Annotated in this window: 55 protein-coding genes, 1 tRNA gene and 1 pseudogene (1 of these 57 running past the window's edge); 29 read left to right on the top strand and 28 right to left on the bottom strand. The window is 51.7% G+C overall.

Features of this window, described 5'->3' with window-relative positions; genetic code table 11:
- Nucleotides 1-460: recombinase family protein (locus TALK_RS13465; protein ID WP_139833831.1), on the bottom strand; the 460-nt coding region annotated here is incomplete at its 3' end.
- A gap of 182 nt (nt 461-642) precedes the next feature.
- Between TALK_RS13465 and TALK_RS13470 the strand changes: the two genes are divergently transcribed.
- Nucleotides 643-1,344, top strand: a complete 702-nt coding sequence (locus tag TALK_RS13470; protein WP_139833832.1) for a hypothetical protein — start codon at nt 643-645, stop codon at nt 1,342-1,344.
- Nucleotides 1,345-1,347: 3 nt separating this feature from the next.
- Here TALK_RS13470 and TALK_RS13475 read toward each other — a convergent pair whose 3' ends face one another.
- Nucleotides 1,348-2,361, bottom strand: a complete 1,014-nt coding sequence (locus TALK_RS13475; RefSeq protein WP_169715036.1) for a hypothetical protein — start codon at nt 2,359-2,361, stop codon at nt 1,348-1,350.
- Between the two features lie 330 nt (nt 2,362-2,691).
- On the opposite strand from TALK_RS13475, the gene TALK_RS13480 reads away from it, so the two are divergent.
- Both TALK_RS13480 and TALK_RS13490 read left to right on the top strand, forming a co-directional pair.
- A complete protein-coding gene (locus TALK_RS13480; RefSeq protein ID WP_085619666.1) occupies nt 2,692-3,273 on the top strand; it encodes a hypothetical protein in 582 nt (193 codons plus the stop codon).
- 582 nt (nt 3,274-3,855) lie between these two features.
- Nucleotides 3,856-6,384 carry a CHAT domain-containing protein gene (locus TALK_RS13490; RefSeq protein ID WP_169715037.1) on the top strand — a complete coding sequence of 843 codons (2,529 nt, stop codon included), beginning with the start codon at nt 3,856-3,858 and terminating at the stop codon, nt 6,382-6,384.
- 7 nt (nt 6,385-6,391) lie between these two features.
- On the opposite strand, the gene TALK_RS13495 is transcribed toward TALK_RS13490, so the two are convergent.
- Nucleotides 6,392-7,963 (bottom strand): ankyrin repeat domain-containing protein, encoded by a 1,572-nt coding sequence (locus TALK_RS13495; RefSeq protein ID WP_085619669.1) that lies wholly within the window; start codon nt 7,961-7,963, stop codon nt 6,392-6,394.
- A 53-nt stretch (nt 7,964-8,016) separates the two neighbouring features.
- On the opposite strand from TALK_RS13495, the gene TALK_RS22125 reads away from it, so the two are divergent.
- The 7 genes and pseudogenes from TALK_RS22125 to TALK_RS22440 form a co-directional block, all read left to right on the top strand.
- A complete protein-coding gene (locus TALK_RS22125) occupies nt 8,017-8,157 on the top strand; it encodes a hypothetical protein (RefSeq protein ID WP_169715038.1) in 141 nt (46 codons plus the stop codon).
- A gap of 62 nt (nt 8,158-8,219) precedes the next feature.
- Nucleotides 8,220-8,543: a hypothetical protein gene (locus TALK_RS13500; RefSeq protein WP_085619670.1), complete on the top strand. Its 324-nt coding sequence runs from the start codon at nt 8,220-8,222 to the stop codon at nt 8,541-8,543.
- Nucleotides 8,544-8,546: 3 nt separating this feature from the next.
- Entirely contained in the window at nt 8,547-10,154 is a 1,608-nt protein-coding gene (locus TALK_RS13505) for a type IV secretory system conjugative DNA transfer family protein (RefSeq protein ID WP_085619671.1), read from the top strand.
- A complete protein-coding gene (locus tag TALK_RS13510) occupies nt 10,151-10,453 on the top strand; it encodes a hypothetical protein (protein WP_085619672.1) in 303 nt (100 codons plus the stop codon). Before TALK_RS13505 ends, TALK_RS13510 begins: the two co-directional genes overlap by 4 nt.
- Nucleotides 10,454-10,469: 16 nt before the next feature.
- Nucleotides 10,470-10,784 carry a hypothetical protein gene (locus TALK_RS13515; RefSeq protein ID WP_211274825.1) on the top strand — a complete coding sequence of 105 codons (315 nt, stop codon included), beginning with the start codon at nt 10,470-10,472 and terminating at the stop codon, nt 10,782-10,784.
- Between the two features lie 130 nt (nt 10,785-10,914).
- The gene (locus TALK_RS13520; protein ID WP_085619673.1) at nt 10,915-11,295 is read left to right on the top strand and encodes a hypothetical protein; all 381 of its coding nucleotides are present in this window, start codon (nt 10,915-10,917) and stop codon (nt 11,293-11,295) included.
- A pseudogene (locus tag TALK_RS22440) lies at nt 11,288-12,103 on the top strand (recombinase family protein); the annotation flags it as partial. The gene TALK_RS13520 and the pseudogene TALK_RS22440, both read left to right, overlap by 8 nt.
- 706 nt (nt 12,104-12,809) lie before the next feature.
- On the opposite strand, the gene TALK_RS13530 reads toward TALK_RS22440, so the two are convergent.
- A tRNA-Leu gene (locus TALK_RS13530) sits at nt 12,810-12,895 on the bottom strand.
- A gap of 239 nt (nt 12,896-13,134) precedes the next feature.
- Between TALK_RS13530 and TALK_RS13535 the strand changes: the two genes are divergently transcribed.
- From TALK_RS13535 to TALK_RS13555, 4 genes are all read left to right on the top strand, one after another.
- Nucleotides 13,135-13,722, top strand: coding sequence for a YqaA family protein (locus tag TALK_RS13535; protein ID WP_085619674.1), 588 nt, complete (start codon nt 13,135-13,137; stop codon nt 13,720-13,722).
- Between the two features lie 78 nt (nt 13,723-13,800).
- The gene (locus TALK_RS13540; protein WP_085619675.1) at nt 13,801-14,307 is read left to right on the top strand and encodes a disulfide bond formation protein B; all 507 of its coding nucleotides are present in this window, start codon (nt 13,801-13,803) and stop codon (nt 14,305-14,307) included.
- A gap of 261 nt (nt 14,308-14,568) precedes the next feature.
- Nucleotides 14,569-15,456: an AraC family transcriptional regulator gene (locus tag TALK_RS13550; RefSeq protein ID WP_085619677.1), complete on the top strand. Its 888-nt coding sequence runs from the start codon at nt 14,569-14,571 to the stop codon at nt 15,454-15,456.
- A gap of 148 nt (nt 15,457-15,604) precedes the next feature.
- Complete coding sequence (locus TALK_RS13555) at nt 15,605-17,755, top strand: TonB-dependent siderophore receptor (RefSeq protein WP_085619678.1); 2,151 nt, start codon at nt 15,605-15,607, stop codon at nt 17,753-17,755.
- Nucleotides 17,756-17,855: 100 nt separating this feature from the next.
- On the opposite strand, the gene TALK_RS13560 is transcribed toward TALK_RS13555, so the two are convergent.
- Both TALK_RS13560 and rpmB read right to left on the bottom strand, forming a co-directional pair.
- Nucleotides 17,856-18,422 (bottom strand): HNH endonuclease, encoded by a 567-nt coding sequence (locus TALK_RS13560; protein WP_085619679.1) that lies wholly within the window; start codon nt 18,420-18,422, stop codon nt 17,856-17,858.
- Between the two features lie 368 nt (nt 18,423-18,790).
- Nucleotides 18,791-19,084, bottom strand: a complete 294-nt coding sequence (gene rpmB, locus TALK_RS13570) for a 50S ribosomal protein L28 (protein ID WP_085619681.1) — start codon at nt 19,082-19,084, stop codon at nt 18,791-18,793.
- A gap of 432 nt (nt 19,085-19,516) precedes the next feature.
- Between rpmB and TALK_RS13575 the strand changes: the two genes are divergently transcribed.
- Nucleotides 19,517-19,705 carry a hypothetical protein gene (locus TALK_RS13575; RefSeq protein WP_085619682.1) on the top strand — a complete coding sequence of 63 codons (189 nt, stop codon included), beginning with the start codon at nt 19,517-19,519 and terminating at the stop codon, nt 19,703-19,705.
- Nucleotides 19,706-19,797: 92 nt separating this feature from the next.
- Here the strand turns inward: TALK_RS13575 and TALK_RS13580 are convergent, their stop codons facing one another.
- The 5 genes from TALK_RS13580 to TALK_RS13600 form a co-directional block, all read right to left on the bottom strand.
- On the bottom strand, nt 19,798-21,864 hold the full coding sequence (locus TALK_RS13580; protein ID WP_085619683.1) for a putative bifunctional diguanylate cyclase/phosphodiesterase: 2,067 nt from the start codon (nt 21,862-21,864) through the stop codon (nt 19,798-19,800).
- A 264-nt stretch (nt 21,865-22,128) separates the two neighbouring features.
- A complete protein-coding gene (gluQRS, locus tag TALK_RS13585) occupies nt 22,129-22,968 on the bottom strand; it encodes a tRNA glutamyl-Q(34) synthetase GluQRS (protein ID WP_085619868.1) in 840 nt (279 codons plus the stop codon).
- A 24-nt stretch (nt 22,969-22,992) separates the two neighbouring features.
- The gene (cobT, locus tag TALK_RS13590; protein ID WP_085619684.1) at nt 22,993-24,909 is read right to left on the bottom strand and encodes a cobaltochelatase subunit CobT; all 1,917 of its coding nucleotides are present in this window, start codon (nt 24,907-24,909) and stop codon (nt 22,993-22,995) included.
- 56 nt (nt 24,910-24,965) lie between these two features.
- Nucleotides 24,966-25,973 carry a cobaltochelatase subunit CobS gene (gene cobS, locus TALK_RS13595; protein WP_085619685.1) on the bottom strand — a complete coding sequence of 336 codons (1,008 nt, stop codon included), beginning with the start codon at nt 25,971-25,973 and terminating at the stop codon, nt 24,966-24,968.
- Between the two features lie 198 nt (nt 25,974-26,171).
- Nucleotides 26,172-26,816, bottom strand: a complete 645-nt coding sequence (locus TALK_RS13600; RefSeq protein WP_085619686.1) for a DnaJ domain-containing protein — start codon at nt 26,814-26,816, stop codon at nt 26,172-26,174.
- 160 nt (nt 26,817-26,976) lie between these two features.
- Here TALK_RS13600 and TALK_RS13605 point away from each other — a divergent pair, with 160 nt between their 5' ends.
- The 3 genes from TALK_RS13605 (at nt 26,977) to TALK_RS13615 (ending at nt 29,288) form a co-directional block, all read left to right on the top strand.
- Nucleotides 26,977-27,264, top strand: coding sequence for a BolA family protein (locus tag TALK_RS13605; RefSeq protein ID WP_085619687.1), 288 nt, complete (start codon nt 26,977-26,979; stop codon nt 27,262-27,264).
- A gap of 156 nt (nt 27,265-27,420) precedes the next feature.
- Complete coding sequence (locus tag TALK_RS13610) at nt 27,421-28,674, top strand: PQQ-dependent sugar dehydrogenase (RefSeq protein ID WP_085619688.1); 1,254 nt, start codon at nt 27,421-27,423, stop codon at nt 28,672-28,674.
- Nucleotides 28,674-29,288 carry a c-type cytochrome gene (locus TALK_RS13615; RefSeq protein ID WP_085619689.1) on the top strand — a complete coding sequence of 205 codons (615 nt, stop codon included), beginning with the start codon at nt 28,674-28,676 and terminating at the stop codon, nt 29,286-29,288. Before TALK_RS13610 ends, TALK_RS13615 begins: the two co-directional genes overlap by 1 nt.
- A 33-nt stretch (nt 29,289-29,321) precedes the next feature.
- On the opposite strand, the gene TALK_RS13620 is transcribed toward TALK_RS13615, so the two are convergent.
- The 6 genes from TALK_RS13620 to TALK_RS13645 all read right to left on the bottom strand — a co-directional run bounded on the left by TALK_RS13620 (nt 29,322) and on the right by TALK_RS13645 (nt 35,355).
- Nucleotides 29,322-30,587: a type 2 periplasmic-binding domain-containing protein gene (locus TALK_RS13620; protein ID WP_245829901.1), complete on the bottom strand. Its 1,266-nt coding sequence runs from the start codon at nt 30,585-30,587 to the stop codon at nt 29,322-29,324.
- Between the two features lie 181 nt (nt 30,588-30,768).
- Nucleotides 30,769-31,368 carry a DUF2889 domain-containing protein gene (locus tag TALK_RS13625; RefSeq protein WP_085619691.1) on the bottom strand — a complete coding sequence of 200 codons (600 nt, stop codon included), beginning with the start codon at nt 31,366-31,368 and terminating at the stop codon, nt 30,769-30,771.
- A 128-nt stretch (nt 31,369-31,496) separates the two neighbouring features.
- Nucleotides 31,497-31,946: a CBS domain-containing protein gene (locus tag TALK_RS13630; protein ID WP_085619692.1), complete on the bottom strand. Its 450-nt coding sequence runs from the start codon at nt 31,944-31,946 to the stop codon at nt 31,497-31,499.
- Between the two features lie 253 nt (nt 31,947-32,199).
- Nucleotides 32,200-33,477 (bottom strand): HlyC/CorC family transporter, encoded by a 1,278-nt coding sequence (locus tag TALK_RS13635; RefSeq protein ID WP_085619693.1) that lies wholly within the window; start codon nt 33,475-33,477, stop codon nt 32,200-32,202.
- A gap of 139 nt (nt 33,478-33,616) precedes the next feature.
- Complete coding sequence (aroB, locus tag TALK_RS13640; protein ID WP_085619694.1) at nt 33,617-34,756, bottom strand: 3-dehydroquinate synthase; 1,140 nt, start codon at nt 34,754-34,756, stop codon at nt 33,617-33,619.
- Entirely contained in the window at nt 34,753-35,355 is a 603-nt protein-coding gene (locus tag TALK_RS13645; RefSeq protein ID WP_085619695.1) for a shikimate kinase, read from the bottom strand. The genes aroB and TALK_RS13645 overlap by 4 nt, the downstream gene beginning before the upstream one ends.
- Nucleotides 35,356-36,018: 663 nt before the next feature.
- Here TALK_RS13645 and TALK_RS22130 point away from each other — a divergent pair.
- The 5 genes from TALK_RS22130 to TALK_RS13670 all read left to right on the top strand — a co-directional run bounded on the left by TALK_RS22130 (nt 36,019) and on the right by TALK_RS13670 (nt 41,679).
- Nucleotides 36,019-36,156, top strand: a complete 138-nt coding sequence (locus tag TALK_RS22130) for a hypothetical protein (protein WP_169715039.1) — start codon at nt 36,019-36,021, stop codon at nt 36,154-36,156.
- Between the two features lies 1 nt (nt 36,157).
- Entirely contained in the window at nt 36,158-38,149 is a 1,992-nt protein-coding gene (locus tag TALK_RS13655; RefSeq protein ID WP_245829903.1) for an antifreeze glycopeptide, read from the top strand.
- Between the two features lie 28 nt (nt 38,150-38,177).
- On the top strand, nt 38,178-39,107 hold the full coding sequence (xerD, locus tag TALK_RS13660) for a site-specific tyrosine recombinase XerD (protein WP_085619697.1): 930 nt from the start codon (nt 38,178-38,180) through the stop codon (nt 39,105-39,107).
- 225 nt (nt 39,108-39,332) lie between these two features.
- Entirely contained in the window at nt 39,333-41,150 is a 1,818-nt protein-coding gene (locus tag TALK_RS13665) for a GGDEF domain-containing protein (RefSeq protein ID WP_085619870.1), read from the top strand.
- A 187-nt stretch (nt 41,151-41,337) separates the two neighbouring features.
- Nucleotides 41,338-41,679: a hypothetical protein gene (locus TALK_RS13670; RefSeq protein WP_085619698.1), complete on the top strand. Its 342-nt coding sequence runs from the start codon at nt 41,338-41,340 to the stop codon at nt 41,677-41,679.
- A 10-nt stretch (nt 41,680-41,689) separates the two neighbouring features.
- Here TALK_RS13670 and TALK_RS13675 read toward each other — a convergent pair whose 3' ends face one another.
- The 5 genes from TALK_RS13675 to TALK_RS13695 are packed head-to-tail and all read right to left on the bottom strand — an operon-like array spanning nt 41,690 to nt 45,222.
- A complete protein-coding gene (locus TALK_RS13675; RefSeq protein ID WP_085619699.1) occupies nt 41,690-42,337 on the bottom strand; it encodes a DUF459 domain-containing protein in 648 nt (215 codons plus the stop codon).
- Nucleotides 42,338-42,339: 2 nt separating this feature from the next.
- Complete coding sequence (locus TALK_RS13680; RefSeq protein ID WP_085619700.1) at nt 42,340-43,650, bottom strand: CCA tRNA nucleotidyltransferase; 1,311 nt, start codon at nt 43,648-43,650, stop codon at nt 42,340-42,342.
- A gap of 51 nt (nt 43,651-43,701) precedes the next feature.
- Nucleotides 43,702-43,989 (bottom strand): hypothetical protein, encoded by a 288-nt coding sequence (locus TALK_RS13685; RefSeq protein ID WP_085619701.1) that lies wholly within the window; start codon nt 43,987-43,989, stop codon nt 43,702-43,704.
- Between the two features lie 16 nt (nt 43,990-44,005).
- Nucleotides 44,006-44,644 (bottom strand): CoA pyrophosphatase, encoded by a 639-nt coding sequence (locus TALK_RS13690; protein WP_085619702.1) that lies wholly within the window; start codon nt 44,642-44,644, stop codon nt 44,006-44,008.
- Nucleotides 44,641-45,222 carry a DUF1285 domain-containing protein gene (locus TALK_RS13695; RefSeq protein ID WP_085619703.1) on the bottom strand — a complete coding sequence of 194 codons (582 nt, stop codon included), beginning with the start codon at nt 45,220-45,222 and terminating at the stop codon, nt 44,641-44,643. The genes TALK_RS13690 and TALK_RS13695 overlap by 4 nt, the downstream gene beginning before the upstream one ends.
- Nucleotides 45,223-45,338: 116 nt before the next feature.
- Between TALK_RS13695 and TALK_RS13700 the strand changes: the two genes are divergently transcribed.
- Genes TALK_RS13700 through TALK_RS13715 form a run of 4 tightly spaced genes read left to right on the top strand, consistent with a single transcriptional unit; the run spans nt 45,339 to nt 52,128 of the window.
- Nucleotides 45,339-46,376 (top strand): AAA family ATPase, encoded by a 1,038-nt coding sequence (locus TALK_RS13700; RefSeq protein WP_085619704.1) that lies wholly within the window; start codon nt 45,339-45,341, stop codon nt 46,374-46,376.
- A 3-nt stretch (nt 46,377-46,379) separates the two neighbouring features.
- Nucleotides 46,380-47,336, top strand: coding sequence for a DUF58 domain-containing protein (locus TALK_RS13705; protein WP_085619705.1), 957 nt, complete (start codon nt 46,380-46,382; stop codon nt 47,334-47,336).
- Nucleotides 47,336-50,056: a DUF4159 domain-containing protein gene (locus tag TALK_RS13710; protein WP_085619706.1), complete on the top strand. Its 2,721-nt coding sequence runs from the start codon at nt 47,336-47,338 to the stop codon at nt 50,054-50,056. Before TALK_RS13705 ends, TALK_RS13710 begins: the two co-directional genes overlap by 1 nt.
- A complete protein-coding gene (locus TALK_RS13715; protein ID WP_085619707.1) occupies nt 50,053-52,128 on the top strand; it encodes a hypothetical protein in 2,076 nt (691 codons plus the stop codon). The genes TALK_RS13710 and TALK_RS13715 overlap by 4 nt, the downstream gene beginning before the upstream one ends.
- Nucleotides 52,129-52,130: 2 nt before the next feature.
- Here TALK_RS13715 and TALK_RS13720 read toward each other — a convergent pair whose 3' ends face one another.
- A complete protein-coding gene (locus TALK_RS13720; protein WP_085619708.1) occupies nt 52,131-53,063 on the bottom strand; it encodes a LysR family transcriptional regulator in 933 nt (310 codons plus the stop codon).
- A gap of 168 nt (nt 53,064-53,231) precedes the next feature.
- On the opposite strand from TALK_RS13720, the gene TALK_RS13725 reads away from it, so the two are divergent.
- Both TALK_RS13725 and TALK_RS13730 read left to right on the top strand, forming a co-directional pair.
- On the top strand, nt 53,232-54,206 hold the full coding sequence (locus TALK_RS13725) for a glutathione S-transferase family protein (RefSeq protein ID WP_085619871.1): 975 nt from the start codon (nt 53,232-53,234) through the stop codon (nt 54,204-54,206).
- 74 nt (nt 54,207-54,280) lie between these two features.
- The gene (locus tag TALK_RS13730; protein ID WP_085619709.1) at nt 54,281-55,027 is read left to right on the top strand and encodes a class I SAM-dependent methyltransferase; all 747 of its coding nucleotides are present in this window, start codon (nt 54,281-54,283) and stop codon (nt 55,025-55,027) included.
- Nucleotides 55,028-55,293: 266 nt separating this feature from the next.
- Here TALK_RS13730 and TALK_RS13735 read toward each other — a convergent pair whose 3' ends face one another.
- The 5 genes from TALK_RS13735 to TALK_RS22275 form a co-directional block, all read right to left on the bottom strand.
- Entirely contained in the window at nt 55,294-55,800 is a 507-nt protein-coding gene (locus tag TALK_RS13735) for a F0F1 ATP synthase subunit B family protein (protein ID WP_085619710.1), read from the bottom strand.
- Nucleotides 55,801-55,804: 4 nt separating this feature from the next.
- A complete protein-coding gene (locus TALK_RS13740; protein ID WP_085619711.1) occupies nt 55,805-56,290 on the bottom strand; it encodes a F0F1 ATP synthase subunit B family protein in 486 nt (161 codons plus the stop codon).
- Between the two features lie 74 nt (nt 56,291-56,364).
- Complete coding sequence (locus TALK_RS13745; protein WP_033068123.1) at nt 56,365-56,589, bottom strand: ATP synthase subunit C family protein; 225 nt, start codon at nt 56,587-56,589, stop codon at nt 56,365-56,367.
- Between the two features lie 57 nt (nt 56,590-56,646).
- Nucleotides 56,647-57,369, bottom strand: coding sequence for a F0F1 ATP synthase subunit A (locus tag TALK_RS13750; RefSeq protein ID WP_085619712.1), 723 nt, complete (start codon nt 57,367-57,369; stop codon nt 56,647-56,649).
- A gap of 32 nt (nt 57,370-57,401) precedes the next feature.
- Nucleotides 57,402-57,671: the 3' portion of an AtpZ/AtpI family protein gene (locus TALK_RS22275; RefSeq protein ID WP_245829905.1), read on the bottom strand. 84 nt of this gene lie beyond the right edge of the window; 270 of the gene's 354 nt are visible here — the last part of the coding sequence; its start codon lies off the right edge, out of view — the gene reads right to left on this strand; the stop codon is at nt 57,402-57,404.

Raw genomic sequence — 57,671 nt, forward strand, 5'->3', positions numbered from 1 at the left:
CCCTTGGCCGCCCCAAAGTCACACCGCGCTGCTTTGCGGCATCAATTCCAGCACAGGTATTCTCGATGATGATTTCGCGTTGGAATTCGGCCATGGCGCTGAAAATATGGAAGACGAGCTTGCCGCCCGGCGTGGTCGTGTTGATCCCTTCGGAAAGGGAGACGAAATGCACGCCTTCGTGCTCAAATCTCACCAATAAATCAGCCAAATGCAGGACAGAGCGTCCCAGCCGATCCAGCTTGAATACCACGACACTATCGCCGGAGGAGAGCCCCTCTAGCATCGCATCAAGGCCGGGGCGTGAGCCCTTTGCGCCAGAGACGCCGTGATCCTCGAATGTTGCGTCACATCCCGCAGCCTCCAACGCATCGCGCTGCATGCGTAGCTTTTGGTCTTTGGTGCTGACGCGGGCATAGCCGATTTTACGGCCAGGACAGTTTATCAGAGACCAAGCACTCATATCTCACCTCGCTTAAGCGGGACAAAAACGATCCTTTTTGTCTCGCGCCCGAAATATCGCTGTGAGAGCCAATTTGGCAAAAGGCCGAACGCTAGGATCGGCGATAATCTGCTATTTTTCAAGTTGTAATTATACAATCCCATACCAATATCTATTTTAGACAATAATCATCAATTATGTCTATGAAATTAAACAACACAGAATCAATATATAATTTCAATACAAGAGTCTATTATTTAAGCAATGTTTCAAAAAACTGGACAAATCTGTCTAAATGGCGTATAAAATACGCATATTTAATGCATTTGAGAGTCGATTATTTAATCGAAAAGACAATGAAGGTTTTAAAAAACATATTTGGAAAAGAAAGCCAGCCGGATAACGGGATGTCCCGCCGCAATGTTTTACGCAGCATGATGGCCGGAGCTGGCGGTATTGCTCTGGCTTCTTTACCGCTTGACCAAGCCGCCGAGGCAGGTGAGGCCAAGGCCGCAACGTCAGAGACGATCACTAATGAACAAGCAACCACCCCCGGCGAACGCGGCTTGGACGCAGTTCAGGGGCGGGATGACATGGCCGCGTATTCCAGAGACCCTAATTCACGTGGCATAGGCATTTTTATTAATTTGCAGGCCGACACAACAATTGAACAAGGACAGGATTTAGGCGACTGGCTGAAAGGCGCTTTTGCCAGTCGTGACATTCCGGTTGAGTATCGCATTAATCAGTCACGCGGCACCGCGACCGACCTGACCTTCTATGTGAAGGGGTACGATTTCACAGTCAATGTGGGCAACCTTAAAACAGAGCTTTCGCAGGTGCTCGCGCATCATCGGGGCGCATGGTTACCGGAAACGGTTGCCCTGAACACGCAACCGCAATAGCCATCACCCTAAATTATTAGCAGGCGTCACCGCACTTAAATCCTGTTCGGTAGAAAGCTCTACCTTAGCATCGGGCTTAACGATGTCTGTTTGCGCGGAGGCTGTTTCAAATTCCAGCCGCATGGGCGGGGCGTTACCACGTAAAGGGTTATCCTCACCCAAACCGTGGGCTGTAGAGAAAGAACCAGACGGCGCTCCAAATGCATCATCAAAACTTAGTCCTGACAAACCAAAATTACTTGTGTTGTCGTTTTGCTGGACGGCATTTCCTGTATCATCTCTGTGCTCTAAAGTATCTTCAACTTCTTGTTTTTCTATGTCCTCAAGTACCGCTCGCCCTTCACGAACAGCATTGATATCTGCGGTGCTAGCGATAGTGTGACGCTCCTCCGCTGAGCCGTTCTTCATTATATTTTCAACATAGTTATGATTGGCCATTTTAGTTGTTCGGGTGTCCCAGAATTCTTCAAATTCATTGAACGTCTCTTGCGTTATCTTTCCGCTCTCCAACCCTTTGCGCATTAAGCGCATCTCTTCCTGCGCCTTTCTTTCTGGGTCTCTGATGTTCGCAAGATAGTCCATATTCTCCTGCGACAAAGAGCGCTGCAAAATGTCGTTGATTTCATTATTCAGTATCTTGATGTCGGCTTCCAAACCATCCAATTGCGTCTGTAGCAGCGCCATATAATGTGCATTGGCACGCGCTTTAGCGCTGTCTTGGCGTGTCTGTCTCAAACGGTCGTCTAAATGCGCAAAATAACCGGACATTATGCGGGAGGGCAGTAGCCCCGCCGCAGCGGCCAACATCTCATCGTTATCCTCAATCTTTCCAAGCTTGAGCGCGAAATCGCGGAGTTCCTGCGGGCTCAGATCGGTACGAGCGTTATTCTCATCCGTTTCAGCAAATATGATATCACCGTGCAGTACGCTTTCGGACGCTGCGCCAATATCCATACCTGTGGGCTCCGCCGAATACGTTTCTCCTGCATGATGTTTGAATTCTTCCGATATACTCATTTGCCCTGTTCAAAGAACCGATTGCCTGTAACACACATAAGAACTGTTCGTTTAGACTTCGACCTTTACCCCTTATATTTATTTACATAATACATCAACAGCATTAACTTTGTGTAAAATGATTATTCTTGTTTCTCTGTATTCTTTTATTTTCATACCAACAAATAATACAATAAATGATATAAAACATCGTGAACTTTACGTATCATTTAAGACAAACTCGAAATACTTACAGATGGTTACGGTTTTCTATTAATGTTACTGGATAGTATTCGCCATTTATTAAGGTTTTTACTTCATTATTAAATAATTGAGCTTATGGGGGCGCATATGGATAATGTCGTAGATATTCAAAACGGAAGAATTATAAAAAGCAGTGGCGCGGGCAATGTTGAATCGCCCATGCGTTTCTGGAAAGGTAGCGCGAGTACCGCAACAAAGCAGAAGCCGGATCAAGATGGTTCATCAAACGTTTCGCTTGGTACCGAAGCCTTGGAGAATTACGGCGGTTTCAAATCTCTTTTAAAGGTCGTGCTGAAACAAAAACCATCGGAGCGGGCGAAAAACCTCCGTTTTTTAGCGCGAATATTTATATGCTACCCCCTTCGGGATTTCATATTCAAAAAAATCGGAAATGCACAAGTGAAGCGCCTTGTGAGCCTTTCCCTGAAACTCAATCGCCCGGATTTTCGAATAGATATTACGCAAAGCCACGACCACCGCATATCGGTGTGCTTGGATTCATTGGAGTTTTCAAAGGGCGGCGCGACCTCTATGGAGATACTTTCCGGGATATTGCCCGGTCATGATCCCTATCTCGCGCTCACGCCGTTCGATATGAGAGATACGATGAAGCGCTTGATCCATCTATCCAAACTGACCGATATCGGCGTGCTCGGCCCGGCGGAATAGCGACCACCGTTCATGGTGGTTTTCTTACCCTCCTTATTCCAAAAACGTCAAATCCTCAAAGGGCGCAAGCGCCGGATTTAGCTCCGGCATGCGGCGTGTGAGTGGCTGTTGCTCAAGGCTGCGGATGATTTGAGCATGGAGCATTCGCACAGTGCGCGGGCTTTCGTCCGTAAAATCCGGCGTGTCGTCTCGAAGTCGGCGCGTGGCCTCGCAGGCTTCGCCGACCACTTGCGTATGGGCTAGGCGCAGGCGGAACAGTGTGAGTTTCCCGACATTCCGTTCGCCCCTGATCCCCAGCACAGCATAGAGCCCGTTCCGCCGCCTTAAGCGGGAGGATTATGACGTGCTTGACTGAATGGTATTTGATGGCTTGGGGGCGGATGACGCCGCGACGGTTCTCGGCGTTAGGCCTTGTGCCACGCGGTCGCGCCATAAGAACACACTTAGGTTTTTGAATTTCGCAAACCGATAAAATTGATCCGATAATTTCAATTATAGAAGTATATAGGATACTGTGAAACAGAATCACTAAAGACTATTTCGCAGTATCCGCTCCTCACGTATCATTTGATGAAGGCAAAAATGTTTTCTCAGCTGACTAATGGGATCAAAAATAAATACAAGAAAACTGCTCAAATCACCCAAGCAAGCGTGCGGATGATAGCCTACGCCGAAAGTTTATCAGAACTTTCGTATGCCAAGGCAGAAGCAAAATCAAAAAATATGTGGAGTGATATTAATGAGAAAATCAAACAAGAAGCAGAGTCATTTAATAGCCTAAATGACAAAGGCCTCTATGTGCATTTTTTAGCGTTTCAAAAAGCTTCTATCACCTTTGCGGCGGGGATTTTTGATGATCTTGAGCTTCAACGAGAATGCCTCAATGCCATTAATGAGCTTGATCAGCTTATGCACGACCAAAAAGAGACCATCCAAAACGATCTAATTCTTTTTCTGAACCTGCTATTTTTCCGTATCCGGATCTATCAGTGCATACTAGAGGTTGAAGCTAAGAAACCTAATAAGCCCTCGCTAGGGATCGACGTAAATTTGATTCTAAAGTCGACAAATAAATTTCTCAAACTCGTGGCTGAAAAAAAGAAGAAGATGGATTTTTTCGACCACGCACAGTTTTCTTGGTTCGGGCATTCAGCTCGACTTGTGGTGAATTTTCACAGGCTTAGGTTCGATTCGACGATCAAGCACGATGACTTGGTTGTTGATATCCAAGAAGATATTGAAACAATCGAGAAAAACTGGCTTCAAAAAACCTCCAAACTATCAACTGTCGCGCGTAGACAGGGTGTAATCAACCGATCATTGGCACAGATAGAGATCGGAATAGTCAGAGATGACTGGCCGCTTATATCTAAGGGATTGTACAGTTTAATTGATCTTACAGGTATTCCTGCCCGTGGAGAAGATGGTGTTGACTTGTTTGAGATTGATCTTGAGCACTTACTTTGGTGCTTGAAAGCGGTTGAGTATCGTGAACTAAGCGCGGATATGCCTTTAGGGTATGATGCATCAATCGAAAGGATGATTAGTATTGCTCATCGAATGTATGTAAGCGGTCGGTACCAGAAAAACCATACGTTCCTTGAGACTGGCGTCCTCTTATCGAACATCTATGTAAAAAGGGAAAATTGGGAAGGCGTTGTTGCTGTAGCCAGTCGAGTTTTCGAGAATGTGAGACAGTCTATCGGAATTAATCGTGATCTTGAAGATTTTCAGCATCACGTTACCAACGTGCAGAAACTAGGCAGTGAAGCTGCATTTGCTGCTCTACAAATTGCTTCTGACGATAAAGCCAAACCGCAAAAATATTCTGGTATTGAACTTGTGGAAGCCTCGCGCTCACTTACTTGGAAGTTTGGTCGTGAGAAGTTCGTTCATCGGAAAGGTGAGACGGATTTGTTTGATATTTCAAAATTTTCCATCAACCAAGAGTGCCAAAACCGGGTGAATATTTTTGTAGACGTCGCGACGAATGGCACCGCGCTTCATATATTGGACAACACTTCTCGCAAAGGTTCGGTTTATCTCGTGCGGCTTCCCAATTTTACGAGGCAAGTGCTCGATGAATTTATGAATAGTGAGAGTGGCTGGATTTACGCTTATGACAAATTTCGCTGTGAAGCCTCGTCCTTGTTGATTGAAGCAAAGAGTTCGGCTTGGGCTGATTGGAATGAAATGGTTGCACACGCACTTTCGTGGCTGTGGCATAATATTGGCAAAGCTATCCATGAAGCTCTGTTGGAAATCGGGATTTTGCAGAACTCTCATGTGCATATCGTTAGCTCCGCACCGCTTATGAACTTGCCGTTGCATGCGTGCGGGATCAAAAACGAAAAAGGTGCGTGGTGGTGTTTGAATGACAACTGGCTTGTGACCGTTTCAGATTCCGTTCTTCATAATATGTACTTGCCAGCGGAGATGGTCGACCGCCCTAACCACCGGAAGAATGATCATCGCCTTGCCATCATAAATCCGAGCGGTGACATCAGACTCAAGTCAGGCAATTTTCCAAACTGTTTGGTTTTGAGTGGCAAAGAGGCAACAAAATTGGAGGTCGTAAAGCAGTTAAGAGTATCCGCATCAGCGACTTTCTTTTGCCATGCTCAATTCGATAAGAATACTCCTGAAGCTTCTGGCTTGGAGTTAACAGCAGGTGACATTTTATCTCTGTCTGATATACGCAATCTTGACCTCTTGCGCGCTCCTGTTGTTATGCTTGGCGCTTGCGAAAGCACTGTAGCAGACGCTCTGTTTCAAGGAGACGAGGCAAGAAACCTTGCAGCCGGGCTCCTGTGGGCTGGTGCATCTGCCGTTATAGGTTCCGCATGGCCGGTTACCATTGAATGTGCTGAAAGTACGATTAAGCCAATCTTCAATATGGAGCTTGAAACAGCCAAGCAACATGCAACTCATTTAACCAACATACAGCGGCAGATGCGAGGCGCGAAACGTGCAACGTGCATTCCGATTGAGGCAATTAGCACTGCAACCGGTTCAAATGACAACGTTGAAAAGTTGCTTTGCGGAGATGGGGGGTACGAAGATTTTTCTATGCCTGCAGCATGGGCGAGTTTCTCAATCTATATTAGATAGGGGGCTGCTAGTTATCAAACTCAAGGTTTGGGAAGTGTGGCTGCCCACCAGTCCCAACGATATCGAAAAAGCTTTGGCCTCGCTCTTGTGCCGCCTTGAACTCAACACTCATCAAGCGATCCCAAAATGCTTTCTTTGCTAAGTTTTCAGGGTCGCTTCTCGAAATGTTTAAGGCTCCTATTCGACCGGATGGAAGGTATCCATCACTGTCTTTGAGCAAAGCATCTCGTTGAGATGCAATCTCACATAGTTGATCCATCATCGCATCTATGTCACCAAACTCTTTCGACAAGTCACGCAAAAATACATTACGAATGAATTCGTACTCTTCCGGCCTCATTGTCAAAACAGCAAAGGCTTCATCAGAGCAATTGTGAGCCACCCAATGCATGGCAGTATAGCCACTATTGCTGTCAAACGCATTAATATCTGCACCATTAAGTAGGGCTCTAATAATACCGTTGACATCATCATCTTGCGCGTATTTTAGTAAATTATTATCATTTTCAAGCATTATGTAGTCTTTAAAATAGTTTTGTTTATTTATTTTTTTATCAATATTTGAAAAAAGGAAATTCCCATTTGATTTTATTATACGCAAGTACATATGTTTTTGCAATTTATTGCTCAATTTCTCGAAACTGTTGTATGCCTTAATTTCTCCGTTGTGAGGATCACGCAAATATATCGCATCTCCATCTCCCTTGTTTTGAACCTGAGAGGTTGGAAACGTATCGCCATCGGCTGTCTCAAGAATTAGTGCCGTGCTCAAACTCAAGGAAAAAATCAAACCATTATATGTAAGGTCAGTTTCACCGCTACCTTGTCGACAGCGAAGATAAAATGCGTCGGCAATTTCAGACTCTTTTCGTTCAAATATGATGACTCTACGGCGGCTGACCATATGGTTCTGACGAATGACCCGCGCGGTTAACAGGGATTGAACTTCATGGAAATTATCAGACTTTTTATCGAAGAAAAAATCACCGCCCGGAATGATTAATGGAGCTTGATTCCGGTCACTTTTAGCGCAAACAGAAAACGGAAATTTTGAAACATCATTATTAGCAAGCATGTCAATTTCACCATCGTTGATCCATTTGTTCTCCTTTAGGTATAGAAAAATTTCGTGCAAGAATTCGTTTCTCGGTCGACGGGTCTTGCGGCAAAGAAAATTCTGAAGTGTGTCATTCTTTAAGGTAGAAAATTTATCATACTCGTCACCTTCCTCGATACTATCGTTATCTAGGCAATCTTCATCATATGACGTTGCATCCGAGTACACGATATCTGTCAGTAAATCTCGAACAGATGTGCGATTAAATTGTGCCGAGTACAAGAATATTAGACGTTCTCGTATCAGGGTGGCCTGAAGTTCTGAAAAAATTTCTTCCATCTGTCTTCCTATAAAGTTAGGCCAAAAGTTGAATTTGGGATCAATCGTCTTCCCGAAATTATAAACGTTATAAGTTCGGAATCTTGGATTTTTCTTCTGCCATTGTCTGACCGTCAACCCACGGCGTCCGTTGTGAAGTTTGTTGTCCTTCTTACCCGAAAGGGAAGCCGCGAAGAAAGGCACGAAACTCTCTTTAGACGAAGGTGTTGTCGAAAAATCAATGGAAGGAAGAGACCATGTTTACGAAAAAGAAGCTTGTTAGTGACTCCTCGGTCCGCTGTCAGCGTTACAAGAAGGTAGTCGACTGGGATGCGGTTTTTGGCGCTATCTTCATCGGCGCCGTGGTGATCAGTATTCTCGCCGCGCTCTTCGACTGAGCCCGATAAGCCCCCGGCGGATAATCCGTTGGGGGTTCTTCTTTTTACGGGAGAACTCTGCAATGAATTCACAATACTCCAATCCATCAAACGCACACAGCGGCAGCAACAACGGTGGCCCGCCGGGGCAGAACTTGCTGTGCATTTGCCTTGCGTTGCTCGCAGCCGTTCTTGGAACGCCATATGTGTTTCACTATGTTGGTCCGTTCATCGAACGGCTGGTCTATGAGGCCTATGGCTGGCGGGAATTGGCGAGTTTCATGTATGCCGCCAGTTTCTTACTGACAAGTCTCGTGATCTTCGCAATTAGCCGTATGACACTTTGGTATGCGATCACGGCTATTGTCACCTTTGGCGCACTGCGCTTCGCCAGTCTTGCGGTGTAAGTTATGAGTGCATCGTTCGGGTATCATTCAGATCAGCCCTTCGGCTCGGCTCGGTGGGCTGAGCCGGGGGAGATCGCGCGGGCGGGTTTGTTTGACCGTCAGCCGCATTCGCTGCTGGTCGGGTTTTTCCAAGGCCGCGCGCTTTGGTATTCCGACATGGGTGGAGCAGCCTGTTTCGCAGGGCCTAGAAGCGGCAAAGGAGCCGGACTCATAGTTCAGAATTGCTGCTGGGGCATCCATAGCCCTTCGATGCTGGTTTTGGATGTGAAGGGCGAGATTGCCGCCGTGACGCGCGATCAAACGCCCGACCGTAAGTTCTGCCTTTATTGGAACCCGCAAGGACTGCACGGCATTCAGGGCGATACGATAAATCCGCTCGACCATATTCGTAAAGACAGCCCGACGTTGATTTCCGACACCAAAGTGTTCGTTGAGAACGCACTGCCGGAAAGTGGCAGCCCGCAGGGGCGGTTCTTTGAGGGGCGCGGCAAGGAGATTGTCGAAGCGCTTTCGATAACGCTCACTCTGCGCGATGGTGTCCTGACCTATCCGGCTCTCTACCGCGCAATCAATCAGTTGGTGATCGGCGGCGATGTGTGGCTCGATATTGCATTTGAAATGCAGGAAACCAGAATTGAGTTCGTCCGGCGCATCGAAGAGGAAATAGCCTCGGCGCGCGATGATAGTTCCGGCGGTTTCAAAGGTATCATCGGAGAGATTACCCGTGCCTTTTCCTGCCTGTCCGACCCTGATTTGATGGCTTCTGTCTCACCGCCTTTTACAGCCTCCATGGCGCAGATGTGCGAGAGTGATCAGACCTATCAATTTTACCTCATGCCGCCCGGCGACATGGTTGAAGCGTGGGCGCCTGTCCTCAAATCCTTCTTCGTTAATGCACGCACCTACAAGGCGCGTGCGCCCGCCGCGCCGCGTCAGACATGGGTGCTGGATGAAATTGGTAATTTGGGCTCGTTTCCCTTGGCGCTGAAACTGTTTACCCGCGATGCAGGGCTTGGTATTCGGCCTTGGGGGTTCTGGCAAAGCACCGAACAAATGAAGGCGCTTGCGCCCGGTGCTGAAAAGATCATTCCTGCCTCGGCAGCGCTGCAAAACTGGTTCGGCATTCGCGATGATGGCACCGCTATCGCACTGTCGCGGCGTATGGGGCACGAAACCCTGCGCTATGTCGACGAACAGCGCCGTGAGACCGCTCGCCATGCCAAGCGTAAGGCCGTGCAATCTATGTTTGCGGGGCAAGACCCGTTCAAAGCCGCCTTTGATGCGCAGCATCAGACACGGATTAGCAACATTCCTGCTCTCAAACAGCGCGCTTTGATGACACAGGACGAGGTTCTCGGTCTTCCGCCCGGCAAGCAGATTATCTTTGCCGATCAGCTTGCTCATCCCATTTTGGCGGATCGCTTTCCCTATTATGAATTGCCATTTATGGCCGGGCGCTATCACCCGAACCCTTTCTTTCCGCCGGATACTCATGTGCAAATCATGACCCCGCGCGGCGCAGCGTGGCGACCTGTGATCACAGAGCCCGTGCCACGCTTTTTCGCGCACTACCCGCAATATCGAGACGGAACATGGAGCCGCATCGGATGACCAACTTTGCCAAGTCGATATCAACCACGCCAATCGAGGCAATTTCGCCGCGCCAAAGTTTCAACGAAGTGAAGCGTGCGGACGCCGAGGTGATAGAGCCGCGCAACTCGGAGATGATTGCAAAGGAGCAACCAAAACCGACCTTGCATCCATCGCCCGCTCTCTCCTTCGGCTCTGATGGCGCAGTTTTCAATGCCGCGTGGGAGCGCGAACAACGCCGCGCTGCCTTCATCCGCGAACGTACCGATCCCGAAAGCGGCGGGCGCGTCCGTGTTCTAAATCGGGATTTTAACCGCTGAGAAAAGGAACAAAATCATGACGCAAGAAAAAGACAATGCGAAACGTCCCGAAGCGACGCTTCGGGACGGTAGTGTTAAAGCATCTATCTGGCGTAACGAGGGCGATAACGGCACATTCCACTCCACCGCTTTCGCTCGCACCTATGAGGACGGAGAGGGTAATCCGCGCGATACAAATAGCTTTACGGGAACCGATCTTTTGAAGGTCTCGGAACTTGCGCGCCAGGCCTACAATAAATCACGCATTCTCGACCGGGACGAGCGCCGCGCCGCCTTTGACCAAGCCCGCCAAGAACGTCCACTTGATGAGCAGAAAACGCGTGGCCGATAGGGCGCATACGCTCGTATGACCCCATGGAGCCATGAAGCAAAATAGGATAATATTCCTTCTTTGTTTCGTTCGGTCACAAGGAAAGGGGGCGAGTAACGAAGATTAACACTTGAACAGAAGGAGGTGCCCCATGGCTCCGCAAAAGCATAAGGCCGAATTCAACACCAAGACCGGGAACATGAAGCCTCTTGTTCCTAAACGTAATTCGGTCGAATTCGATGCGGTAGAGTTCATGCACTTCCTTGAAGAAACGGATTGGACGGACGAGGAAAAGGCTGAATACATCGCACTGGTTTGGAACATCATCTGCGAGTTTGTTGCGCTGGGGTTTGGTGTTCATCCCATCCAGAAAGCGCAAGAAGACTGTGGAAAACGTACCCCTTCCAGCATGCAATCACCTTTGGCAGCGGCGGCTGTGGTAAACTCTTCTCATAGCAATTTGATTGAAAAATTTGTGCGTCTGAGCGGAGTAGAACCTCTCTCGGACGGGGAAGGAGTCAGTGATGGATAAGTCGCAAAAAGCCCTGATTTATTGCCGTGTATCGGGCAAAAAGCAAACAAAGGACGGTTCCGGCCTCGACAGTCAGGAATACCGCTGTCGCCAATATGCCGAGGCCAAGGGATACACGGTCGAAGCCGTGTTTCCCGACGATGTCTCAGGCGGTGGTGATTTCATAAAACGCCCCGGCATGGTGGCGCTTCTCGCCTATATGGATGCGCGTTCTTCCGAGCACTTCGTTGTGATTTTCGACGACCTCAAACGCTATGCACGGGATGTCGAATTCCACCTCAAGCTTCGCCGCATCATGAGCGAGCGCGGCGCAGTGCGTGAATGTCTCAACTTCAATTTCGAGGATACGCCGGAAGGCAAATTCAACGAGATCATCTCTGCCGCCGCCGGAGAGCTTGAGCGCGAACAAATGGGACGCCAGAACAAGCAAAAGGCCATGGCGAGACTTGAGCAGGGTTACGCCATACGCTCGGTGCCGCCTGTCGGTCTCAAATACGTTTCCGCGAAAGGAGGCGGTAAGGTTCTGGTGCATGATGAGCCTGTTGCTTCCATCGTCCGTGAAGCCCTCGAAGGTTTCGCATCAGGACGTTTTGCCTCTCAGTCGGAAATCATTCGCTATCTTGAATCCGAACCTCATTTTCCAAAAGATTTACCCGATGGCCGTATTCGCCAGATGACGGTCAAGCGAATGCTCACGCAAATCCTCTACGGTGGCTATGTCGCCATGCCCAGCTGGGGTATCTCCATGCGAGAGGCCAAACATGAGGGTATTGTCAGCAAGGAAAGCTTCTGGCGCATTCAAGACCGCCTCAAGGGACGGCCTGTGATGCCTGCACGCAAGAATATGAGTGAGGATTTTCCATTGCGCGGTGGCGCGATTTCCTGCGCGTGCTGCGGCTATGCTCTGACGGGCGGATGGAGCACAGGCAAATACAAGAAATATCCTTATTATTTCTGTCATCACCTAGGTTGTTCCGAGCGTGGAAAGACGATCCCTGTGGCGAAACTGCATGGGCGGTTCGAAGAACTGCTCAAATCTCTCCAACCAACGCGCCAATTTCTTGGTATGGCAAAGGTAATGTTTACCAAGGCATGGGAAGCTCAGGCTGCGGGGTTGTCGGAGGCAGCTAAAACTTACAGCAATAAAGCGCACGAATTGGAAGTCGAAATCGGCAAGGTGGTTGACCGGATGATGGAGGTTTCTAATTCTCGTGCCTTGAAAGCCTTTGAGGATCGCATAGAAATCTTGGAGCGCGAGAAGCTGATAGTGCTGGGAAAAGCGGCAAAAAAGCCCGAACCAACACGCCCGTTCGGCGAGATGTTTGAACTCTCAATGCGATTTCTCGCAAACCCTTATGATTGTTGGAAAATAGGGGAGTCTGCTGCACGACATTTAGTCGTCCGACTGGCCTTCGATCAGCGACTTTCTTATACCCGTGAAACGGGCTGTTTGAACTCTAAAAAATCCAATGTTTTTAGAGCTCTAGAGGGTATATCAATGTCGGGAAAGTCGATGGTGCCCCCGGGGAGAATCGAACTCCCACTCTCAAAGAGAAACAGATTTTGAGTCTGCCGCGTCTACCAATTCCGCCACAGGGGCAGGCATATATGGGTGCGTTGCGCACCCGCCATCGTGGGGGCGGATAATAGCTGTAAATTTCGTGCGGTCAATGGGGCTTTACGCAAAAATTGCATCATAATTCACGCGCGCGCTGGATGTCCGACTTTGGATCGGATAACACCGTTGTGATGTTTCCTCAAATGCGGTTACATCACGCCCATAATAGACCATTACGCCACGTTGTTTCGACCTCACAACTCAAACCAAAGGGCATTTTCGTGCTGCGCAGCCTTTATGACTGGACCCTGAACCTGGCGGCACACCGCCATGCAGGCATCGCCCTTTTCATTATCGCGTTTATCGAAAGCTCGATCTTTCCGATCCCGCCGGATGTCTTGCTGATCCCGATGATTGTCGCCGCCCCGACAAGGGCATGGCGCTTTGCACTGATTTGCCTTGTTGGATCGGTGCTGGGTGGCATCGCCGGATATGGTATCGGTTACTTCCTGTTTGAAAGCATCGGCCAGCCAGTTTTGCAGCTTTATGGCTACAGCGCGAAATTTGATGCTTTCCGTGACTATTACAATGAATGGGGTGCCTGGGCGGTATTTATCGCCGGTGTTACACCATTCCCATACAAGGTCATTACGATCCTGTCAGGCGTCACCGCCCTTGATCCATCGGTTTTCATGGTGGCATCGGTTCTTGCGCGTGGATTGCGGTTCTTTATCATTGCGGCTCTGATCTGGAAATTTGGTCCGGTTATTCGCGACTTCATCGAAAAACGGCTTGGCCTCGTTTTCACCATATTTGTCGTAGTTCTTGTCGGTGGATTTGTTGCCATCAAACTGATCCCGCACAGTTAATTACGGCGAATAATTATAGCCAATTACGGTAAATCACCGTTAATCGGTGAAACCAAAAAACGATAACGGAACGGCCCGATGATCAAATTGCTTCGCGCACATTACGCCCCGACCCTGCCGCCGGTTGCGATTTTCCTGATTTCTGCCGGAAGTATCGGCTTTGCGTTCTATGCGCAATATGTACAGAAATTGTTGCCCTGTATTTTGTGCCTCTATCAACGCATACCGTTCTATACCGCAGGCGGCTTGGCAATCCTTGCATTGTTGCTTTTGCGCATCCCCGGGGTCGCGCGCGCATTAGTCTATCTATGCGCTGCAAGTTTTGCTGTTGGGACTGCCATTGCCATTTATCATGTCGGGGTTCAGGAGCTCTGGTGGGAAGGCCCTGCAATGTGCGGTGGCCTGACAAGCGGGGCGGCGACAGTTGCCGATTTAAAAGCACAGTTGATGGCACAGCCCATCGTACGCTGCGACAAGATCGAGTGGACCTTGTTTGGCATCACCATGCCGACGGTCAATGTGTTCTTTTCTGCTGCTCTGACCATCCTCTGCCTGATCGCGCCGTCACGTTGGATGAAACGCTAAACATTCCAATCCTTCCGAAAACCCGCCAGACACACGTTTGGCGGGTTTTTTCATATGCCCCCCCCGCACAAGACTGCGTCGATCGCAAAAACCTGTCACACCCAACATCTGATAATGCGAATTGTTCTTGTTTGCATGCAAATATTCGCTATAGTTCCGCGTATCCAGTTGATTTTCGAACATGGATTCCGGGATGCATTTGCGCGCTTCCATTATGGGATCCACTAAAACCCGATAAGGACGACCGCAGGAATGCCGAACATGACATTCCATCCACAAATGAACAGCCAAATCGAGGGCATCACGCTTCTTGACGATCTTCGTTTTCATCGTTGGGATGCCGCAATTTCCGATCTTTGGCATGTCGAATGCGCAGAGCGCGCCGGCGGCACCTATATCTCTCGTGCGCCGCGCCTTGTCGCCATTCTTGACTGCATCGGGGATGCTCGCCTTCAGGTCAGAACCCTTGGCAATAATGCAAGTGCGGCATGCCCCGAACAAGGCTGCCTGTCCTTTATCCCTGCCGGGATGGAAATTTCGTCGGAAATCCACGGAAAATGCCGTTTGCGCCATCTCGACATTCATCTGGATGTCGAACAGATCGAAAAAACGCTGGGCTATGCCATCGACAAGACCATGCTTGAAACGCCGCGCATTGGCTTTTGCGATCCACGTATCAAATCACTGGTTCAACTGATTGCCGATGACGTCGCAATAGGCAGCGCGGGTCCGCAGCTTTATGGCGAAAGCCTTGTCACCGCTTTAATGACAGCCTTGCTTGATGCGCGACCAGAAAACGAACCACCCCGCAAACGCGGTCGCCTTGCCCCGCACCAGTTGCGAAAATCCATTGATTACATCGAAGAAAATTGCAATCGCACCATCCGGCTGGATGAATTGGCCCAACTGACAGGACTGTCACAATCTTATTTCTGCTCGGCCTTTCGCCAGTCAACCGGCATGCCACCAAACCAGTGGCAGATGAAAGCCCGTGTCGACCGGGCAAAAGAAATGCTAAGTGAAAAAGACACTTCGCTTGCCGGAATTGCCGCCAATGTCGGCTTTGCTGATCAGGCCCATCTGACCCGTGTTTTCCGGCGGATCGTTGGTACAACGCCTGGAGCATGGCGCAAAGAACAGATCGCCTGAAATTAAGCCAAAATCCGTTCAATACGACCAAATACAGTTCAATATCGCCCCGTAATTGGCGTGGTATCGGATGTCACACCAAGACGCCCGCATAAAATGCATGCGTGAACGGCGTTGACATGACAACCGACACAGGAATTTTCCGGATATGAATAATGTAACGCAGAAGCGTTTTACATCCTTCCTGCTGGGCTCTGCTGCCATGATCTGCATCGGCCTGCCGATTCAGGCACATGCACAAAGCAGCGACGAGGCAGTTGTCGTTGATCCCATTATGGTCGACGGCGAACACGCAGAAGAAACTCCGACTTCACCGGTTCAGGGATATGTCGCAAAGAAATCTGCGACCGGTTCGAAAACCGACACCCCGATCGAAGAAATTCCGCAGTCTGTTTCCGTCATCGGACGTAAAGAAATGGATGATCGCGGCGTCGATAAAGTCGACGAGGCGTTGCGCTATACCGCTGGTGTTTTCACACAACCCTATGGCTCTGACACCGATACCAACTGGGTTTACATCCGCGGTTTCAACGCCACCCAAACCGGTTCCTATCTGGATGGCCTGCAAAACTATGGCTACGGCTTTGGTGCATTCTTGATGAAGGACTACAACCTTGAACGGATCGAGGTCCTGCGCGGTGCGGCATCGGTCCTTTATGGCGGCACCAATCCCGGTGGCATGATAAACTATGTCAGCAAACGCCCCACCGACGAACCGCTTCACAAGCTTCAGCTAAGCGTAACGGAAACCGGCAAACTGGGAACCGGGGTCGACATCAGCGACCGTCTCAGTGATGTCGCCGCCTATCGTCTGACTGGTCAAATGACCAACGGCGATGAACAGGCTGATGATAACGATGGCTTTCAGGGCTCCATGGCGCCAAGTTTCCTTTGGACCCCAAATGACGACACCAGCCTTACACTCCTAAGCAGCTTTACATTCGTCGATGGAACCCATAACGGTGGCCTGGGCTTCCTTCCCTATGTCGGTACAGTTACCGCTGCTCCCTATGGCAAAATTGATCCAGAAACCAATTTCACTGAACCGGGTCTGGACAAGGATATCAGACGTCAATTCATGGTCGGCTACGAGCTTGAGCACGATATCAGCGACGACCTGACTTTCCGCCAAAACGCCCGCCTCAGCCATATAGACATCCACGAAATCTATTACTATCCGGGCACCTATGTCAGCAGCAGCGATTACAATCTGAAACGCTGGGGCTTTGAACACCGCACCGATGTAACCTCTATCGGGCTGGACAATCAGCTTGAAAAACAGTTCGCAACCGCCGGGCTTGATCACACGGTACTGGGCGGCATCGACTTGAAACGATTTGATATTGACCGCGTCGAATACTCGGGTTCTGGTACCGTAGTCGACCCGCTTAACCCGGCCCATGGGGCATCGCAGGTTGCTCGGACCGCCTATCTCGATCAAACAATTGTGCTTAATCAGGTTGGTTTGTACGCTCAGGATCAAATCCGCTTTGCTGATGGCTGGATCACGACCCTTAATGGCCGTTACGACTATATCACCACAAATGCCGATGACCCCATCTCAACCAACAACAATTACAGCGAAACCGAAGGTGAATGGTCAGGTCGCGCCGGACTTGCCTACACCTTTGACATGGGCCTAACGCCATATGTCAGCGCCGCAAGCTTCTTTAACCCGGTACTTGGGTCAAGCAGCAACGGTGCCTTCCAACCCGAAACCGGGCAGCAATATGAAGCAGGCCTGAAATACGTTCCGCAAAGTTTTGACGGTTTATTTACGGCTGCATTGTTTGACCTGACACGCCAGAACGTCGTTACCGGCTCATATGGTGCAGAAAAACAGCTCGGTGAAGTAAATTCGCAAGGGATCGAACTGGAAGCCAAGGCCAACCTCACCGAGGAACTTCAATTTAGCGCAAGCCTGACAGCGTTTGATCTTGAAATTACCAAAGAAGAAAATCAGGCGCTAATTGGCAAAACGCCGACCATTGTACCGACTGAGCAAGCATCGCTTGGTTTGGATTACACATTCCGCCAAGGCGTGATGGAAGGCTTCCGCATGGGCGGCGGCATGCGTTATCAAGGCTCGTCCTGGGCCGATGAATCCAATCAGAACAAAGTACCCTCGGCAACTGTCTTCGATGCCAGTGTCGGCTATAATGTCGAAGACCAGTGGGGCTTGAACCTGAGTGTCACCAACCTTCTGGACAAAGAATATGTTGCTGGCTGTCAATCTTTGACCGCCTGTGGCTATGCCGAAGGACGGGCAGCGCTTCTGACGCTGAATGTGAACTGGTAAACTCCTGCGCTTCACATAATGCCTGAATACGAAAGCCGATGGAGGGGAAATAAGCCCCCCGTCGGCTTTTTTCGTTGCGCTGTGATAGCCCAAAATCGCCCTAAAAATCGTATTCCAGTTCGGTATCCCAGTACAAAAAATCCCGCCAGCTTTCATGAAGATAGTTTGGTGGAAAGCGGCGACCGGTGGTCTGAAGCTCGTACATGCTGGGCTGGTCTGGCGTCCTGCGCAAGCGAAGTCCCGCTTCATTGATCGATCGACTGCCTTTGAACAGGTTGCAGTCCGAACAGGCCGTGACGATGTTCGACCAGTTCGTACGTCCCCCCTTGGAACGCGGAATGACATGATCGAATGTCAGATCACTTGTCGGCAGGCGATCACCGCAATACTGACAAGAAAACTGATCGCGCAGGAAAACGTTAAACCGTGTGAAAGCCGGGCTGCTTTTAAGCGATACATATTCTTTCAGCGATATGACACTGGGCAATTTCATTTTGAGAGATGGGGAGTGTACTTCGCGGTCATATTCCGAAAGAACATCAACACGTTCCAAAAACACCGCCTTAAGCGTATCCTGCCAGGACCACAAAGACAGCGGGAAATAGCTTAACGGCCGGAAATCGGCGTTAAGGACAAGTGCCGGACACGCATTGGGCGATAAATGCATACCATCCGCTCCACCGTGTTTACCGAGTCGGTCCCACTATTTAGCAGGTTCAAAAATCGCGGGTGATGAACATATCGTGACGATTCATCAAACCTTGCGACCCGGTCGCGTAAATCACTGATAGAACAAAGTATAACCCAATATCCGTAAAGCGCAAATGCCGCTTGCGGCCGAGTCGCCAACAAACAGACAAGACCGGCAAAAATACCTGCGACTCGCCCTGTTCAAAGATGAATAGCGCTAAATAAAAAGGCCGCACATCGGTGATGCGCGACCCTTTTATAGCCCCAGAACAGGGCAATTTCTTGTCTGAAAAACGAAAGGCCCGCGTTTGCGAGCCCTCGTAATTCTGAAATCAAAATCGTGCCTTAGGCAGCTTTTGATTCAACAGCTTTGCTGATCTGGCGTTTGATCTTCACCATCTCTGCCGACAGCTTGGAAGCTGAAGTGCCGAGTACATACGCATCCAGACCACCACGTTTTTCGATGGTGCGGATCGCATTGGTGGTCAGACGCAGACGCACCGAACGACCTAGCGCTTCGCTCAGCAGCGAAGCCGGCTGAAGGTTCGGAAGGAAACGACGTTTGGTGCGGTTGTGGGCGTGGCTCACATTCATGCCGACCAAAACGCCTTTGCCGGATACCGGACAGCGACGTGCCATGACCTGATCTCCTGGTCTATAATTTGCAAATGACGCTTGGCCTGACATGCAGGCCCGCGCTTGGAGCCGGGTTATTACCGTCTCTAGTAGATGCCGTCAAGCCTTCATCCGTGCTTTTGCCCGACAAAGCCCCTGTTTTGCACATTCACTTAATATTGCCATGTGCAAGTATGGCTTTTCCCATCTCAACCGCACAAAATCAAGCGATCTTCCCCATGGCCTGACCATACCCGAGGTTTTGTTTTGATCTTTAAAAACAACGAATCTTGTCGATTCTATCCTAGGCTCGGTATTGCCCCTATATATAAAGCATGGAAGACACACGACAATGCACCGCCCCCACAGATTGATCCTTATCAAAACACCATCGCGCAATCGGTGTTAGGGTGCGTTCATTGATATTTTGCACACGCTTGGGGAGCACAGCACAAAATGAAAACTGATTCCAAAGTATCCTTGCCCCTTTTGGGCATTCTGCTGGTCGCTGTGATTGGCCTTGCTCTGTATCTGGCAGGTTATGTGCTTGCGCATTTCGGAATTCCGGGCGCATCAATCTGGATTTACGTTGCACTGGCACTGGTTCCAGTCTGCTTCCTCGTTCTTCTGGATTTCAGCCGCTAGTTCTGCCCCAGCAAACTGGCAATAAAAAAGCCCTGCCGCAGCGGCGGGTCTTTTCTTTTGGACATCTGTTTTCCAGACCGATAATCGGGGATTTAAAAGCTCCGAGGGGTGTCTTGCCAATGCAAGTCCTGACAGACACCCTCTGCGGGGCGCGCAAAGAAGTAGCCCTGATAGGCATCAACCCCCATCGCGGCCAGTTCATCGCGCTGTTGCGAGGTTTCAACGCCTTCCGCAATCACAACCAGCCCGAAGCGGTGGGCAATCAGGATTGCACCTTCGATCACGGCACGCGCATTCACATCCATATTCAGGACAAAGGATTTGTCGATCTTAACGGCATCCACCCGGATTTCATGCAGACGCGACAATGATGAATACCCCGTCCCGAAATCATCGATATGAATCTCAACACCCAAATCATGCAAATCGGCAAGAACTTCAGAAACGAGTTGAGTTCGGCGAATTTCAAAGATCGATTCTGTCACCTCAATAATCAGCCGGCCGGCAGGAAACCCAGTTTCACGTAACAGATTCTCAACCATACGAGCGAAGCGCGGCACAACGATCTGGCGCACCGATACATTTACCGCAACCTTGGGGCCACCGCCAAAGCCGGACCAGCCCATAACCGTTTTACAGGCTTCGCGCAGAACCCATTCGCCGATATCAACAATCAGGGCCGATTCCTCGGCAATCGGAATGAACTCATCCGGCCCCACCCGGCCAAGATCGGCACTCTCCCAGCGCAGCAGGACCTCATACGCAGAAATATCGCCATTGGCCGCCCTGATGATCGGCTGATACTCAAGAAACAGCTCGTTCGCTGACATCGCCTGACGAAGCGCCTGATTGATGGCAAGGCGCCTTTCCTGTTCGACCAAAAGCGTACTGTCATAGCGATATACACTGCCCCGACCCGATCTTTTAACCTCGGCCGCCGCAAGGTCGGCCCTGTGGATCAGCTCGGCAATTTGCGGATTGTCATCCATCCCAAAGGCAACACCGGTGCTAAAACCGACATGCAATGTCTGACCTACGATATTGATCGGGCGATTAACCGCCTCTCTGGCTTCGGTGATGGCCTGTTCGACCAATTGATGCAAATTGTCACGCCGCCCGGTCAGAATCATGATGAATTCATCCCCGCCCCAGCGACCAACGGCATGATGGTCATCAACATATTGACGCAGGCGCGTCGCAACTTCCTTTAACACCAGATCACCAATCGCGTGACTGAGCCCGTCATTGATCTGTTTGAAATGATCAAGGTCGATGAACAAAACCGCGCAAGCCTGACTTTCATGGTTCCCTTGCGCTTCTTTGAACCAAGCCACAATGCCATCACGGTTAAGCAATCCGGTCAGTGTATCGTGCACCAAAAGATTACGTAGTTCGCGCGTCCGTTTGGCAACGCGCGCCTCAAGTGTGGCATTCCAGTTTTCAGTAATCCGGTTTTTTTCGCGCAAATCATCGACCAGCCCGTCATTTTCATGCTTAAGGGCAAGTGACCGATACAAAATCAAATGATTGTTGCGATGCGTCTCCAACATCACAATCAAAAAAACGAAACCCAATATCACCAGCACATAATGCGGTTCAGGCATAGCAATCAAAGTAAGGATTGCCGGCAATAACAGCACAGCAAGATAGAACCGTCCGACGCGAAAAATAGGGGCCAGAATCCCCGTCGCTCCGCCAGACAACCCGGCCAAAATCATCAAAGTTAGAAATCGGCTTTCGATGCCAAAATTTGGCAAATCAAATAACGATAATAACGCCCAAAAGCTCCCTGCCAAACACACACCGCAGGCATAACCCAAAAGCCATTTCCGAAATTCATGATCATCAAGAGTCGCAGAAAGTCGACGTTTAACCCGATAACGATACCCACCCCATAATCGGATAACCGTTATGGCGACAATTGCAGAAATCCAAATCGTCGTAAAATATGAAAATTCGCCCTGCAGCCACAAAGCCCCGGCAAGACAACTACCTGCTGCCAGATTTACAAGGATGTTGGACCAGTTATTACGATAGGCAAGGTCAAGAAGATCCGCCCGGACCTTCCTTTGCAATTCCGGTACCGCTTCATGCCCGTGGCCGGGATCAAAAAGCAGCCGCTTTACGATATTGGCCATCCTGGCCGTTAACTGCCCCATCCGGTACTTCCGTTACAGCCGTTTTATACGCTTATCCCGTGGGCGTGCATCATTAGCCATTTGGATGGTAAGCAGTCCCGCTCCTTAATTCTAGATAGAATATAGCCTTTCACATAAACCCGAACGCAACGATAGCCATCAGACCAATCGCAATTTATCAACCTGACGATCCAAACTACCGATAAGAAAATCTCGAATACCGGTCCGCTCGACGCCCATTGACCGGCTTAACATCGTTGAATATCGGGGAAAATAGCGCGAAATTTAAATCCCGGTGACCTGATTGCAAATAGCATCAGGCGAAATGCCTTCTTCGCGCATAGAACGCAGGGTCTTGGCCCTGTCACGCTTGGCAAAGCGTTTACCATCGGCGCCCGTTAACAGCCCGTGGTGATGGTATTCCGGCACATCATAGCCAAGGATTTCCTGCAACAGCCGATGCAGGTGGCTGGCAAAGAAAAGATCTTCGCCGCGTGTAATCAGGTTGATAGCCTGTATATGATCGTCATGGGTGACCGACAGATGATAACTGGTCGGCGTTTCCTTGCGCGCCAACACGACGTCACCAAAGATTTCCGGTGTTGCGTGCTGTTTGCCAGCCTTGCGATCATACCAAAACAACGGTCCCGTCGCCTGTTTGATTGCGCGCGTCATATCCAGACGCAAAGCATAGCTTTCCCCCGCAGCAATGCGGTCTTTACGTTCATCAACGGTGCAATGGCGACACGTTCCGGGATAAAGCACACCATCCGGACCATGTGGTGCATTGGCAATCCGTGCGACTTCGGTCTGGATTTCTTTTCGGGTACAAAAACAGGGATATAGCAACCCCATATCCCCCAGCCGATCCAACACCATCTGATAATCATCGAAATGCTGCGACTGAACACGAACCGGCTTTTCCCAGCTTAGGCCCAGCCAAGAAAGGTCTTCATAAATCGCATCAACAAATTCCGGGCGCACACGGGTTTGATCGATATCCTCGATCCGCAAAAGAAAACGGCCTTGTGCCCCGGCCTGTTTTGCACAAAACAAAGCCGATGCGGCATGCCCAAGATGCAAATATCCTGTCGGACTGGGGGCAAAGCGGGTGATGGTTGTCATGTATGCCTCATCACCACCGGCCACCTACCAACGATCGCGATCGCCGGTTACTTTATCTTTTGGCGTATCTGCCGGAACATGACGCAGGGGACGCTTTGACTGACGTGCACCCTGCTCATCAAACAGATCAGACAGTTCGCGGAGCATGGTGCCACCAAGCTCTTCCGGATCATTAATCGTCACGGCACGCTGATAATAGCGCGTCACATCGTGACCGATCCCGATGGCAAGCAATTCGACGGGGGAACGGGTCTGAATCCAGTCGATGACTTCGCGCAAATGACGTTCCAGATAATTTCCGGAATTTACCGACAGGGTCGAGTCATCAACCGGCGCGCCATCGGAAATCACCATCAAGATACGGCGTTGTTCCGAACGGCTCAAAAGGCGTTCATGCGCCCACAGCAGGGCCTCGCCATCGATATTTTCCTTAAGCAAACCTTCGCGCAGCATCAGGCCAAGGTTCTTACGCGCACGGCGCCACGGGGTATCGGCCGCCTTATAGATAATGTGGCGCAGATCGTTCAGGCGGCCCGGTTTTGGCGGCTTGCCATTTTCAACCCATCTTTCACGCGATTGACCGCCTTTCCATTGCCGGGTGGTAAAACCAAGAATTTCGACCTTCACCCCGCAACGTTCCAGCGTGCGCGCCAGAATATCAGCCGACAACGCCGCAATCGTGATCGGCCGCCCGCGCATGGAACCGGAATTATCGATCAACAGGGTCACGACTGTATCGCGGAAATTGGTATCTTGTTCCTGCTTGAACGACAATGAGGTTGACGGTGTTGACACGATACGTGCCAGCTTTGCGGCATCAAGAATGCCTTCTTCCAGATCGAAGTCCCAACCCCGGTTTTGCTGCGCCATCAGGCGGCGCTGTAACCGATTGGCAAGACGCGAAACAACGTTCTGCAAATTCGCCAGTTGCTTATCCAGCATGGCGCGCAAACGCGACAGCTCCAAACCTTCACACAATTCATCAGCGGTGACGATTTCATCAAATTCGCGGGTGAAGGGTTCGTAACCACGTTCAATCGGCTCATTGCGACCATCAAATTCCGGTTGTTCGCCCGGACCAGCAGGCTGTTCTTCCTGCGACATGGCTTCAAGCTGCTGATCGTCGATATCACCTTCACCGGCTTCGGCTTCTTCGGTACCGGCATCTTGTTGCTGATCATCACCATTGGGATCAGAATCATCCGCCTGCCCCTGCTGACCGCCCTGGCTGTCAAGTTCCTCGTCCGGGTCGGTTTCGCCTTCTTTTTCGTCTTCGTCATCGCCTTCTTTTTCAGGCGGGGCGTCGTCGATATCGTCTTCCAGCGACAAATGGTCCAGCAAACGGCGAAGACCACGTGCAAAGGCATCCTGATCGTCAAGCACATCGCGCAGATCAGACAGGTCGGTGCCGGCATTTTCTTCGATATGCGCACGCCACAGATCAATCAAAGGGCGCGCCGAATCCGGGGCCGGTTCGCCGGTAAATATTTCACGCGCCATCATGCCAATGGCATCGGCAAAGGGGGCATCTTCGCGTGCGGTCAGGCGATGAAAGTTTTTAGCACGGCATTCCTGATTGGCATGTTCGTGCAGATTTTTACGCACGCCGGGAAAATAGCGCGATCCGACGGCCTCGCAACGGGCCGTTTCCAGCGCATCATAAACAGCCTGCGCGTCGGCGGTTTCGGGCATCCGCCGCGCATGCAGGGCGATATCATGATGACGCAGTTTCAGGGCCCAGCCATCGGCAATACCGCGCAGATCGGCGACCTCGTCCTTGGGCAGGGCCTGTTTGGGCATTGGCAGACGGACATGTTCACCATAACCACCCGCCCGGCCGCCTTTGACAAAGCCGACTTCAAGATCGTTGCGCCCGGCAAGCGCGCGAAACGTCGCCGCTGTGCCGCGCAAAAATCCGGATAGCGCTTCATCATTTTTCATCGCACTACTCGCTTCTGGAATCAGGTCGCCGATTTTCTTTAACAATGTGACGGTCCTTAACGGACCATCACATTGATGGCTTCCTCTGGCAATTCCTCACCAAAGCACCGCTGATAATATTCAGCCAGGATCGGACGTTCGACCTCGTCGCAACGATTAAGGAACGTCACGCGAAACGCATAAGACATGTCCTCGAAAATCTCGACGTTTTCAGCCAGCGTAATCACAGTACGCGGGCTCATGACGGTTGATATATCGCCCGCAATGAATCCCTGACGTGTCAGGTTGGCCAACGCAACCATTGCTTCGATCTTTTGACGACCTTCCGGAGTATCAAAACTCGGAACCTTGGCGGTTACGATATTGGTTTCATCAGCGACCGACAGATAGTTCAGAGTCGCAACCACGGACCAACGGTCCATTTGCGCCTGATTGATCTGCTGGGTGCCATGATAAAGCCCCGTCGTATCACCAAGACCAACCGTATTCGACGTTGCGAACAGGCGGAAATTCGGATGGGGATGGATGACCTTGTTCTGATCAAGCAGGGTCAGCTTGCCATCAACTTCCAGAACGCGCTGGATCACAAACATCACATCAGGACGACCGGCATCGTATTCGTCAAATACCATCGCGACCGGACGTTTCAGAGCCCAGGGCAGAATACCTTCGCGGAATTCCGTGATCTGTTTGCCATCGCGCAAAACAATGGCGTCCTTACCAATCAGATCGATACGCGAAATGTGGCTATCAAGGTTCACACGAACACACGGCCAGTTCAGGCGTGCCGCAACTTGTTCGATATGGGTTGATTTTCCTGTCCCGTGATACCCTTGGATCATTACCCGGCGGTTATGGGTAAAGCCCGCCAGAATGGCCATTGTGGTATCGCGATCGAACCGATAGGTCGGATCAATATTGGGAACATGTTCGCTTCCCTGGCTGAAAGCCGGGACTTCCATATCGGAATCAATTCCGAACGCTTCGCGCACGGAGATTTTGATGTCGGGTGCATCCAACGGATGTTCGGCAGCTACACCTGTCGTCTCGTAACCTTGGCTCATAAGTACTCGCGCAATTTATCGGACCGGTGACGCGGTCTCGCTTCACAGAAACTGGTTCATTAATAGCGGCTAAGATGCGCGGGACAAAGGGAAGATACGCAAAAAAGCTCTATCGCGGCAAAAGGATCGCTCAGTGAAAGGTTCTAAGCCGCGATTTGCAAGGCAGATTTTTAAAAATCTGCCTTCCGAGGCAAATAATCAAAGCGGCACCCGCTCCTCAAGATCGCGAATATATCGGGTCAACGACGAATACGCGGCGCTGATTTTCTTGAACCTTTCTTCGGCGACCTTGTCCCCGCCATTCGCGTCGGGATGATGTTTCTTGGACAACGCTTTGTATTTTGATTTCAGCTCGTCCTTGGAAAACGGCCAGCCAAGGTCAAGTGTCGCCATAGCTTGCTGTTGTTCGGCAGGCATGCCCATCGCACCGGCGCGACGCTGTGCTTCATCGGCTTTGCGTTTGCGATCACCGGCCGGATCCGCACCGGGTCCGTGATGACTTTGTTCGCCGTCTTCGTTAAAAAATCCGAACCCGTCGTTGAATTTAAAATTAAACGGCTTTTTCGCACCACGTATATGACCAAACTGCCAGGTTGGCCGTTGCCAATGGGTATCGCGGCGGACATCGCTTTCAATGTCTTCAGCTTTCATCCCGGCATAATAGTTCCATGACTTATTGTATTCGCGAACATGGTCCAGACAGAACTTATAGTATTCCCGAAGCTTGCGATCCTTGGGCGCACGAAATTCGCCATGCCCCTCGCATCCCGGCCACTCACATTCAGGCAGGATGGGTTCTTCATGGTAAAGAGTTTTGCGCTTGTTGCGTTGGCCTCGGCTCATCTGCGTCTATATGTTCCAAATGTCGGACTTCGCAATATCATACGAGCCGTTTAAATGCGATAAAAGGCTTGAAAAACTGCCTTTGCGTGCCAGAACAGCGCCAACAGTTCCTTTTTCACAGTCATCAATGTGAAGCAATTAGAAATAAGAGGCCATTGTCATGCAGATAGCCCAACAAATTCAAGACATCCTGACGACGGAATTTACGCCTACGAAACTCGACATTATCGACGATTCGTCAAAACATGCCGGCCATTCCGGTGCCGACCCGCGTGGCGAATCACATTTTTCCGTGTTGATCGTGTCCGACAAATTCGTTGGTGAAAGCCGCGTCAACCGTCAACGGCTGGTTTATGGTGCACTTGATCAGCTTCTAAAAGATCGCGTTCATGCGCTGGCCCTGAAAACCATGACACCCGCCGAATATGCAACAGCAACGGCAACCTAAAATCCAATAGCGTTTATTCCACATCGTGAAATCAACTTAGACGACCGTTTATTTTGGGCGCATAAAAACTACACAAGTTGCATGTGCAGTTTTGGATATGCGACACGGGCGGCGGCCAGACCGACGTCCGATACCAAAAAACGGGAGGACTACGTGATGAAAACGCGCCTTCTCGGGGCGACCGTCGCCCTGTTTGTATCCGGCACAGCCTATGCGCAGGCTCCAGCCCCGGACAATCTTGAAAAACTATCCAATTTCCAGTCCACAGGAACCACCGAATTTACCCGGATCGAGCAGGGTGGTGATTATGCTGCTGGCATTAAAAAGACACTCGAACGGATTTCCCTGCCCGCGGGCTTCAAGATCGGCCTTTATGCCGTTGTCCCCGACGCACGTCACATTGCCGTTGGCCCACAGGGGGTTGTCGTCTTTGTCGGCACGCGCAAGGACAAGGTTTGGTCGGTTACCGACCGCAACAAGGATCGCGTCGCCGACGAGGTCAAGGATTTCGCGCCGTCCCTACGCTTTGCCATTCCAAACGGGCCATGTTTTTCGCCCGACGGGATGCTTTATATTGCGGAACAAAACCGGGTGCTGACATTCCCGGCGGCCGAATTTTTCTATGAAAGCCCGGATGTTGCCGCGTTCAATGTGGTCAAACAGGGCGATCTGATCCCGCCATCAGAAGAAAGCTATAATCACACGGCACGTGTTTGCAAAATCGGCCCGGATGGCAAACTTTATATCTCGTTGGGTCAGCCGTTCAACGTTGCCCCCAAGGACAAACTTGATCTTTATCGGGAACAAGGAATGGGCGGAATCATCCGGATCAACACCGATGGCACCGGACGCGAGGTTTATACCTATGGCGTTCGAAACTCGGTCGGACATGACTTCCATCCGCAAACCGGCGAACTATGGTGGACGGATAATCAGGTCGACGGAATGGGTGATGATATTCCACCCGGTGAAATCAATCACCAGACCGCCGCCGGTCAGCATTTCGGGCATCCATGGTATGGCGGCGGTGATGTTCGCACCAACGAATATGCCGGTGAAGAAGTCCCCTATGACGTGGTGATGCCAGCCGTTGCAACCGTTGCACATGCCGCCGATCTGGGAATGACGTTCTATACGGGCAAGATGTTCCCCGGGAAATACAGCAATGCAATCTTCTCGGCCCAGCATGGGTCTTGGAACCGCACCACACCGGTTGGCGCACGGGTCATGGTGACCTTCATCGATAGTGACGGCAATGCCCGAACCGAACCCTTTGCCGAAGGATGGATCGATGAAAACGACGAATATCTTGGCCGCCCGGTTGATGTTGCCCAACTGCGCGATGGGTCGCTGATTGTATCTGATGATCTTACCGGTGCGCTTTATCGCATCTGGTACGAGGGCAAATAATGCGGATTGTCGTTTTTACCCTTCTCGGCTTTACCCTTCTCGGCGGGCTTTTGCCCGCCGGGGATTCTTTGGCACAGGATGCCAGTACAAACACCAATACCGACGCCGGTCGAAAAGTTGCCGGCATTTGCCGAACCTGTCATGGACTAGATGGGAAATCGCGCATCCCGATTGCGCCCCATATCGGCGGTGAACCGATAGAATACATCAAGTCACAGCTACATGCCTTTCGCGACGGTCGACGGGTGCATGAAATGATGACCGTCGTGGCAAGCAGTTTAACCGACCAACAGATTTCTGATGTTGCAGCCTGGTATAATCATTTCGAAATCACCGCGGTACTTCCTACCGGAAAAACCGAAGACGATGCGCCTGAACTTTGCATTGCCTGTCATGGCACAACCGGCCTTTCCGAAATACCGGATGCCCCCAATCTTGCGGGCGAAACCAATATTTATATCGAAACACAACTCAAGGCATTTCAAACCGGCAAACGACATCACGACATCATGACACCGATTGCATCGGAACTAACCGAGTCTGAAATGCATGCGGCATCGGACTGGTATAGTGCAATCAGCATCAAGATTTCCGACCCAACGCCATCAAAGTAACCCCCCTCCTAGTCAGGACCTAAGGTCCTGACCCTAACTATCAGGGCGAAGGGCTGCGGAAACATCAAGCCCGACGGTCATCGCCGCAATGACCTTGCCATTTTCCGGATCAACAACAGGTACTGTAACTTGCGACAAAAACGCCCGGGTTGATCCATCGAAATAGATATCGGCGATTTGGATCTGATCAGGGTCCTGATCCAGAACGACCTTGAACTTCGGTTCATCTGACTGATCAAAATCAGACGTCAACCGACTCATACCAACAATCGCGCCGCTTGCCTTGAAAACAAAAATCTCGGCCATGTTATCGGCATGGATATCATGAAAGGTCGCAAGAACCGTCGAAAGCGGGTTTTGCAAAGTCTCGGTTGCCTTGGCGCTGGTCGCACCGCGTAAACTGTGATCACGCCATTCCTGATCAAGTTCCGCCACGGCACCTGAACGCATTTCCGGCTTGGCCAATTCGGCCTTTACCTTGGCAAGCAGTTCCGGATCACGTGCCATTTCACGGATTACCGGCAATTGCTGGCGCAGGATCAATTCGCGTTCCCAATCTTCAAGGCGCATCGGCAGCGTTTCACAATTGCGCAATGCATCATTCAGCCCGGCAATCAGGTTGGGATTGCGCTGGGTATATTCGCGCCCGAAATAGACAACAAGCGGGGCATAACGTTCAAATGTCAGGTTAAACTGACTTGCGTCATAGCCCATATCATCACGGGCGGCTTCAAAGGTTTGTTTATCAACCAGCGCATATTCAACCCGCCCAATCAGGACCTGCGAGATCAGCGAATTGATCGACGGTACCTTTGCAATATCCTGATAATCCTGTTCGGCTAGCCATTCAGCTTCGTTAGACCCCAGTATCCCTGCAACCGATACAAGGCTTTCCGGTGTTGGGCTCTTGGCGGCGCTATGCTTCTGATCAACCCCGGAAACCCATACCCATTTTTCCAGCGCAAGCGGTAAAGACGGATCGGCATATTCATCCATTAACGGACTGATGCGGGCAAGAAAGAAGCCATCCGCCTGGCCATTACGCACCATTTCACGGTTACGCTGACGCGGCGCAATTGCTATTCCGTAACTGACGCCGATCCGGTCAAATGCGCAGTTTAAAACCGTGATCGAATAACCCTGAAGAATACCATCCTGAAGCTGCTGATAGGGGGGCTGCAGATTGGTTTGAAGGATCATAAACGGTTCTTCATCAAGTGCGGTCTGGGTCTGCGCATCGAACGAAGGAAAGATGATTGCACCATAATACGCAATCAGGAACAGCAACGTACTGCGCATGCAGGCATACACAGATCGCCTGTAAGAAATCCGACCTTGTGCATATTCTTGGCGCTTCATTCAACACCTGACATTTCAACGAACTGTTGCGGTAATCAATATTAGGCGCGACTTTCCCTGATACAAGATAATACCAATATGCGTGATTTCCGAGAACCGGCAAAGATCAGGGTATTAGGGGTCATCCAGATGACGGGTCGCCAGTATACATATCCGGGGCGATCCGCTTGACCGCGGCGCCATCACTGCGCCAGCCATGGCAACTATTGACCAACGGGGAACGCCGTTTTCTGGACGGGCCGGACGTCGCACCATCTTGTTCGGCCTGTTTTCGCCGTTCTTCAGCCTCACGCACGCGGATCGGAAAGATTGTCTGAAACGCCGTTGTTGCCACCGGCCCCATCAGTTCGGTCAGATGGGTACAGCCGTAAATACCACCGACCTTTTCGCGGATTTGCTGTTTTAAACCCGGTCCGATCTTAAGCCCGACCAGATTTTCATAGTTCGGCGCGATCTCGTCACAAGCACTGAACGGCGCGTGGTCGGTTACGGCTTCGGCGGCATGGATAACCATGTCGTCCCTCACCGTGATTCGCAGCCACATTTCATGGATCGGCACACCAGGTGGAATTTCGCCGCGATCATTGTTTTCGAACCCATATGTCTTGGTATCGGTAATATGGCCTTCGATATCCCAAAGACCGTCCTTTCGACGATACCCGGTACAGGTAATCTTGCGGGTATGGATATGATCACGTTCGGCGGGACTGGATAGGGGCATGGCGTTCTCTCCTTTACGTAAACGTAAAGACATTCACCGCTACGTTGTCAACTGTCTAAAATACGAAACGGCAAGCGCAAAAATCCTGCGCCTGCCGCCAGAACCAAGGCATTTCAATAAAATACGATTTAAGCAACGCCGTAATCAGACCCGAAAATAAACTTTTCGCGTTCACGCAAGTCTTCTTCAAGCTGCGCCTTAACGACATTGAACAGATCGCGGATCGACACCATGCCAACAACCTTGTCCCCATCGACCACCGGAAGATGCCGATAGCGACGCTCACTCATCAGCTCAAGCGCATACATTGCCGTATCGTTTGGACCAAGTGTATCGGGATTTGACGTCATGACCTGCTTTAAGGATGTTTCCCTAGCATTCAGGCCCATTGCGACAACACGGTTCACAAGGTCCCGTTCCGTAAAAATGCCTGCCAGACTGGCATCATCATCTGCAATGATAACGGCACCGATCCTGCGTTCCGTCATCATATTGACGGCGTCCATAACCGAGTCTGCGGGATTTAGGGTTGCGATCAATTGCTCTTTGACCACCCCAGGTACGATTTTCGTATCCATATTTTCTCTCTGCGGGTTGCTGTTGCCACGTGCCCTGCCCCGATCAGATTGCCTGACAATGCGCATCAAATACGCTTGGGGCCCTTATTTGCAAGTGGCCCTGCAATCATATGGATCAAGACCTTGATTGATCATTTTAACCGATAAGTAGATTTAATAGAATAACTTTACGCCACAAACGCAAAACGGGCAGCATGGTTTCCCACACTGCCCGCCGGTTTTTGTCCCGCAATCGTTAATTCATTAATTCATTTCATCGGTTCAATTCATCGGTCGCGACTTCGCTGACTTCACGTAACTTGATACGGGTGACCTGATTACGAATACGCCGCAGAACTTCAAATTCCAGTCCATGGAAACGGAACTGTTGCCCAACATCGGGAATACGGCGGGTTTCATAAAGCAAAAGCCCGGCAACGGTGGCAGCTTCTTCATCTGGCAAGCGCCATCCAAAACGACGATTAAGATCGCGGATGGTCACATCCCCGCGCACAATCACCGAACCGTCCGTTTGCGGCTGCACGCCGACAACTTCAACATCAGTTTCATCGGCGATATCACCAACGATTTCTTCAAGGATGTCTTCAAGCGAGACAACGCCTTCGAACGCGCCATATTCATCAATCACGATGGCAAAATGTTCGTGTCGTTCCTTGAATGCCTTTAACTGATCGGCAAGTGTGGTGCTGTCGGGGATAAACCAAGGTACGGCACTCAGCGCGCGGACGTCTTCTGCTGTTTCGGGTTTTGATCCACGTACAATAGCTTTCAGCGCCTCGCGGGCATGCAGCACACCAACGATATTATCCGGATCCTTGTCATAGATCGGGATGCGGGTATGCGGACTGGCCAGCACGGTATCAAGGATTTCTTCTATCGGGCGGGTAATATCAATCATCTGCACCTTGCGCCGGTGCACCATGATTTCCCAGACACCAACATCTTCAAGGTCGAGAACCCCGTGCAACATGGTGCGTTCAGCATGATGATCACCAACCACAACATCATCGGCATGAAGTTCAATTGCCCCACGCAATTCCCGTTCACTGTCGGTTCCCGGTCCCTCGCCACTGCCAAACAGACGCAATGTTGCGCGAACAACCACCTGAATCGTCTGGGTAACAGGGCCAAACACCACGACCAGAATGCTCATCGGGCGCGCAACACGAAGCGCCATACTGTCGGCATGTTGCAGGGCATAAGTCTTGGGAAGGATTTCGGAAAACACCAGGACAAGAACCGTCATCCCGGCGGTGGCATAAACCACACCACGTTCGCCAAACAATTCGATCATCACCGATGTCGCAAGTGCAGATGCCAGAATATTGACCATATTGTTGCCAAGCAAAATGGCCCCAAGCAGGCGTTCCTGATACTGACGAAGTCGGTTAACGATCCCCGCTCTTTGATCTCCATCCTGTTCCTTGTGATGCATGACCGGCTTTGATGCCGCGGTCAACGCGGTCTCCGAGCCAGAAAAGAAAGCCGACAACATCAGCAGGATAAAAATCACGACAATCGTGATTGTCATTCAGGTCCGTCTCCAAAGGGTGTTTGCGCAAACAGAACGTCACTTTGTCCTGTTGCGGCGTATCAGGTCAATCTTCCATCGGGCATATCATCGGTTTCACCATCGCATTGATCGTGAAATCAAACCCACCAACAGCATACTACGCCCGGCATGACCGGGTAATGGCGGCGCGCATTTTATCAACATCCATCGCCTTGGATGTAAAGGCCTTGCCAATGCCGCGCGTCATGACAAAGGTGATTTCGCCGTCGCGAACCTTTTTGTCACGTGACATATGCCCGATCAACCGATCAATATCCCAATGCATTCCCGGAACTTCGGATGCAACCACCGGCAAACCAACCGATTTAAGGTGGTTGACGATCCGGTCCTTCTCGCCACCCGGGGCCATCCCCATCGCGCCACAAACGTCATGGGCAATCACCATGCCCATGGCAACGGCTTCACCATGCAAAAGCTTTGCACCATAACCGGTTTCAGCTTCAAGTGCGTGACCAAACGTATGGCCAAGATTAAGCAACGCACGCTTGCCCGATTCACGCTCATCCTGTGACACGATCCGTGCTTTGGCGGCACAGCTTCGCATCACGGCCGCGCGGCGTTCCGGGCCGTCATTGTTCAAAATGGCTTCGGCATTTTTTTCCAGCCAGTCAAAGAATTCCGGATCATCAATCAGGCCATATTTAACAACTTCGGCATAACCCGCCTGCATTTCACGACGCGGCAGGGTATCAAGAACCGCCGTATCGGCCAAAACAAGGCGTGGCTGATGAAATGCGCCGACAAGGTTCTTGCCCGATTTGGAATTAATCCCGGTTTTACCCCCGACCGAACTGTCGACCTGCGACAAAAGTGTCGTTGGTATCTGAACGAAATCAAGCCCGCGCAAAAGCGATGCCGCCACATATCCCGCCAAATCGCCCACCACGCCACCGCCCAATGCGATGATCAGAGTTGATCGTTCGATACCCATCGCCAGAATTTGTTCGATGACATCTTCGAATACGGCAAAGCTTTTGGATTTCTCGCCCGCCGGAACAATCACCTGCCGATGTGCAATCCCGGCACTATCAAGTGATGCCAGAACCGTCGGCAAATGTTTGCCGGCGACCGTCGCATCACTGATCACAATGACGCCGGCCTTTCTGACAAACGGTGCGATATGGCTTGCAGTATTCGCCAACAGGTTGCTTCCAACCAGAATGTCATAGCTGCGTGGACCAAGTTCGACACGAAGGATGTCGTGATTGGTCGGGCTTGAAAGGGCTTGATTGGTCACGCGATTATGTTCCCGTCTTCATCAAATGAACGCGCCAACAGGGTCAGCACCCCGTCGCACGTTTCCTCCTTGGAGGATTCGTCACAATCAAAAATAATGTCCGCCCCGGTATAGACCGGATAGCGCGCCTTGATCAGATCGCCAAGAATCTGACGCGGATCACCATTGTTTAACAACGGGCGATGTGTCCGCCCGCTGGTCCGTTGCAGCAGCAATTCCAGATCGGCACGCAGCCAGATCGAAATCGACTTTTCCAGAATAAGGGCACGGGTCTTTTCACGAATAAACGCGCCACCACCGGTCGCAAGCACAAGTGGCTCGCCATCCAGCAAACGTGCAATCACACGTTCCTCACCATCGCGGAATGCTTCTTCGCCATACAGCTTGAAGATATCAGCGACCGAACATCCAGCGGCTTCTTCGATCTCACGATCGGCATCAACAAAATCCAGATTAAGCGCCTTGGCGACCATACGACCGATGCAGCTTTTGCCAGCCCCCATCAGTCCGATAAATACCAGTGGCCGGCCTTTCAAACGCGTCCGGATACTTGCAAGCACGTCATCGTGCAAACCCGACTCGGCAATGTTGCTCTCCATGATCGGTTTGCAGTCCTGTCTTAAATCCAATTATCACACATTTTATCCATTTCTTTAGGCCAGCTGTGGGCTGAACGCAAGTAAACCGCGCCCTGTCAGGTCAATTTCCTTCGTTTGAAGGACCTGCCACGCAATATCAAGTATGCACTCCACCTAGGGTCAGGACCCATTAATTTGATTGGAATGGCAGATGTTATATTTGCGAAATCCAAGGAAAAGCCCGCTGATCGGGTCGGCATCCCGAACAAGGGATTTGACGCCGGAGTTCGCAAATATAACACCTGTCCTGTGGATCAATCGGATTTGCACGGGCTACTTTGTCGCAATACCTTGAAAGATAAATATCTTCCTGCGGTTTTGCTTCGCGTATCCGCACAAATCTGATTGACCATTTCAAACAAATTAAGGGGTCCTGCCCCTAGTAACGTTATTGATCTTTTGGCAATTTTGTTAACCCTCTATGAGGACCCGACGCCTAAACTGCCTTGATATCGCCGGATTGGGATGTCAGGGACATAGTTCGGGGAACGAGACAAGTTGACAATCGGGGGCTTAATCCATGGTTTTGCACAATTGCATGTCGGCTCTGTCTTGCATCTCGTACCGGGCGCCGCATACTGATCCACGCGCATCACGAATCAACGCACTGAAGTCTGGATAACCATGAAGATTCTATCACGTCTTATTTTACTGCTTGTCATTGCTGTCATCGCCGGTGGCGCCACATTCCTTGTCACCTGGGACATTCCGGCACCGACAAGCCAGATCGAAGAAACCATTCCAAATTCGAGGTTCAACTAACATGCGCTTGCGTTCTCGTCTGCTGATGCAATCCTGTTTCGTCACGATGATGACAGGTGCCGGTATTACCCTGCCCATGGCTTTTGCCAATGCGCAGGCCCCTGTACCGCTGTTTTTGAAACAGGAAGCCGAACAGGACGCAAATTCGCAACCAGACGCATCGCGGAACCTGCCTGAAAACGGCACCAGCCAAAGCCCCCTTTCAGGTGGAACATTTGGTAGCCCCCAACCCCAAGCATTTCCCGCCGATCCCAATGCGGTACAGGCCGTCGCCCTTCAGGCCGTTGATGCCGAAGCTGTCGGAACATTAGGCCGTGAACGCGGTGGCCTTGGCGTGGATATGTGGAACGGTACAAGCCGCATCACCGCAACACGCCTGATCACCGATCTTCCGGCGACGCCCGTAACACATACCGCGCGTGATCTTGCACGCCGCCTGCTTCTAAGCATCGCGGCCGTGCCTAGTGATCACAAAGATATCAGCCTGCTGGAAACCCGTGCTGCCAAACTGATCAACATGGGCGAACTTGACGCGGCCATTGAACTGGTTCGCGCCACACCACAAAGCACCCGTGGATCCATGCTGGCGCAGGTCGAAGTCAGCGCATTAATGATTGCGGCGAAACTTGACGAGGCCTGTGCTGCAATTAACGGATACAGCACAAGTTTTGATGAGTTATTTTGGTTAAAAGCCGCCGTGATATGTGCGTTGCATGCCAATGATCGACCCTCGGCCTCTTTTTCGACCGACTTGATCCGTGAAATGGAAGGTGAAAATGACCAAACATTCTTCGGTTTGGTTGCCGCCATTCGCAATGGCTCCGCCGCATCACCAGATATCCTGAACAATCTGCGTCCGCAAGACATCGCATTGCTTGAAATTGCCAAACAAAGCATCCCGACCAACCAACTTGAAACGGGCAATGCCGCCGCGATACTGGGCATGGTAAACGCATCGGCAACCGCAACTGATGTGCGCCTTGAAGCCGCTCGCAAGGCCGAAAAACTTGGCTTAATCGATGCCACACAACTTAGCACCATTTATGCCGCCGTATCATTCGATGACACGGCACTTACCAATGCACTTGACGGTGCGCCAGAAGGCGTACAGGCCCGCCAATATGCCAAGCTTTATCAGGCCGCCATCAAAAGTGACGTTCCCGCCGCACGCGCCGAAATTCTTGCCGCACTATATGAAGCAGCAACGATCAATAACGACTTTGCGCAGGCATCGCGCCTGACGGCGGACATTCTGGCTGATATTCCCGTGAATGGTGATTTTTCATGGTTTGCAATTAATGCCCTGAAATCTGCCATCGCCGCAGATAATCTTGAGCGTGCGTCAGGCTGGCTGAAAATTGCAAAAAACAGTGCAAATCCCGGTAACGATATCGAATCGCGTCTGATCCTGCTCTATCCGGTTCTGGCCCTTGCCGGACTGGAAGACACGGGCATACCAATTACCGAAGAAACCGGCGATCATGTCACAACAAATCTGCCCGCCGATGCACAGACAACACCAGTGCGATTTGGCCTTGGCGGTGCGATTACCCTGACACCACCATCAACAACCAGCGCACCGATGAATGCAGCACAGGCAAAGCACCGTGCCCGCATGACCGAATGGCAGGAAATGGATGCCGCACGCGGCGACCAATTGCAGGCCAAACGCGATGCCGAGTTAATTTTCAGCCTGTTTGATGGTTTCGGGATCGAAGTCCCGGTTGCCCTTTGGGATGCGCTTTTAACAGCACCTTATCTTGATGACCGTCAAACCGTCAGCACGGCAGTCAGCCATCATCTTGAAACCGCCGCCATGAACTTGCAGCGTGCAAAGGCCGTCGCCCTTGCATTACAGGCACAGCAAGTGGCCGGGGCACCGAACGGTGATCCCAAAGATCTTTCGGATGCAATTGGCGCACTAAACCATATTGGACTTACGCGTGAAGCACGTCGCCTGGCCGTCGAAATCCTGATGACGCGTGGCCAGTAACGGACCAATCCAGTGATAGATAAATAACGTGGCCGAACTGCTGAACAAAAATCTGATCGCCGCCTTTCTGGAAATGATGGCGGCCGAACGCGGGGCAAGCATCCATACACTCGATGCCTATCGCCGCGATCTTGAGGATTATGTCGCCAGCCTGACCTCGCAGAAATCCGATCTTATTGCCGCGCAGGATAGCCATCTTCGGAAATACATGGCGTCATTGGGGGATGCGAGTCTGGCACCGCGCACTCAGGCACGGCGCCTTTCCGCGGTTCGGCAGTTCCATAAATTCCTTTATGCTGATGGCTATCGCAATGATGATCCGTCGGCCCATATCGATAGCCCGCGTCAGGGCAGCACATTGCCCAAATTCCTGACAATCACGGAAATCGATCACCTGATTACGACTGCCGCCAGCCATGACGGCATCAAAGGCAAGCGACTGTTGGCCATGGTCGAACTGATATATGCGACCGGCATGCGCGTTTCCGAACTGGTCGAATTGCCCTTTAGCGCCGCTGCACGCGATCCACAGATGCTGATTGTTCGGGGCAAAGGCAGCAAGGAACGGCTTGTACCGCTATCGGACCCGGCGCGGGATGCCTTGCGCGATTATCTTGAAATACGTGATGCCTTTATCCCGATAACAAGTTCCAAACAGCCCGGAACGTCGCCCTATCTATTCCCGTCACGCGGCAAGTCAGGGCACCTTACCCGACAGATGTTTCTGAATATGGTCAAGGACCTTGCCAGCGAGGCCGGAATAGCCCCGTCGCGGGTGTCCCCACATGTACTGCGCCATTCCTTTGCCAGCCATTTACTCGCCAATGGGGCGGATTTACGCAGTCTGCAACAGATGCTGGGGCATTCGGATATTTCGACAACCCAGATTTATACCCATGTCCTCGAATCGCGATTACGAGGCCTCGTACAAGAACATCATCCTCTGGCAAAATTGTAGCGGGGCTGAATACCCGCCATTACATTTCAGAAATTTGTCTAGCTGCCTGTATAGGATCACTCGACCTATTACGGCAAAAAATGTCGGTTTTCTGCGGATGTCACATATTCGTAACCGTACTGTCATCAAGATGTTGCCTATCCTGCGGTAGGAGCGATACATCACTTGTTGATGTCTTTTGCCGCCCGGAGGGCCCAGCAAATTTTTGATGATCGGGGAACTGCCTTGGCATTTGATGTGGAGGACGAACTGACCGCGGACAGATCCGTCGGACCTGCCATACGTCTTCGAAACTGGAAGCAAATCGTCGAGAAAGTCGACTTTGCCTTTCAACCGATCGTCAACCCGCATACCGGGCATGTCTTCGGCTATGAAGCATTACTGCGCCGTTGGGAAGACAGCGGATTTGAATCAATCCAGTCGCTTTTTGACACGGCATGGGAAACTGGCAATCTGCACGGCGTTGACATGATGCTGCGCGAAAAGGCGATCAACAAATTTTCACGCCTGCCCGATGCCCGCCGTCTGAAGCTGTTTTACAATTTCGACAGCCGCGTTGTCCGTACCCGCGATTATCAGCCGGGTCGCACGGCCGAGCTTCTTCGCAAGGCCGGACTTGAACGCGACACAATCTTCCTTGAAATTTCCGAACGCCACGATATCAGCAATGCGCAATATCTTCAGGATATCCTGCTGCGATATCGCAGTCAGGGTTTCAAGGTTGCGATTGACGATTATGGCAGCGGCTTTGCCCAATTACGCACGCTTTATGAATGCGAACCGGACATCATCAAGATCGACCGGTTCTTTATCGATGGCGTCGATCGTGACCGGCGCAAGGAACTGTTCGTGTCGCAAATCACGGCTTTTGCCCATATGATCGCGGCACAGGTCGTCGCCGAAGGGGTCGAAACACGCGAAGAGTTTCTATGCTGTCGGCGGATTGGTTGCGATCTGGTGCAGGGGTTCTTTATTGCCCGTCCATCAGTTGATTTGCCGGAACGCACCGATATTGTGCCCGCCATTTCCGGGGTATCACTGGAAAATCGCCGCGGCATAGAGCGTGACGGCGATGTTTTGCGATCCTATCTGCTCGATACACCACCGATTGAAAACAACATCAATCCGGTTGAAATCCTGTCTTATTTTCAAAAAAATACAGATATCGCCATTGCCCCGGTCATCAACCGGCAGGGCGAACCACTTGGCGTGATCAGGGATTCAGATTTCAAGGCATTCATCTATACGCCGTTTGGGCGCGAACTTTTGCAAAACCCGGCCAACCGTACAAATATCAGCCGGTTTTTGCGCCGTTGCCCGATTGCAGATATCAATACCAGCCTGTCAGAATTGCTTGAAACCTTTGTCGCAGCAGACTCGCTTGATGGTGTCATCCTGACCGAAAACGGACTTTATCTTGGCGTTTTGGATCAAAGTGCGCTTCTGCGGGCGGTTAATGAACGCAACACATTGAATGCACGCGATGAAAATCCATTAACCCGCCTTCCGGGGAACAGTGCGATTTACCGTTACGCTGCGGATGCATTGGCGCGTCCACGGCAACGCCGATTTGCTGTCTATTTCGATTTCGACAATTTTAAACCATTCAATGATTTATACGGATTTCGTCAGGGTGACCGAGCGATCCTGTTGTTTAAGGATATTCTCGGCAAGGCGCTTAGCCAAAATGATTGGTTTGTCGGTCATATTGGCGGCGACGATTTCTTTGGATACGTCCAATCTGTTGACTTTGAGGACGCGGTCTGTGCGGTTCAACGCGCCCAGTCCATGTTCGATGAACAGATCAAAAGCTTCTATGACGCGGAAACGCGCGACCGTGGCTATCTGATCGGCAAAACCCGGAATGGCGACAGCTGCGATTTTCCGCTTATGACGGTCAGTGCTGCACTGGTGCGCATTCCACCCGCGCGGACCGATATCACGCTGGATCACATTTCAATCGAAGCCGCAAAGCTCAAAACCATTGCGAAAAATAATCCAGAACGCTTTGCCAGCGGGTATTACGACGCCCCGGAAATCTGATGCCATCATAATATCCCACAATGCCCCCCCCGCTGATCTTGACATCAGAAAAAGGACATCGACGGCATCGGCCTGCCGACAGGATGCAAATAATACTTTCCTTTAAGATCGCCGACGCTAATATCGCACAATTGCAGAATGAATTTCTGCACCCAAAACATCAACAGTATCGAGCCGCCCTGCCGCCATGGTCAGTGTTACCAGTACTTCGGAACTTCTACCGCCGATTCCGGTTCGCCCTGCGAGCCCGGTATCATCGCGCGCCAATCAGGCCGCGCAGGAACAAAAACAATCGGTTGAACAGGTCGCCAATTCGACCCGGATTTCCGACGAAGAAGTTGCGCGTGTTCAACAGGTGGCCGAAACCGGGCGCAATGAACGCCAGCTCGAAAATCGTCAGAGTTCATTGACTCTTGAAAACAGTCACGCCGATGATGCCGCCAACAGCTATGGTGCCAACGGTCAATCAACCGGTACGATCGCCAATTCTGCAAATGGCCGTGGCAGTCTTGTGGATTTCTATATTTAGACGCTTGGTATTAACCAAACCCCACGGCATTTCGCCAGCCGTCCCAATCCCAAATCAATTCTGCCAGTCGGTCATATCCGGCCCTATCCGGATGATATCCGTCGCCACGGCGAAGCGCACGTTGCCAGTCCTGATCGGTAAGTGTCGTTGCATGCACATCAAGATAGGGCACGCCAAATCCACGGGCTGTTTCCCCATAAATCTGGTTCAATCCTTCAAGACGTTCATTGATGTCCTTACTGGATTTTCCGCCATCAATCACCGCTTGCGGTCCGATCCACAATGTTGGTGCCAGTTTTGAGGCCTCGCCAATAATTTCGGCGGCATTGGTGGCTGATTTTCCCGGCGATACACGCATCGTCGTTTCCTCGCCGCGGTCTTCGGCGTGATTGGCGTCATTCACCCCAAAGCTAAACATCAGGATCGTTGGAAATTCCGGCACCATGCGAAGTTCTGCTTCGAATTTCCAACGGGCCTTTAAGCCCTCGCTGGTTTCGGCACGAATGCCAAGATTATAGATCGTGGCTTCACGCTTGGCCTCATTGATCAACCGACGGCCCAGACGCATTGGCCAACCGCCCTTTTCCGCATCACGCACGCCATTGACCAGACTGTCACCAAAACAACAAATACGGTGACCTGTAACGCCTTCGGTCATAATTACTCCTGCAATTTTACGGCATTCTCAGCCGCCAGATAGGTCATCAGATCTTCGCGCCCGGGGGTAAAGGCATTGGCAAGCCAGTATTCCTCGGCCTGCTTTAACATTTGTCCCATTTGCGGTCCGGCGGGAGCCAAACCGGCTGATAAAAGATCGCGCCCCTGGATTGGCAATGTCACTGGCACCCAATCGGTTGCAGCCTGCAACAAATTTTGCCAACGGCTGTTTTCCGAACTACTGAGGCGCGGTGGAATAGCGGCACGCGCTGCCCACGCCAACAGAACTGCATCCCGAAACGCATCCGCCCCCATACGATACAAATCACGCCGGATCATATCATCGGATATATCCGGACTGATCAAATGGGCATTGGCGATCATTGCCGCAAACCGGTCCGTTTCATCGCCCGACAGTCGCAATGACCGGCCAAATTCGGTGGCGGCAAGCATTTCATCTTCGAAATTATCCGAAGGCCGATAAAGAGCCGCCAACCGGCGCAATGGATCAGGCTTGATTGCCGGATCGGCAAGGGCAGTGCTATCGAGCCATTCCATAATCCGCAAGCGGGCGGTATCGACAATGTCAGGCAGAATGACAGGCAATACATTAAAGCCAATCATATCCGTCATGGTTGCCGCCGGACTGCGTGATCGCAACAATTTTAAAAGTTCATCACGAATACGTTCGGGTGAAATATCACGAAGCCCGGACGCCGCCTTGCGACAGGCCTCTGCCCCGACCGGGTCAAGCGGTGGTCGCCCAAACCATGCGTGAAACCTGAAAAATCGCAAAATGCGAAGGTAATCCTCGGCAATCCGATCTTCGGCGACACCGATAAAGCGCACCCGGCCTTCCCGCAAGTCGATTTCGCCATCGAACGGATCGTAAATCGTACCGTCGAGATCGCAATACAGCGCATTAAAGGTAAAATCGCGCCGCTTGGCATCCCCCAACCAACTATCGGTAAAGGCAACCTCAGCATGGCGGCCATCGGTAACCACATCAACCCGAAGCGTGGTAATTTCATAAGCATGCGCTTGGGTAATTGCGGTTACCGTTCCATGCTTGATCCCGGTTGGGATGACTTTCAGCCCCACTTTTTCAAGTGCAGCAACCGTTTCTTCCGGTTTCAGGTCACAGGCAATATCAATATCGGACAGCTCGCGCTTTAACAAAGCATCACGCACAATACCGCCAACAAACCGTGCGGTACCACCATGGGCGGCAATCGCGTCAAACACACGTACCGTATCGGGATGGGTCATCACCCCATGTGGCTGCAAATGGCCGGTTGCTATCAGTGCTGTCATGCAGAATCTTTGTCGGCTTTTAATCTTGATATCGGTTGATGGCGTATCGGGTTATTTCTTTGGTTCAAAATATCCGGGTTGAACAACACCGTCCTTCAATGCGGGGGCATGATAGATGGTATCAGGCGATGCGCCAGTACCAAGTGCGGTTGCGATCAAGATCGCACCGGCAAAGGCAACCCCAATCCCCAACAGCAAAAGCCACGGCCCCTTGTCCCACGGCGGGATCACGTCATGACCTTCGCGGATTGCCTTGGCCCGTGCCCATTTCAGCCAAAGCCCATAAACAATAAACGGCAAAATGACGGGAAGGGCGATTTGGATAATCTGTCGCAGCATTACCGATGGTCTCCGATCATGACTGATTTACACCAGCCTTAAGAACTTCACTGAAATTTACCAGCATCCCGGCGGTAGCCCCCCAAATGTAATATTCGCGGTAAGGAATGGCAAAATAGCGACGTCTGGCACCGTCAAAGGTGACGGTCTGCAGTTTCTGGTTTCGTGGTTCAAGGATGAATTGCAAGGGCACTTCAAATACTTCTGCTACCTCCTGCGCATCCGGCACAATATCGAATGGCGGGGTCACAAACCCGACGACCGGCGTTACCTGATAGCCGGTTACCGTATAATAATCATCCAGACGGCCGACCAACTCGACATGGCGGCGCACCAGACCAATTTCTTCCTCGGTCTCGCGAAGGGCGGTTTCTTCGAGTGTAAGATCATAGTCTTCCTGACGGCCGCCGGGAAAACTGATTTGCCCTGCATGATCACTCAGATGGTCGGTGCGACGCGTGAAAATAACGTGCAAACCTTCCTCGCGCCGGACCAATGGCACCAAAACTGCCGCCGGGCGGGCAATAAGTTCGCCTTCGGCAAAGGCGCGCGCACGTGACTTTGATCCCGGATAATCTACCGCATGATCGCCCCGCCGCTGCACGATATCGCCGCGCGGCGCATTCAGTGCCGCAATAATTTGGGCCGGTGTCATTGGTCGGCCTCCAGCGTTCCGATCTCGAAGAATTCATTGTGACTATAAACGCCTATCCGGACCTTGTCGCTTTCCGGTTCGGCAATTTCGGTCGCCATATCGACCAATTGATAAAACACCGCCCGGTTCAGGCGCGCTTCCAATCCCCGGTCAAGCTGCACATAAGGTGACGGCTCATCGGTCTGCGGGTCATGCTCCACACGCAAACCGTGTTCTTTATCAAGTTCAACCCATTGATCGATGTTGGTTCGAAAACGGATGATGGCCTCATCACCCTCGCCGGTTTTTTCAAGTTCAACCGCGATAAAAGCAACATCTTCGACCTCAATACGCGCCATTTCAGCCGGGGTTACAAGCCAATGCCCGCCTTCCTCGTCACGCTGCAAGACAGATGCAAAAAGCTTAACTAATTCAACTCTTCCGATTGGGCCACCTTGATAGAACCAGGTTCCATCCCGACCTATAGACATAGGTATGTCGCCACAAATCTGCGGATGACGGCCTGCGGTCGTTTTACCGGTACGCAGTCGGCTCCAAAGCTTCTCGGCAAGATCGACGGTTTTTTCGTTTTTACTCATGATATACACTTGGGTTTGAAACCAAAAGATTGCGCGACTTCATATCGCTGATACCATCCTTATTGGGCTATCGGAATCCAGGACCAGTACAACAAAAGAAGCAAAGTTTTCCCGCCATGACAAACGCGCCACGTTTCCCCGAAGAAATGGGTCTTTCACAAGACAGCAGCCTTGAACGCGATGCGGCACGACTGGATATCTGCGTTGGTCGACTGGACGAAGCCCGCAAGATGATCTCATCTATCATATTTGGGCAGAATGAGGCCGTAGAGCAAACACTTATCGGTATTTTATCCGGCGGTCACGTTCTGATGGTTGGTGCGCCCGGACTTGGAAAATCATTGCTGGCCCATACACTGGGCAAAGTGCTTGGCCTGCTTGACAAACGGGTTCAGTTCACACCCGACCTGATGCCCGCCGATATTTTGGGTTCCGAAGTTCTGGAAGAAGGTTCTGACGGTAAAAGAGCGTTTCGTTTCATCAAGGGACCGGTCTTTTGCCAATTGCTTTTGGCTGATGAAATCAACCGTGCCAGCCCGCGAACACAATCCGCCCTATTGCAAGCCATGCAGGAACGCGAAGTATCGGTTGCAGGTTACAGCCACAAACTTCCGGAACCATTTCATGTTCTGGCAACCCAGAACCCGCTGGAACAGGAAGGCACCTATCCCCTGCCCGAAGCACAGCTTGACCGGTTTCTGCTTGAAGTCCGGTTGGGGTACCCCGATCAGGATGAAGAACGCCGCATCGTGACCGAAACAACCAGCCGATATCCCACGCGCCCGCGTCAGGTACTACAGGCCGACGATCTGGCCGAGGCGCAGGATTTTGTCCGCCGCCTGCCAATGCCCGACCGAATTCTTGATACCATCATCGCACTTTGCCGCGAATGCCGCCCGGAAAGCACACATATGGACGATATCCGCGATAATGTCGCCTGGGGACCGGGAACACGCGCCGCACAGGCCTTATCGCTTGCTTGCCGGGCGCGGTCGATGCTGTTTGGCCGATTTGCCCCATCAATCGAAGACATCGAAGCTCTTGCCGTGCCTGTTTTGCGCCATCGTTTCGGTCTGACTTATGGCGCCCGCGCCGAAGGCTTTACCGCCAAGGGGCTGATTACCAACGCGCTGGATTACCTGCAGGAGAACTAGAAATTGGCATTGGCCGCTGTCCACGATCATGTTGCTGCCGCACGGGCGCTCGCGGCGAAATTGCCACAACTGATCGACGAAAGCCGCCGCATGGCCATGAGCCTGCGCAGCGGCCTTCACGGCAACCGCAAAGTCGGCCCCGGCAGCGACTTTTGGCAGTTCCGGCCCTATGTCACCGGCGATCCCGCCAATCAGATAGACTGGCGACGTTCGGCACGCGGCGATCACACCTTTATCCGCCAGACAGAATGGCAAGCCAGCCATAATTACTGGATTTGGCCAGTTTTTTCCCCGTCCATGTATTGGTCTTCAAAACGCGGCATCCCCACCAAGGCGACCTGCACCCTGATCATTGCGATTGCGCTGGCTGATCTGCTGCTGCACAACGGTGAAACGGTTGGCACATTCGATGCGGAACGCACCCGCATCACATCGGCCGAACATCTTGAAAAACTGGCCCACGCAATGCTGGCAAGCCCGGCGACCATTGCCGATCAGGTCGGCACGATGCATGCCGGCAGGAAACATTCGGTTCTGGTGCTGAGTGATTTCCTCGAATTCGCCGATAGTTCGCAATCACAATCACCGTCCCGCGCGATCAAAACCCTTGGCCAATATCAAAATGACGGTGCATTGGTGCATGTTCTTGATCCGGCCGAAATTGCCCCGCCTTTTAGCGGACGGATCAATTTCCTTGATACCGATGATCAAATGATTTTCCGAAGCGAACGGTTCGAAGACCTTGAAGAAGGCTTTAAACAACGTGCCCAAGTCTGGCGGGCGTCCGTTCGCGATGCCGCACGTGAAAACGACTGGCTTTATGATCGCTACATCACATCGGAAAGTGCCAGCCCGACTTTGCTTGCACTTTATCAACATCTAAGCGAACGCCAAAGCCAAGCCGGATCAAACGGGCGCGGGCGACCGATAACTAACCGTCGCAGCAAGACGGGGGCGTGATGAACCTTGCTGCGATCACGTTTCTGTATCCCGCGATGCTGGCTGCTGTTCTGGTTTTGCCGATTGTCTGGCTGATCATCAGATCCGCCCCGCATTCGCCAAAACAAATCGTTTTTCCCGCCGCACGTCTTTTGCGCGGCCTGCGCACCAATCGGCGCGACATGCAGCGTGCCCCACTTTGGCAAACCATCCTGCGATGCCTGATCCTGATCATGCTGATCCTGGCTGCTGCCCGCCCGGTTTTAAACCGCAACGAGTTTTCGCAAAATGACGGCGCGGTCCTGATCATTGCCGAAAATAGTTGGTCATCAGCAGCAAACTGGCCGGACTATCGCGCCGGCTTGCACGAAATCATCAATCAGGCACGCCTTGACCTGCGCAGTATCTATCTGGCCCAAACAGCCCCTGAACCAGCAGGGGCAACCATCACGCGCCTGCCCGATATCATCGGTCCGGTCTCTGCGCATCAGGCAGATCGTTTTATTGACCGCCTGCATCCACGTCCGTGGGCCCCGGATTACCCGCAATTGTCCAATCTGATTGCCGATCAGCAACATATGGCCAATTCAATTGGCAGCATTCTGTGGCTGACAGACGATCTGGATTACCCCGGCAAAGCTGAACTGGCAAACGATCTTGACGCCCTTGCACCCATCACCATTTTGTCGCCCAAGCGCAATAGCCGCATCGCGATCCAGTCGCTGGTCCGCAATCGCACCGGCCTTGGCATCACACTGACTCATGATCGCGGCAAGCTAGCGCGCGATATCATTCTTCTGGCGCGCAACGACCAGGGCAGTGTTCTTTTGCGTCATAACGTTACACTGGCCGCAACAAGCGATCACACCGACACTGAAATCCTGCTGCCAGGCGACATTACCAATTCGATCCAATCTGTCGGGGTCGAGGGAATGGAAACCGCCGCCACCGTTTTTCAGACCGGTGCCCGCTGGCAACAACGCAAGGTGGGGGTAATTGTCAGTTCAGGGGATAGCCCGGTTTTACTTTCGGATCGCTATTTCTTTCTGGACCGGGCCATTTCACCCTATGCCGATATAACCTATGCGCCGCTTGGAAGGTTGCTGGAAGACAAGATGGATATCCTTGTCGCCGCGGGCCCGATTTCCGGACTTGGCAGCCAATACGCTGCCCTTGAACGTTGGGTACAGGATGGCGGTATGCTGGTACGTTTCGCTGGTGATGCCACAACTGAAATCGAACGTGACTTTCTGCCGGTCACATTGCGGTTGGGAAACCGGGATTTCGGTGGGTCGATGTCATGGGAAAAACCAAAACATCTTTTGAACTTTCCGGATTCCAGTCCATTCTATGGCATCCAGATCCCCGAAGAAATTACCATTAATCGCCAACTTCTGGCCGAACCCGATCCGGATATTGTCGCCAAAACATGGGCCCGCCTGACCGATGGCACCCCCCTGATCACAAGTGCGCCGCGCAATACCGGGCGGGTTGTTCTGTTCCATGTCACGCCTTGGGCGGATTGGTCGAACCTGCCAATGTCAGGGTTGTTTGTGGAAATCTGGCAACGCCTTCTGCCTCTTGCCAGCCCAAGTGACCGGCCCGAGGCCGAATTGCAAACAAGCCTGCCGCCACAATCGGTTCTCGATGGCTTTGGACGCGCGCATCAACCCGATGCCACCATCTTGCCGCTTCGTGCTCCGCTGCCTGTGCCCAATCCACGCCACCCACCGGGCATTTACGGCGAAAACGGTCAGGCCGTCGCCCTTAACCTTGGGCCTTTTCTGGACAACCTCGACAGTCATATCCGCTGGCCAGGCACCACAGCCCTGCGCAAGATTACCGACTATGACCAGATTGATCTGGCCGCGCTTTGCCTGTTAGCTGCCCTGATGTTGCTTGTTCTTGATGGCGCGGCGCTGATCTTTGTCCATCATGTCAGCATTCGCCGATCCCGGCGTCACAACGCCCTGACGACGATCCTGATGGCGGTCATGGTGGGTGGAACATCGGCAATTATGATACTTGCGGCCATGACAGGAACGGCAAGCGCGGTTGAAATACAGGCTGCAGCCCTGCAACCGCGTCTGGCCTATCTTAAAACTGATGTCGCCGCGATTGACCGGCTAAGCAAATCAGGACTGGCCGGTTTAACTGAAATTCTACGGCGGCGCAGTGCCGCCGATCTGGCCCCGGCTGATGCGATTGATCCGGAATCTGATGATCTCAGTTTCTATCCTTTGATCTATTGGCCGCTGGTTGACGGACAACAACCGTTTTCAGCCTACGCGCAGGCACAGATCAACAGATACCTTGATAGTGGCGGTATGATCCTGATCGACAGCCGCGATCAGGAAGCAGAACCTGCCCGCTTGCGCCGATTGCTGGCCGGGCTTGAAATTCCGATCCTTGACCGCGCGCCGGGTGACCACATCCTGTTTCGCAGTTTCTATCTTCTGGATCATCCATATGGCCGTTTTGCATCACCGCTTTGGCTTGATGCCCGACCGGATCAACGTCTGGATGGTGTTGCATCGGTTCTGTTTGGCGGAAATGACTGGGCATCGGCATGGATGCTTGATGAAGGTCGTAATTCTGAAAACCGCACCGACGATATTTCCCCCCGGCAACGCGAAATGGCCTGGCGGTTTGGTGTCAACCTTGTGATGTATGCCCTGACGGGCAGTTATAAGGGCGATCAGGTACATCTGCCCGCCATTCTTGAAAGGCTGGCCCGATGAACAAAAGCTGGCAGGATTTTCAGATTGCGCCGCTTATTGATATGGGCTGGCTTAATATCCTCATCCTAATATGTATTGTCGCCATTCTGTTATTTGCGGCTTTTCGCCTGCGCGGAACAATCTGGCGGGCTATTGCCATGGCGATCATGGTACTGGCCCTGATTGCCCCGCAATTTACCGATCAGGATCGCGAAAAGCTTAGCGACATTATCCTTGTCCTTGTCGACCGGTCCGCCAGCCAGAATATCGGCAGTCGTGCAGAACAAACCGATGCGGCGATTTCGCAAATCCGCAATCACTTCACCGATGATCCCACTATTGAACTTCGCTTTGAAGATGTCCCGGGGGAAACCGACACCCGCATGTTCACCGCCCTTGATCGATTGCTGGGCGGTATTCCGCGTGAACGACTGGGCGGGGTCGTCATGATCACGGACGGGCAAATTCACGACATCCCGTCCAGCCTTGATCTTGGTGCGCCACTGCATGCCCTTATCACCGGGCGTGATGATGAACGAGATCGCCGATTACAAATCCACCAAACCGCCGATTACGGCATTGTTGGCAAAAATGCCGACTTCATGGTCGAAGCAATTGATCACAGTCTGGCCCAAGGCAGTCCGGTTTCAGTCCGAATGCTTCATGAAGACGGTACCGAACGCAACCTGATCCTTCCGGCCAATGAACCACACCGCGTTACCATTCCAGTCCCACATGCCGGCCCGGTTATTGCCGAATTGCGCATGGATGAAACCGCAAACGAAACGGATCAGACCAACAATCGCCTGATCCTTGAAACCACCGGAGTCCGCGACCGGTTGCGCGTGTTGTTGCTGTCTGGTGAACCCCATCCCGGTGAACGGGCCTGGCGAAACCTGTTACGCGCTGATCCCGGTGTTGATCTGGTGCATTTCACCATTCTGCGCCCGCCGGAAAAAGGCGATGACACACCAATCAATGAACTGGCCCTGATCCCGTTTCCGATCCGCGATCTGTTTGAAGTTCGCCTGCGCCAATTCGACCTGATCATCTTTGACCGCTATCAGATGCGCGGCGTTTTACCGTCGCATTATTTGGAAAAGGTTGTCGATTATGTCAAATGGGGTGGCGCTGCGCTGGTCGTCGCCGGGCCGGAATATCTGGGCCCGGATGGCTTATCAAATACAGTTCTGGGGGATCTGATGCCGGCAACCGCAACAGGGCGCATGATCGAACAACCCTTTGTCCCACAGGTAAATGCTGCCGGACGTATTCATCCCGTTACCGCCCCGATTGCCGGTTCAATCAATACCCCCCCCAAATGGGGCCGCTGGTATCGTCAGGTTGAAACCCATGAAGCTGGCAATGACGTCATGACCCTTCTTGTTGGCGCCGATGATTTACCCCTTCTAACCCTGCGCCGGATAGAGGAAGGCCGTGCCGCAATGCTCAGTTCCGATCAGATGTGGCTTTGGCAGCGTGGGCATAATGGCGGCGGGCCGATTGCGGAATTATTGCGCCGTCTGTCACACTGGCTGATGAAGGAACCTGCCCTTGATGAAAACACCATCACCACCGAACGCAGCGCGGATGGCAACAGCCTTATTCTGACATGGCGCAAGATCGGTGCCGAACCAACAATCGCAACCGGGGCTAATCCGGAAACCGGTGTTGTGGTCAGGGCGACATTCGAACGGCAGTCGGATCAGACATGGCAGGCAACCTTGCCGATTTCTGAACGTGGCCTGATCCGTGTTCAGGCACTAGACGGTAAAGACAGTGCCCAGACCGCCCTTCATGTTGATCGCGATGTTCTGACCAGTGAACGACGAAACACCAATTCAACACCCGATCTGTTAACTGACATCGTACATGCGAACGACGGATATATTGGCCGCATTGAAATGGGCCTGCCCGAGTTTCGCCGTATGCGCGATGATCGTAACTGGCATGGAAGCAATTGGGCCGGTTTAATGGAAACCGAAAGCTACCGCACGGTAATCGGTGGGATCACAAATTTGCTGCCCTTGCCAATCATTGCCATTTTGGTTGGATTGATATGCTTGTTCGGATGGCGGATCGAAAGCAAATAGCTTTAGTCACCCGAATACAGGCTTTTGTGGAAATTACATAATCCACCACGGAACTTTTCCACCAGATAATCAATAAAAATGCGAACCTTGGTCGGCAAGTGGCGACGTTCCGGATAGACGGCATATATGCCGCCGCGCGCCGGTGAATTGAATGGCTTAAGAATTTCAACCAGCTTGCCCTTATGCAGGGCTTCGGCCACGATGAATTCTGGCTCACGCGCGATGCCAAGCCCGCGCATTGCAGCAATAGACGTGAATTCACCGTTGTTGCACGATATGACCGGATTGACCCGGACATTGATCGGTCCGTCTGGTCCTTCAAAATCCCAAACATTGGGGCTGGCCAGGTTGGTATAGGCTAGCGTCTTGTGCCCGACCAGTTCAGACGGGTGCTGTGGCTCGCCATGTTCGGCCAGGTAATCAGGCGAGGCCACTACATACGCATTAAATTCGGCAAGCTTGCGCGCAATAAGGCTGGAATCCTTAAGCCGTGTGATGCGAATTGCCATATCGAACCCTTCGGCCACCAGATCAACCATATGATCGGCCAGATGCATATCAATATGCAGCCCCGGATACATACCCATGAATTCAGCCAAAAGATCCGGCATGTAACGCTGGCCAAAAGTCAGCGGGGCAGAAATACGCAGCGTCCCGCGCGGCGTTCCACGCAAATCTGTCAGGGCGTGTTCGGCCGTTTCGATTTCTTCGACCACGCGCGCACAGTGCTGATAAAAAGTCGCCCCCGCATCGGTCAGGCTCAGTCGGCGTGTCGTGCGGTTCAACAGCCGAATGCCAAGATTGTCTTCCAGCTTGGTAACATGCTTGCTGACAGCGGATTTGGACATGCCAAGCTTGCGCGCTGCCCCGGAAAAGCTTTGTTCCTCGACCACGCGGGCGAAAACCGTCATCCCATCCAGATTACCAATCAGCATCCCGTACCCTCGCCGTTATGATCGTATTATTGTTGCCCATATGGAAACAAATTAATGTCATATAGCCTGATTGCATTCAACGGGGAAATGACGAATATGGAGGGCCCCCTATCAGGCCACACACAAAAGGCCAAACAAGAAACCGCCTCCAAACCGAAGGATACGATCATGGGCCTGTTGGTCGACGGCATCTGGAAAGACCAGTGGTACGACACAAAATCCACCGGTGGTAAATTTAAACGCCAGGACGCGGCGTTTCGCAATTGGCTTTCGCGTGACGGCACGGGCGAATTCCCGGCTGAAGCCGGGCGATATCACCTGTATGTTTCCTATGCCTGCCCATGGGCCCATCGCACCCTGATCTTGCGTGCCTTAAAGGGGCTGGATCATTTAATTTCAGTTTCCTCCGTTCACTGGCGAATGCTTGAAAATGGATGGGAATTTACCCCGAATGATGGTCTTCCCGATCATGTTGGTGATCATCAATTCATGCATCAAATCTATAGTGCGGCCAAACCCGGCTATACCGGGCGCGTGACGGTCCCGGTCCTTTTTGACAAGAAAACCGGCAATATTGTCAGCAACGAATCATCAGAAATCATCCGGATGTTCAATACCGCCTTTGACGATATTGGGGCGAAACCGGGTGATTATTATCCCGAAGATTTGCGTGCTGAAATCGACGCTATCAATAACCGCGTCTATAATGATGTGAATAACGGCGTTTACAAATCAGGCTTTGCAACCACACAGGATGCCTATGAAGGCGCCGTGACCAAACTGTTTGAAACGCTGGATTGGCTTGAAGGTCGCCTATCGACCCAGCGTTATCTGGCAGGTGAACGCCTGACCGAGGCCGACTGGCGGCTGTTTACAACCCTGATCAGATTTGATCCGGTCTATCACGGTCACTTCAAATGTAATCTGCGGATGATCAAAGATTATCCAAACCTGTCAGCCTATACCCGCGAGCTGTATCAAATGCCCGGCATCAAGCAGACCGTCTTCTTTAATCACATCAAAGGCCATTATTATCAAAGCCACCTGATGATCAACCCGACAGGCATCGTTCCCAAAGGCCCGACCCTTGACTTGGATGCTCCTCACTACCGCGCAGAACGTTTTGGGGATATCGCTCTCTAATGCAGGCCAACTTGCACCCTGTCATCAAACAGGTCACAAAGAATACTTCCTGTCCTGTTTGATGGTGAACACCAATGCCTTCAATCCAGAATGTCTACGACAATCCCACCTTCCATGAGGGCTATCGCTCTCTTCGCCAAACCGGCACCGGTTTAAACGACGTGCTGGAACAGCCTGCCCTGCACAGCCTGTTACCTGAAAACCTGATCGGACTGGATATTCTGGATCTTGGTTGCGGTTTTGGGGATTTTGTCCGATATGCCTGCAATCACAAGGCTGCATCTGTAATTGGGATGGATGTATCCGCCAGAATGCTGGCATCGGCACACCAGATGACGGACGATGAAACCATCACGTTTGAACAAGGGGCAATAGAAAACCTTGCCGCGACATCATTTGCCAACCAGCAGTTTGATCTGATCGTATCGTCGCTGGCTCTGCACTATGTTGCGGACTATCGCACCGCCATCATCGATATTGCCAATCAGTTAAAATCTGGCGGCAGGTTTGCGTTCTCTGTTGAACATCCGATTTGCACCGCACTGGCGGGCCAGAAATGGCACAAAGATGCCAAAGGCAATGATCTGTTCTGGCCGGTTGACAATTACCGCGAAGAAGGCCCCAGACACACAAGCTGGTTTATTGATGACGTGATCAAATATCACCGCACCGTAGAAACCTATGTGAATGGCCTCCTTGATGCAGGATTACAGTTAAACCGCCTTCTGGAACCCGAGCCGGTGAAAAATGCAGCAGATGCCAAATGGGAAAACCATCGTCGACGCCCACCCTTTTTGCTTTTGGCAGCACAAAAGCCCTGATCTGCCTGATCATGGCCATAGCTAAGCCTCATCAACCTTAGGTGCCTGTGTAAAACAAACGGCATCAATGATGCTTCATGCTGTTGCCCGTGTGATCAATCGAAGGCACATAGCAGCCCCCGCAACCGGCAATTCAGGCGCTAAAACAACGCATCTATATCGTGCGATATAGATGCCTGCCTTGTTCATCAGGCAAAAAGTATTCAAGCAAACAAAAACCCCGCAGGTGACCTGCGGGGTTTTGGATTTCGGATAACCGAAAAATCTTAGTTCAGGCGACCTTTGATTTCCGCAATCGCATTATCGACCAACTCGTCTGCCTTTGCTGTGGTGACTTTGTCAGTTACCAGTGCCAGCGTGGCTTGTGCCGCGATTTCGGCCACACGGGCGCGAACTTCGGCAATTGCCTGACTTTCAAGGTTAGCAATACGATCCATGGCCTGCTGTTCACGACGCTTAAGCGACGCTTTCAGTTCGACCAAGGCGTTTTCCAGCATGCGGTCGGCTTCCACCTTGGCATGGGCGCGGATTTCGTCCGCTTCCTTCAGGGCTTCGCGCTGTTTGGCCTGATATTTGGCCAGAAGCTCCTGAGCTTCTTCACGCAAACGCTGTGCCTCATCGAGCTCTTCAGAGATTTTCTGAGCACGCTTGTCGAGTGCGCCGGAAATCCCCTTAACAGCCTTGAAGCCACCGAAACCGGCAACCAGCAAGAAGGAAAGCGTGGTCCAGGTGTAAGGATCGGTAAGGAACGTAACCTCGTGTGGGGTTGCCATCTTCTTACTCTCCTACGATCGCCAAAACAGCCTTTTCGGCGGTTTTGGCCTGAACCTTGACACCGATAAGTTTGTCGGTTGCTTCACGGGCGATGTCGGATGCGGCGTCTGCCACACCTTTCATTGCGTCGTCTTTCGCACCGGCAATAGCCTTTTCGGCATCAGCGGTCTTTTTCGACAGTTTCTTGACCAGCGCTTCGGTTTTTGCAGCATGCTCGGCAGCTGCTTTTTCCGTCGCTTCGCGAATGTCAGCCTGTGCGGCATCACGAGCTTCTGCCAAGGCAGCCTCGTACTTCGCGATGGCGGCATCGGTTTCGTCTTTCAACGCCCGTGCCTTGCCAAGATTGTCTTCAATAGTCTTATGACGGCGTTCCAGAACTTCACCGACTTTTGGCAATGCAATTTTCGACATCAACATATAGAGGACGGCAAAAATAACAAAAAGCCAGAAAATCTGTTCCGAGAACGTCGCGAGATCAAATTGCGGCATAGCCTACTCCCGAATTCAACGACACCGGCGAGGGCGTTCCTCGCCGGGCCGAGTATTCGCGCAAAAGGCGCCGATTAGACGAACAGAACGATCAGCGCAACGACGAGTGCGAACAGTGCAATAGCTTCGGTAACGGCAAAGCCGATCCAGCCATACAGTTCAACATCGCCTTTGGCAGCCGGGTTACGACCAACGGTCGCAATCAGGCTTGACCAGATGTTACCAACCCCGATACCAGCACCAATCATGCCAATAGCAGCCAGGCCCGCACCAATCATTTTAGCAGCATCGAGTTCCATAACTTCACCCTTTCGAATTTCTTACAGGCAATAAGAGATCACACCAGACCACACACATCAGTGCATGTGAATTGCATCATGGAGATAGATGCAGGTGAGAATCGTGAACACATAAGCCTGAAGCGCAGCAATACCGAACTCCAGAACAGTAATCCCCGTCAGAAGAGCAAACGGAAGAACGCCAAGAATGCCGATAAGGCCGACGAAACCACCGATAACTTTCAGCATGATGTGTCCGACGGTCATATTTGCAAACAGACGGATCGCCAAGCTGAACGGACGAGAGAAATAGGAGATGATTTCAATCGGGATCAAAATGATCGCGGTCGCAATCGGCGCACCTTCGGGGAAGAACATCCGAAAGTAATGCGTACCATGACGCATAAAGCCAATGACCGTCACACCGACGAAAATCACCAAAGCCAGCGCGAAGTTAACCGCGATGTGGCTTGTAAAAGTAAAGCTGTGCGGGATCATGCCAAGCAAGTTCCCGAACATAACGAACATGAACAACGTGAAAATGAACGGGAAGTACTTGCGACCCGCGGTTCCCACATTATCTTTGAGCATATTGGCGACGAACTCATACATCACCTCAGCAGCACCCTGCCAGCGCCCCGGGACCAATGCACCACGACGCATGGAAAGCGTCATGAAGCACGTCACGAGAACGGCTGCGAGCACCATCCAAAGTGCGGAGTTGGTGAAGGAAACATCAATACCAGCAACCGAAAGCTCGGCCAAGGGCTTGATTTCAAACTGCTCTAGCGGTCCAGCCACCGTAATCCTCGCTCAATCTAGTAAGGCCAAGGTCAATCCTTGGTCCCTTGCTTGCGCTCTCTTATCGCGCGCCCAAGTCCGACAGCACTGTCGTATCCTTTGGCAACCCGATAAGCATTAAGACCACCAGCACCCGCTCCGAGAAAAACAAACAGAACAAGCAGCCAGGGCATTGTATCAAGCACCCGATCCAGCGCCCAGCCAATCAAAAGGCCAACAAGAACGGCGGCAATCATTTCCGCCGAAATTCGCATACCTATTGCCATCCCTTGGGATGTTTTGCGGGCAGCCCGGTTCGGGCT

It is taken from the genome of Thalassospira alkalitolerans (genome assembly GCF_002115745.1).
Classification (GTDB): Bacteria; Pseudomonadota; Alphaproteobacteria; order Rhodospirillales; family Thalassospiraceae; genus Thalassospira; species Thalassospira alkalitolerans.

Coding starts and splice junctions, on each gene's coding strand:
- TALK_RS13470 (WP_139833832.1), top strand. CDS start 643: ATGAAATTAAACAACACAGAATCAATATATAATTTCAATACAAGAGTC.
- TALK_RS13475 (WP_169715036.1), bottom strand. CDS start 2,361: ATGAGTATATCGGAAGAATTCAAACATCATGCAGGAGAAACGTATTCG.
- TALK_RS13480 (WP_085619666.1), top strand. CDS start 2,692: ATGGATAATGTCGTAGATATTCAAAACGGAAGAATTATAAAAAGCAGT.
- TALK_RS13490 (WP_169715037.1), top strand. CDS start 3,856: ATGTTTTCTCAGCTGACTAATGGGATCAAAAATAAATACAAGAAAACT.
- TALK_RS22125 (WP_169715038.1), top strand. CDS start 8,017: ATGTTTACGAAAAAGAAGCTTGTTAGTGACTCCTCGGTCCGCTGTCAG.
- TALK_RS13500 (WP_085619670.1), top strand. CDS start 8,220: ATGAATTCACAATACTCCAATCCATCAAACGCACACAGCGGCAGCAAC.
- TALK_RS13505 (WP_085619671.1), top strand. CDS start 8,547: ATGAGTGCATCGTTCGGGTATCATTCAGATCAGCCCTTCGGCTCGGCT.
- TALK_RS13510 (WP_085619672.1), top strand. CDS start 10,151: ATGACCAACTTTGCCAAGTCGATATCAACCACGCCAATCGAGGCAATT.
- TALK_RS13515 (WP_211274825.1), top strand. CDS start 10,470: ATGACGCAAGAAAAAGACAATGCGAAACGTCCCGAAGCGACGCTTCGG.
- TALK_RS13520 (WP_085619673.1), top strand. CDS start 10,915: ATGGCTCCGCAAAAGCATAAGGCCGAATTCAACACCAAGACCGGGAAC.
- TALK_RS13540 (WP_085619675.1), top strand. CDS start 13,801: ATGATCAAATTGCTTCGCGCACATTACGCCCCGACCCTGCCGCCGGTT.
- TALK_RS13550 (WP_085619677.1), top strand. CDS start 14,569: ATGACATTCCATCCACAAATGAACAGCCAAATCGAGGGCATCACGCTT.
- TALK_RS13555 (WP_085619678.1), top strand. CDS start 15,605: ATGAATAATGTAACGCAGAAGCGTTTTACATCCTTCCTGCTGGGCTCT.
- TALK_RS13560 (WP_085619679.1), bottom strand. CDS start 18,422: ATGCATTTATCGCCCAATGCGTGTCCGGCACTTGTCCTTAACGCCGAT.
- rpmB (WP_085619681.1), bottom strand. CDS start 19,084: ATGGCACGTCGCTGTCCGGTATCCGGCAAAGGCGTTTTGGTCGGCATG.
- TALK_RS13575 (WP_085619682.1), top strand. CDS start 19,517: ATGAAAACTGATTCCAAAGTATCCTTGCCCCTTTTGGGCATTCTGCTG.
- TALK_RS13580 (WP_085619683.1), bottom strand. CDS start 21,864: ATGGGGCAGTTAACGGCCAGGATGGCCAATATCGTAAAGCGGCTGCTT.
- gluQRS (WP_085619868.1), bottom strand. CDS start 22,968: ATGACAACCATCACCCGCTTTGCCCCCAGTCCGACAGGATATTTGCAT.
- cobT (WP_085619684.1), bottom strand. CDS start 24,909: ATGAAAAATGATGAAGCGCTATCCGGATTTTTGCGCGGCACAGCGGCG.
- cobS (WP_085619685.1), bottom strand. CDS start 25,973: ATGAGCCAAGGTTACGAGACGACAGGTGTAGCTGCCGAACATCCGTTG.
- TALK_RS13600 (WP_085619686.1), bottom strand. CDS start 26,816: ATGAGCCGAGGCCAACGCAACAAGCGCAAAACTCTTTACCATGAAGAA.
- TALK_RS13605 (WP_085619687.1), top strand. CDS start 26,977: ATGCAGATAGCCCAACAAATTCAAGACATCCTGACGACGGAATTTACG.
- TALK_RS13610 (WP_085619688.1), top strand. CDS start 27,421: ATGAAAACGCGCCTTCTCGGGGCGACCGTCGCCCTGTTTGTATCCGGC.
- TALK_RS13615 (WP_085619689.1), top strand. CDS start 28,674: ATGCGGATTGTCGTTTTTACCCTTCTCGGCTTTACCCTTCTCGGCGGG.
- TALK_RS13620 (WP_245829901.1), bottom strand. CDS start 30,587: ATGCGCAGTACGTTGCTGTTCCTGATTGCGTATTATGGTGCAATCATC.
- TALK_RS13625 (WP_085619691.1), bottom strand. CDS start 31,368: ATGCCCCTATCCAGTCCCGCCGAACGTGATCATATCCATACCCGCAAG.
- TALK_RS13630 (WP_085619692.1), bottom strand. CDS start 31,946: ATGGATACGAAAATCGTACCTGGGGTGGTCAAAGAGCAATTGATCGCA.
- TALK_RS13635 (WP_085619693.1), bottom strand. CDS start 33,477: ATGACAATCACGATTGTCGTGATTTTTATCCTGCTGATGTTGTCGGCT.
- TALK_RS13645 (WP_085619695.1), bottom strand. CDS start 35,355: ATGGAGAGCAACATTGCCGAGTCGGGTTTGCACGATGACGTGCTTGCA.
- TALK_RS22130 (WP_169715039.1), top strand. CDS start 36,019: ATGAAGATTCTATCACGTCTTATTTTACTGCTTGTCATTGCTGTCATC.
- TALK_RS13655 (WP_245829903.1), top strand. CDS start 36,158: ATGCGCTTGCGTTCTCGTCTGCTGATGCAATCCTGTTTCGTCACGATG.
- TALK_RS13670 (WP_085619698.1), top strand. CDS start 41,338: ATGGTCAGTGTTACCAGTACTTCGGAACTTCTACCGCCGATTCCGGTT.
- TALK_RS13675 (WP_085619699.1), bottom strand. CDS start 42,337: ATGACCGAAGGCGTTACAGGTCACCGTATTTGTTGTTTTGGTGACAGT.
- TALK_RS13680 (WP_085619700.1), bottom strand. CDS start 43,650: ATGACAGCACTGATAGCAACCGGCCATTTGCAGCCACATGGGGTGATG.
- TALK_RS13685 (WP_085619701.1), bottom strand. CDS start 43,989: ATGCTGCGACAGATTATCCAAATCGCCCTTCCCGTCATTTTGCCGTTT.
- TALK_RS13690 (WP_085619702.1), bottom strand. CDS start 44,644: ATGACACCGGCCCAAATTATTGCGGCACTGAATGCGCCGCGCGGCGAT.
- TALK_RS13695 (WP_085619703.1), bottom strand. CDS start 45,222: ATGAGTAAAAACGAAAAAACCGTCGATCTTGCCGAGAAGCTTTGGAGC.
- TALK_RS13700 (WP_085619704.1), top strand. CDS start 45,339: ATGACAAACGCGCCACGTTTCCCCGAAGAAATGGGTCTTTCACAAGAC.
- TALK_RS13710 (WP_085619706.1), top strand. CDS start 47,336: ATGAACCTTGCTGCGATCACGTTTCTGTATCCCGCGATGCTGGCTGCT.
- TALK_RS13715 (WP_085619707.1), top strand. CDS start 50,053: ATGAACAAAAGCTGGCAGGATTTTCAGATTGCGCCGCTTATTGATATG.
- TALK_RS13720 (WP_085619708.1), bottom strand. CDS start 53,063: ATGCTGATTGGTAATCTGGATGGGATGACGGTTTTCGCCCGCGTGGTC.
- TALK_RS13725 (WP_085619871.1), top strand. CDS start 53,232: ATGGGCCTGTTGGTCGACGGCATCTGGAAAGACCAGTGGTACGACACA.
- TALK_RS13730 (WP_085619709.1), top strand. CDS start 54,281: ATGCCTTCAATCCAGAATGTCTACGACAATCCCACCTTCCATGAGGGC.
- TALK_RS13735 (WP_085619710.1), bottom strand. CDS start 55,800: ATGGCAACCCCACACGAGGTTACGTTCCTTACCGATCCTTACACCTGG.
- TALK_RS13740 (WP_085619711.1), bottom strand. CDS start 56,290: ATGCCGCAATTTGATCTCGCGACGTTCTCGGAACAGATTTTCTGGCTT.
- TALK_RS13745 (WP_033068123.1), bottom strand. CDS start 56,589: ATGGAACTCGATGCTGCTAAAATGATTGGTGCGGGCCTGGCTGCTATT.